Source organism: Streptomyces sp. H27-D2 (assembly GCF_035828615.1).
Taxonomy (GTDB): Bacteria; Actinomycetota; Actinomycetes; order Streptomycetales; family Streptomycetaceae; genus Streptomyces.
This window is the reverse complement of sequence record NZ_JAYMZR010000067.1, coordinates 1-42,702: the sequence shown is the minus strand read 5'-3', so window position 1 is coordinate 42,702 and position 42,702 is coordinate 1. Positions and strand designations below refer to the sequence as shown.

Sequence of the window (42,702 nt, the reverse complement as noted above, 5' to 3'; positions counted from 1 at the left end):
CTTTTGGCACGCTGTTGAGTTCTCAAGGAACAAACGCTTCCTTCAACCCTGTTTCACCAGGCTCTCCGGGCGCTCACTCGGTCTTGCGTTGCAAACTCTACCAGACTCATTTCCAGTCCGTTTCCGGTCTGAATTTCAATCCAGCGGCCGCTTGCGGGGCCTTGCCTTTCGGCTGCTCCGACTTTATCAGGTTTCCCTGAGTCGAATTCCCACCGCCTTGCTCCAGCTTCCGGACACACGATGGTGCCAGGTCCTTGGTGGGGCGGGGAGGTGTAAACGTACTGGACGGCCGCACCTCGAAGCAAATCGGCTCCGGGGTACGGCCGTCCAGTCAGGTGACGCTGCGTCAGACCTCGACGACGACGGGGAGAATCATGGGACGCCGGCGATATACGTCGGACACCCACTTGCCCATCACACGGCGGATCATCTGCTGGATCTGGTGCGGCTCGGCGACTCCGTCGGAGGCCGACTTGGCCAGCTGCTCCTCGATCTTGGGCAGCACGGCGGCGAACGACGCGTCGTCGATGCCGGAGCCGCGGGCCTGGACGTGCGGGCCCCCCACGATCTTGCCGGTGGTGCTGTCGACCACCACGAAGACCGAGATGATGCCCTCGTCGCCGAGGATCCTGCGGTCCTTGAGCGAGGTCTCCGTGACATCGCCGACCGAGAGGCCGTCGACGTACACGTAGCCCGCCTGCACCTTGCCGACGATCTTGGCGACGCCGTCGATCAGGTCGACGACCACGCCGTCCTCGGCGATGACCACGCGGTTCTTGGGTACGCCCGTGAGCGCGCCCAGCTCCGCGTTGGCGCGCAGGTGGCGCCATTCGCCGTGCACCGGCATGAGGTTGCGCGGCTTGCAGATGTTGTAGAAGTACAGCAGCTCGCCGGCCGAGGCGTGGCCGGAGACGTGCACCTTGGCGTTGCCCTTGTGGATGACGTTCGCGCCCCACCGGGTCAGGCCGTTGATCACGCGGTAGACCGCGTTCTCGTTGCCCGGGATGAGGGACGAGGCCAGGATCACGGTATCGCCCGGGACGATCCGGATCTGGTGATCGCGGTTCGCCATCCGGGACAGCGCGGCCATCGGCTCGCCCTGCGAGCCGGTGCAGACCAGCACGACCTCGTCGGCGGGCAGGTCGTCGAGCGTCTTCACGTCGACCACGAGACCGGCCGGGACCTTGAGGTAGCCGAGGTCACGGGCGATGCCCATGTTGCGGACCATCGAGCGGCCGACGAAGGCCACCCGGCGCCCGTACTCGTGCGCCGCGTCGAGGATCTGCTGGATGCGGTGCACGTGGCTGGCGAAGCTCGCCACGATGATCCGGTTGTCCGCGTTGGCGAACACCGTGCGCAGGACGTTCGAGATGTCGCGCTCGGGCGCGACGAATCCGGGCACCTCGGCGTTGGTCGAGTCGGACAGCAGCAGGTCGATGCCCTCTTCACCGAGCCGCGCGAACGCGGGCAGGTCGGTGAGGCGGCCGTCGAGCGGCAGCTGGTCCATCTTGAAGTCGCCGGTGTGCACGACCATGCCGGCCGGGGTGCGGATGGCTACCGCGAGAGCGTCCGGGATGGAGTGGTTGACCGCCACGAACTCGCAGTCGAAGGGGCCGATCCGCTCGATGTGCCCCTCCTTGACTTCGAGGGTGTACGGCCGGATGCGGTGCTCCTGGAGCTTCGCCTCAATGAGCGCCAGGGTCAGCTTGGAGCCGATCAGCGGAATGTCCGCCTTCTCGCGCAGCAGGTAGGGAATGCCGCCGATGTGGTCCTCGTGGCCGTGCGTGAGCACGATGCCGTCGATGTCGTCGAGGCGATCCCGGATGGACGTGAAGTCCGGCAGGATCAAATCGATTCCGGGCTGCTCCTCCTCGGGGAAGAGCACGCCGCAGTCGACGATGAGCAGACGGCCGTCGTACTCGAAGACGGTCATATTGCGACCGATCTCGCCGAGACCGCCGAGGGGGGTGACGCGCAGGCCGCCCTTGGGGAGCTTCGGCGGCGGGCCGAGCTCGGGATGGGGATGACTCAAAAGACTCTCCTCACCACACGCGCCACCTGTCCCCCGGCCTCCTGTGGAGAGCCTCGGGAACACGCGGCGAGCGTGACAGTTGTGCACTTACTGAAGTGTCGAAACGGATGTCGGTATTCAATTGTGAAGTCGGTGATTAAAGGTGTACCCCGCCGGCGGCGAGATCGCGCTTGAGCTGTTCGGTTTCCTCCGGAGACAGCTCGACCAGCGGAAGGCGCAGCGGGCCTGCGGGCAGCCCCTGGAGGGCCAGTGCGGCCTTGCAGGTGATGACGCCCTGGGTACGGAACATGCCGGTGAAGACGGGGAGCAGCCGCTGGTGGATCTCGGTCGCCTTGCTGACGTCGCCGGCCAGGTGCGCCTGGAGCAGTGAGCGCAGCTCAGGGGTGACGACATGGCTGACGACCGACACGAACCCGACGGCGCCGACGGACAGCAGCGGCAGGTTGAGCATGTCGTCACCGGAGTACCAGGCGAGCCGCGAGCGGGCGATGGCCCAGCTGGCGCGGCCGAGGTCGCCCTTGGCGTCCTTGTTGGCGACGATCCGCGGGTGCTCGGCGAGCCTGACCATCGTCTCGGTGTTGATCGGGACACCGCTGCGGCCGGGGATGTCGTAGAGCATGACCGGCAGCCCGGTGGCCTCGGCGATGGCGGTGAAGTGCTGGAACAGTCCCTCTTGCGGGGGCTTGCTGTAGTACGGCGTGACGGCGAGCAGGCCGTGCGCGCCCGCCTGCTCGGCGGCGCGGGCCAGCTCGACGCTGTGCCGGGTGTCGTTGGTGCCTGCTCCGGCCACTACGTGCGCCCGGTCGCCCACGGCCTCCACCACGGCCCGGACCAGCTGCGATTTCTCCGCGTCGCTGGTGGTCGGGGACTCGCCGGTGGTGCCGTTGATGATGAGGCCGTCATTGCCTGCATCCACCAGATGGGCGGCGAGCCGCTGAGCGCCATCGAGGTCCAGTGCGCCATCCGTGGTGAACGGAGTCACCATCGCGGTCAGCACTCGCCCGAAAGGGGTCTGCGGTGTGGAAGTCGGAGCCATGGGGGCCACGCTACTCGTTGCGCGCCCCGCGATGTGCCCTCGGGGCTGCCGGGGTGTGGATCCCGGCGCTGCCTGCTCGGGGGTTCAGGCAGCGCCGGGTCCATTTGTTCAGCCTAGATGAACTTCGCCAAATGCCGCAATACGGACACTTCGCGTAGCCGCCCCGAACGTTCGCACGACTGACGCTCTACGGAGCGACTCGGCCATTCGTGTTGAACGCGCTGTGGGTGAGCGGCATCAGAGCGGCCCAGTGGGCTTCCATCTTCTCGCCGACCATCTCGATCTCCCGCTGCGGGAAGGACGGGACGGCCGCTTCCTCGTGCTGCGTGCGCAGGCCGAGGAAGTGCATGAGCGAGCGGGCGTTGCACGTCGCGTACATCGATGAGAACAGTCCGACGGGCAGCACCGAACGGGCCACCTCGCGGGCCACACCGGCCGCCAGCATCTCCTGGTAGGCCTCGTAGGCGTGCTGGTAGCCGTCCACCATGACGCGGCCGGTCAGCTCGTGCTGGGCCTGGGTGCCCTCGACGAAGACGTACTTGCCGGGGCGGCCCTGCTGGACCAGCTTGCGGGCCTCGCCGGGGACGTAGAAGACGGGCTGCAGCTCGCGGTAGCGGCCGGACTCCTCGTTGTACGACCAGCCGACGCGGTGCCGCATGAACTCGCGGAAGACGAAGATCGGGGCGCTGATGAAGAAGGTCATCGAATTGTGCTCGAACGGGCTGCCGTGCCGGTCCCGCATCAGGAAATTGATCAAGCCCTTGGAGCGCTCCGGGTCCTTCTGGAGCTCTTCCAGGGACTGCTCGCCTGCGGTCGAGACGCGAGCCGCCCACAGGACGTCGGAGTCGCCGGCGCTGTGCTTGACCAACTCGACGCTCACGTCGCTGCGGAAACTGGCCTTGGTGCTCTCGGCGGGGGTGTCGGTCACCGGCGGGGTCCTTCCGTTCGCAATCATCTGGGCGGCGGTAAGCCTACGGCTGTCGCGGATTTCCGCGGAGCGCGGCCCGGTCGGACAAATGCGACCCCGGTGGCGGAAGCCGGGACGCCAGTTGATATTTTTCACAGAAGTCGTCGAAAACGGGCACTGAGCGACCCCCACGCTCGTTCCCCTTGAAGAGACGCCCAGTTCAAGGTTCCTAGGAGAGCCCAACCATGTTCCGCCGGCGAGAGCCCGTGCCATTCGCCTTCATTGCCGAAGCAGACCAGTTCCGCAGCAACGTCACCCCTCCCCCACGCACCCGTGCCAGCCGGTCCCAGATCGCCGGCGGCTCGATGATCGGACTGACCGTGGTCTGCGGTCTCGTGGGAGCCCTGCTGTTCGGGCTTCCCGCGCTCGATACGAGTCAACAGCACACCAAGCGCGCACCGCAGTCCGAGGCGGCGAACGGTCGCTGAGCCGACTGCCACCCTGGGGTGGTCGCCTCCCGCACGGCTCGATAACCTCACCCGTCACAGCCCTGTCCAGCGGGCGTGTGAGTGAGGACGAGTCGTGCCCCTGCCCTTCCTGACGGCCGACCGCGAGGTCGATGACTTCGCGGTCGATACCGCGTTGCCGTTCGACGACCGGGACTATTGGCGTCGCCCGTACCGCCCGGGGCCCTGGCGGGTCGGGGCGGCGGCGCTGTTGCTGCTGCTCGCCTCGTTCGTGCTGTTCGCAGCGATGATCATCGCGTTCGCGGGCGGACTGCCCGGCGCGGGCGTCTGTGTCGCCCTGGCCGCCCTGATCATCGCCGGCGCGCTGCGCGGGCTGCGGGTCGGGATCTGGGTGAGCGAGCAGGGTCTGCGCCAGATCGGGCTGTTCACGACGGAGACCATCCCGTGGTCCGAGGTCTCCTCGGTCCGCACCCTCCAGCAGCCGGTGCGCTGGCTGGCGCTGCCCCGGACGGTTCAGGGGCAGGCGCTGGTGATCGAGCGCACCGGTCGGGCGCCGCTCAGCTCGCGGCTCACCGACCACAACGCGGACTTCCTGGGGCGCTCCGAGGCCTTCGACATGGCCACCGACGCCATCGAGGGCTGGGCCGCCGAGCACCAGGCCGCACAGCACTGAGCCGCTGCGGCGGGCCGGCCCGTCAGGGCCCGCCCATCGCGGCGCGTATACGAGCGCGGGCCCGTGCCCGCCCGGCACCGACGAGGTGTCAGGCGGGCAGGGGCCCTGCCGCGTTCGGGCGAGTCCAGCGGATCGGCCGCGCCGGCAGCGTATGGATCAGACGCGTACGGGCCTGCCGTCGTGCAGGGCGATCGCGCGCTGCATGGCCTTGCGGGCGCGCGGGGTGTCCCGGGCGTCGTGGTAGGCGACGGCGAGGCGGAACCAGGCCCGCCAGTCGTCCGGCGTCAGCTCCGTCTCGTCCCGGCGCCTGGCGAAGACCGCGTCGGCGGAGTCCCGGTCGATGCGGCCGGCCGGGGTGCGTACCAGCTCGTCCTCCGGCAGACCGCCCTCGGCGGCCAGCTCGGCCGCCAGCCGGTCCGCGCCGCGCGCGAACTTCGTCGTCTGCCAGAGGAACCAGATGCCGATGACCGGCAGGATGAGCACAGCCGCACCGAAGACGACGGTGAGCACCGTGCCGTGCTGAATGAGCAGCAGACCGCGGCTGCCGACCAGCAGGAAGTACACGACGAGGACCGCCGCGAGGACGAAGTAAGTGATCTTTGCGCGCACGGTGTCAGCCCAGATCCAGGAAGTTTTCCAGCCCGAAGGTCAGGCCCGGGGTCGATACGACGCGGCGTGCGCCCAACAGGATGCCCGGCATGAAGCTGCTGTGGTGCAGCGAGTCGTGCCGGATGGTCAGCGTCTCGCCGGTGCCGCCCAGCAGGACTTCCTGGTGCGCGAGCAGGCCGCGGAGCCGGATCGAGTGCACCGGCACCCCTTCGACGTCCGCGCCGCGCGCGCCGTCCAGCGCCGTGCTCGTCGCGTCCGGCTGCGGGGCGCTGCCGGCCTTCCGCCGCGCCGCGGCGATCAGCTGGGCGGTACGCGTCGCCGTGCCGGACGGCGCGTCCGCCTTGTTCGGGTGGTGCAGCTCGATGACCTCGACCGACTCGAAGAAGCGGGCTGCCTGCTCGGCGAAGCGCATGGTCAGCACCGCGCCGATGGAGAAGTTCGGCGCGATGAGCACTCCGGTCGACGGCGACGCCTCCAGCGAGGTGCCCAGCTGCGCGACCCGCTCGTCGGTCCAGCCGGTGGTGCCGACGACGGCGTGGATGCCGTGCCGGACGCAGAAGTCGAGGTTGCCCATCACCGAGCCCGGGTTGGTCAGCTCGACCACCACCTCGGCGCCCGCGTCGACCAGTGTCTCCAGCCGGTCGCCCCGGCCCAGGGCCGCGACGAGCTCCATGTCGTCCGCGGCCTCGACGGCCCGTACCGCCTCGGAGCCGATACGGCCCCTGGCTCCGATGACGGCCACCCGCAGCTTGCTGCTCATGGTGCTCTTCCTTCTCGTTCGGGCTCTCGGGCGCGCGGGCGCGCCCGTTGGCGGTCAGGCGACGGCGTCGTCCAGCCGGGCCGCCTGCTTCTCCTTCAGCGGACCGATGACCGACAGCGAGGGCTGGTGGCCCAGCACTTCGGCGGCCACCTCGCGGATCTCGTCGGGGGTGACTTCGGAGATCCGTCGCAGCATGTCGTCGACGGACAGTTGCTCGCCCCAGCACAGTTCGCTCTTGCCGATGCGGTTCATCAACGCGCCGGTGTCCTCCAGGCCCAGCACCGTGGAACCGGAGAGCTGGCCCACCGCGCGGCTCAGCTCCTCGTCGGTCAGACCGTTGGCGACGACCTGGTCGAGTTCGTCGCGGCAGATCTTGAGCACGTCGTGCACCTGGCTCGGACGGCAGCCGGCGTAGACGCCGAACAGGCCGCAGTCGGCGAAGGCCTGGGTGTAGGAGTAGACGGAGTAGGCGAGCCCGCGCTTCTCCCTGATCTCCTGGAAGAGCCGGGAGCTCATGCCGCCGCCGAGGGCGGTGCTGAGCACGCCGAGCGCCCAGCGGCGCTCGTCGGTACGCGACAGGCCGGGCATCCCGAGCACGACGTGCGCCTGCTCGGTCTTGCGGTTCAGCAGCTCGACGCGGCCTGCGGTGCGGATCGTACGGGCGCCCGTACGCGGGTCGGCCGGCAGCGCGTCCCCGTCAAAGAGCGCGCCCGCGCGGTCGAAGGCCGCGCGGACCTGGCGTACGACCTTGTCGTGGTCGACGTTGCCCGCGGCGGCGACGACCAGCCGGGTCGGGTCGTAGTGCTTCTTGTAGAAGCGGGAGATCCGCTCGGCGTTCAGCGCGTTGACCGTCTCGACGGTGCCCAGCACCGGGCGGCCGAGCGGGGTGTCGCCGAGCATCGTGTGCGCGAACAGGTCGTGCACGCAGTCGCCCGGGTCGTCCTCGGTCATCGCGATCTCTTCGAGGATGACGCCGCGCTCGGCGTCGACGTCCGCGGCCTTGATCAGCGAGCCGGTCAGCATGTCGCACACGATGTCGATGGCGAGCGGCAGATCGGTGTCGAGCACCCGCGCGTAGTAGCAGGTGAACTCCTTCGCCGTGAAGGCGTTCATCTCGCCGCCGACCGCGTCGATCGCGGAGGAGATGTCGAGTGCGCTGCGCTGCCTGGTGCCCTTGAAGAGCAGGTGTTCGAGGTAGTGGGTGGCGCCGTTCAGCGCCGGGGTCTCGTCGCGGGAGCCGACGTTGGCCCAGATGCCGAAGGTCGCGGAGCGGACCGAGGGCAGACTCTCGGTGACCACCCGCAGACCGCCGGGGAGAGTCGTCCTGCGGACCGTGCCGATACCGTTCACGCCCTTGATGAGGGTCTGGGTGCTCGCCCTGGGGGAGCGCTGACGGGGGACGGCCCGCCCCTCCGAAGAGGGACGGGCCGTCTCACCAGTGCGTGAGGTCACTTGGCGGCTTCGTCCTTCGACTCGTCCGCTTCCTCGTCCTCGCCCTCGACGACCGGAGTCAGCGAGAGCTTGCCGCGCGAGTCGATCTCGGCGATCTCGACCTGGACCTTGGAGCCCACGGCGAGCACGTCCTCGACGTTCTCGACCCGCTTGCCGCCGGCCAGCTTGCGGATCTGCGAGATGTGCAGCAGACCGTCCTTGCCCGGCATGAGGGAGACGAAGGCACCGAAGGTGGTGGTCTTGACGACCGTACCCAGGTAACGCTCGCCGACCTCCGGCATGGTCGGGTTGGCGATCTGGTTGATCGTCGTACGGGCGGCCTCGGCCTGCGAGCCCTCCGTCGCGCCGATCAGGACCGTGCCGTCGTCCTCGATGGAGATGTCGGCGCCGGTGTCCTCCTGGATCTGGTTGATCATCTTGCCCTTCGGGCCGATGACCTCACCGATCTTGTCCACCGGGATCTTGATGCTGATGATCCGCGGGGCGTTGGGGGACATCTCGTCCGGGACGTCGATGGCCTCGTTCATCACATCGAGGATGTGGAGGCGTGCGTCGCGGGCCTGCTTGAGCGCGGCGGCCAGGACCGAGGCGGGGATGCCGTCGAGCTTGGTGTCGAGCTGAAGCGCGGTGACGAACTGCTTCGTACCGGCGACCTTGAAGTCCATGTCGCCGAACGCGTCCTCGGCGCCCAGGATGTCGGTCAGTGCGACGTAGTGCGTCTCACCGTCGATCTCCTGCGAGATGAGGCCCATGGCGATACCGGCGACGGGGGCCTTGAGCGGCACACCGGCGTTCAGCAGCGACATGGTCGAGGCGCAGACCGAGCCCATCGAGGTCGAACCGTTGGAGCTGAGCGCCTCGGAGACCTGACGGATCGCGTACGGGAAGTCCTCGCGGGACGGCAGCACGGGCAGGATCGCCCGCTCGGCCAGCGCGCCGTGACCGATCTCGCGGCGCTTGGGCGAACCCACGCGGCCGGTCTCGCCGACCGAGTACGGCGGGAAGTTGTAGTTGTGCATGTAGCGCTTGCGCGTCTCGGGCGCCAGCGTGTCCATCTGCTGCTCCATGCGGAGCATGTTCAGCGTGGTGACACCCAGGATCTGGGTCTCGCCGCGCTCGAACAGGGCGGAACCGTGGACCCGCGGGATGGCCTCGACCTCGGCGGCCAGCGTACGGATGTCCGTGACGCCGCGGCCGTCGATGCGGACCTTGTCCTTGATGACGCGCTCGCGGACCAGCTTCTTGGTCAGCGAGCGGTACGCGGCGGAGATCTCCTTCTCGCGGCCCTCGAACTTCGGGAGGAGCTGCTCGGCGGCGATGTCCTTGACGCGGTCCAGCTCGGACTCGCGCTCCTGCTTGCCCGCGATGGTCAGGGCCTGGCCGAGCTCACCGGCGACGGCGGCGGTCAGGGCCTCGAACACGTCGTCCTGGTAGTCCAGGAAGCGCGGGAACTCGGCGGTCGGCTTCGCGGCCTTGGCCGCGAGCTCGGACTGCGCCTTGCACAGGGCCTTGATGAACGGCTTGGAGGCTTCGAGGCCGGCGGCCACGATCTCCTCGGTCGGCGCCTCGGCGCCGCCCTCGACCAGCGCGATGGTCTTAACCGTCGCTTCGGCCTCGACCATCATGATCGCGACGTCACCGTCGTCGAGCGCACGGCCGGCGACGACCATGTCGAAGACGGCTTCGTCGAGCTCGGAGTGCTTCGGGAAAGCCACCCACTGGCCGCGGATCAGCGCGACGCGGACGCCGCCGATCGGACCGGAGAAGGGCAGGCCCGCGAGCTGCGTGGACGCGGACGCGGCGTTGATCGCCACGACGTCGTACAGGTCGTCCGGGTTGAGCGCCATGATCGTGCAAACGACCTGGATCTCGTTGCGCAGGCCCTTGGCGAAGGACGGGCGCAGCGGGCGGTCGATCAGGCGACAGGTGAGAATCGCGTCCTCGGAGGGGCGGCCCTCGCGGCGGAAGAACGAGCCGGGAATCCGGCCGGCCGCGTACATGCGCTCCTCGACGTCCACCGTGAGGGGGAAGAAGTCGAGGTTCTCCTTGGGGCGCTTCGAGGCGCTCGTGGCCGACAGCACCATGGTGTCGTCGTCCAGGTAGGCGACGGCGGAGCCGGCGGCCTGACGGGCCAGACGGCCGGTCTCAAAGCGGATGGTGCGGGTACCGAAGGTGCCATTGTCGATGACGGCTTCGGCGTAGTGGGTCTCGTTCTCCACCAGGAAAATCTCCTCGTCTGCGTCCTCGCCCGTGTGGCGGGGACGTGTGCGAAGGAGCGCCCCGCGCGCCGGGTCTCGTCGGCCGGGCCGGTCTTCGATCGAAGCCTCCGGGAAGCGCGGGCCGTACGTACGCCTCTGTGGCTCGTACTGGCCGCGCGGCTCCGGGGGCCACTACCGAGGACCGGCGCCTGCGGCGTCGATTCGGCGGTGAGGAGGGCGCTCCCCCTCGTTCTGTCATGCGTGGTGAAACCAGACTACAAAGCTTCGGCCGTCGTCACGACGGCTGATAGTCCGGTCGGTGCGGCGCCCGCAATACATGCGGTGCGCGCGGCACCATCGGTGCGTACGGCAAAGGGAGCGGCCCCCTCAGGCGGGAACCGCTCCCCATAACGGCGTACTACTTGGCGCCGGCCGCACCGCGGCGGATGCCCAGGCGCTCGACCAGGGCACGGAAGCGTGTGATGTCGCGCTTGGCCAGGTACTGCAGCAGGCGGCGACGCTGGCCGACGAGCAGCAGCAGACCACGGCGGGAGTGGTGGTCGTGCTTGTGGACCTTGAGGTGCTCGGTCAGGTCCGAGATACGGCGGGAGAGCATCGCGACCTGAACCTCGGGGGAACCGGTGTCGCCCTCCTTGGTGGCGAACTCGGTCATGAGCTGCTTCTTTGTTGCGGCGTCGAGCGGCACGCGGTACTCCTCGTAAGTTCTTGCCGCCGAGTGCCCCTGGTCGTTTACTCAGGGGATCTTCCGTGACTCGGGCGGCGGGCCGATGGACGCTGCCCTCCGGGCGCTCGGTTCCCTCTTCGCGTTCGGAGGCATGCCGAGATGCGTACACATGTGGCCGTCACCCACAGTACCAGCCGGGTGCCATTGGCTTGACCGGTGCTCGGGCGGGGTGTGGCGGGGCGGGGGTGTGGGCGGCTGAAGGTGGTCGCCCCGGCCGGGGCGACTTTCGAGCCCGGGGCTGCTCAGGGGCCGGTCATGCTGCGCGCGGCGGAGTAGACGTCGAGGACGGCCAGGCAGAGCGGGACCAGGGAGAGCAGCACCGCGCCCTCGGCGAGGTCGACGAAACGGCCCCAGAACGGCGAGACGCCCTTCTTCGGGATGACCAGCGCGATGCCGGTGAACAGCGCGGCGCCGGCCGCGACCGCTGCGCCGAGCCAGACCGTACGGACGTCCATCGGCCCGTAGTCGCCCTCCCGCATCGCGAGCAGGACCGACAGCGGGGTGTTCAGCGACAGGCCCAGGACCAGCAGCCCGAGGGCGCCCAGTCCGGCCGCCAGCACGCAGGCGACCTGCGCGGTGTAGCGGAAGAGGCGGGCGCGCAGCAGGGTCGCCAGGCCCGCGGTGAGCGCGAGCAGCTGGCCCCACAGGGAGTCGGAGAAGCCGAGGACGGCGGCGCTGCCGAGGACGACCGCCGAGCAGCCGGCGACCAGGCCGAGCAGCATCTCGTGGCCGCGGCGGGCCTGGGCCGCGATGCGCTCGGCGTCGACCGGCTCGCCGGTGGTGACGGGGGCGTCCGGGTCGGTGTCGAAGTCGGTGTCGGCCGCCGAGCGGGGCGGGGCGTAGCCGATCGGGAGCCGGGCGAAGCGGGCGGACAGGCCGGGCAGGAAGGCGACGGCGGCAATCGCGACGATGGCGCAGACGGCGGCGGTGTCCACCGGGTCGGCCTCGGTGAGGATCGCGCAGAACGTGGCGAGGGTGCCGACGGTGGCGGCGCAGACCGCCGCGACGAACGGGGCGTCGCCCGAGGGCATGGCCGCGACCAAGCCGACGGACACGACCAGCACGCAGACGCAGCCGAGCAGGAACTGGAGCCGGCCGACGCCTTCGCCCGCGGCGAGCGGGAGCAGGCCGGAACCGGCGATCATCACGTGCGGCAGGGCGGCGAGGCCCAGCGCCACGGCGGACGCCCTGTCCCCGTACACCCGGGCCCGTACGGCCGCGAGGGCGGCGAGCAGCACGCCGGCCGCGGCGGCGATGACGCCGGGGAGGCTGTGCATGTCGTGGGCGACCGGGTCGGCGAACCAGAGCACGAAGCCCATCAGGACGAGCAGCAGCGCACCGCCGACGAGTCCCGCGCCGCGCAGCAGGTCGTCGCTCCACAGCGTGCGGTCGCGGGTGACGGCGGACGCGACGGCGTCGGACACGTCGTCGAAGACGGCGGGCGGCAGCGACTCGGCGAACGGCCGGAGCCGCAGCACCTCACCGTCGAGGACGAGTTGCGCGGCGAGTGACCGCGCGCTGTCGAGCACGTTTCCGTCGCCGCGCAGCAGGTGGTAGCCCGCGGCCGCACCCGCCGGCTGGGTCTGTCCGGTGAGGCGCAGGACCTCCGGATAGATGGCGGCGACGGCGATGTCGTCCGGAAGAGCCACATCGATCCTGCTGTCCGGTGCGACGACTGTCACTCGGCAGAAGCCGGTTGTCGCTGTCGTACTCACCTGGCGGGGCCCCCTAGGTCGCGCTTGTTCGCGTCGCGCGCTGGTCGGTGTGGTGTGGGTGTTGTGCGGGTGTGGTGTGAGTGCGCTGGGTGTGGTGACGCTCGTGGGTGGCTTGTCGGCGCCTGTGCCGGCGCCCCTGTCGACGGGGCGCCTGTGCCGGCGCCCCTGTCGACGTCTTGCTCGGTTTGTCGGTGTCTTGTGCGGTGCCTTGTCGGCGTCTGGCTGGGTGCCTTCTCGGCGTCTCGCTCGGTGCCTTCTCGGCGTCATGGGGGCGGTGCGTGCCGCCGGTCCCATCGGTCCGGGCGACGGCGTCCGCCCGGGACGCGCTCGTCGCACCGCGCGGCCGAGCCGCGGTGCGCCACCTTAGCGGGAGTGAGGGCGGTGACCTGCACGTAGGATCACCGACGCGCGCAGGGAGGCCGCCGCCACAGGGTTGCAGGCCCGTAACTGCCCCGCCCGTACTGAGGGATTGATACTCCGGTGAGCCAGATCGTCGTCAAACGACCGCCGCGGGTCATGCCGCCCGAAGCGGCTACCGAGGAGCTGCGACTCGAACCGCCTCCCGAGTTGCCGCGAGGCCAGCAAGAGGGCATGGCGATGCAGCTCTTGCCGATGATCGGTATGAGTTCGTCGGTGGTGTTCTTCTTCGCGCCCAACGCGGCGCCGTTCATGAAGATCATGGGCGTGCTGATGATGGTGTCGACCGGCGCGATGGTGGTCGCCCAGATCATCAGGCACCGCAAGGGCAGCCAGGGGGAGGGCGCGCAGACCCGGCGCGACTACCTCAAGTACCTGGCCCAGACCCGCCGGCAGGTGCGGCGCACCGCGCGGACGCAGCGGGACACCCAGTTCTACCTGCACCCCTCCCCCGAGCAGCTGTGGTCACTGGTGGCCGAGGGCAGCCGGGTGTGGGAGCGGCGGATCGGCGACAAGGACTTCGGGCAGGTCCGGGTCGGGCTGGGCCCGCAGCAGTTGTCGACGCCGCTGGTCGCGCCGGACACCGCGCCGGTGGACGAGCTCGAACCGCTGGGCGCCGGTGCGATGCACCAATTCCTGGCCACGCACGGTTCGCTGGACGCACTGCCGATGGCCGTGTCGCTGCGCGCCTTCTACCACGTGACGATCTCCGGCGAGACGGAGTCGGTGCACGGCACCGCGCGCTCGCTGGTCGCCGGACTGGCCACGCTGCACTCGCCGGACGACCTGGTGGTCGTGGTGGTGGCCGCGCCGGGCGCGGTGGCCCGCTGGGACTGGACGAAGTGGCTCCCGCACACGCAGGTGCCGGGGACGCTCGACGGCGCGGGCACGACGCGGCTGTTCGGCGACGACCTGGCCGAGCTGGAGGAGATGCTCGCGGGGCGGCTCGACGGCCGGCCGCGCTTCAACCGCGGCGGCCAGCCGCTGCTGGACCAGCCCCATGTGCTGGTCGTGCTGGACGGCGGAATGGTGCCGCCGGACTCCGCCTTCGCCGCCCCGGAGGGACTCCAGGGCGTAACGGTGGTCGAGGTGGTGCCGGGCGAGCTCGACGAGCCGCGCGGCGGCCTCTCCGTCGTCGTACGGCCCGGCCGGCTGCGGCTGGAATCCGCCGCGACGGTCTACGACGGCCAGCCGGACTCCCTCGCGCCGGAGGCCGCGGAGGCGCTCGCCCGGCAGCTCGCGCCGCTGCGGATGGGCAGCGGCGGTGACGACGACGAGCCGCTGCTCGCCAACCTGGACTTCACCGACCTGCTGGGCCTCGGCGACGCGGCCTCGGTCGACGTCGCCCGCACCTGGCGGCCGCGCTCGACCGCGGAGCGGCTGCGGGTGCCGATCGGCGTCGGCGAGGACGGTTCCCCGGTCATGCTCGACCTCAAGGAAGCGGCCCAGGAGGGGATGGGCCCGCACGGGCTGTGCGTCGGCGCGACCGGATCGGGAAAGTCGGAGCTGCTGCGCACCCTGGTGCTGGGCCTCGCCGTCACCCACTCCTCCGAGAACCTGAACTTCGTGCTCGCCGACTTCAAGGGCGGCGCGACCTTCGCCGGCATGGCGGAGCTGCCGCACGTCGCGGCGGTCATCACCAACCTCGCCGACGACCTGACCCTCGTCGACCGGATGCGCGACTCGATCACCGGCGAACTCCAGCGCCGGCAGGAACTGCTGCGCTCCTCGGGCAACTACGCGAACCTCAACGACTACGAGAAGGCGCGGGCCGCCGGCGCCCCGCTGGAGCCGCTGGCCTCCCTCGTCCTGGTCATCGACGAGTTCAGCGAACTGCTGACCGCCAAGCCCGACTTCATCGACATGTTCATCCAGATCGGCCGCATCGGCCGCTCCCTGGGCGTCCACCTGCTGCTGGCCTCCCAGCGCCTGGAGGAGGGCCGCCTGCGCGGCCTGGACACCTACCTCTCGTACCGCGTCGGCCTGCGCACCTTCTCGGCGGCGGAGTCCCGCTCCGCGCTGGGCGTACCGGACGCGTACCACCTGCCGTCGGTACCCGGCTCGGGCTACCTGAAGTTCGGCACGGAGGAGATGACGCGTTTCAAGGCTGCGTACGTCTCGGGCACCTACCGCACGGGCGCCCCCGACACCGGCAGCGGCCCACTCCCGGTCGAACGCCGCCCGGTCCCCTTCACCGCCACCCCGGTCCCGGTCCGCTACGTCGCCCCGGACCCGAACGCCCCGGTCATCCCGCCCCGTACGGACGACGACGCGCTGGCCGACACGGTTCTCGACGTGATCGCGCGGCGGTTGGAGGGTCAGGGGGCGCCGGCGCATCAGGTGTGGCTGCCGCCGTTGGATGAGGCGCCTTCGTTGGATCAGGTGTTGCCGGCGCTCGGCCCGGTCGAGGGACGCGGCCTCACGGCGCACGAGTATTCGCGACTGGGGCGGCTCGTCGTACCGCTGGGTCTGATCGACAAGCCCTTCGAGCAGCGCCGCGAGGTGCTCTACCGCGACTTCTCCGGCGCTGCGGGCCACATGATGATCGTCGGCGGCCCGCAGTCCGGTAAGTCGACCCTGCTGCGCTCTCTCATCAGCTCCTTCGCACTGACCCACACCCCGGCGGAGGTCCAGTTCTACGGCCTCGACTTCGGTGGCGGGGGGCTGACCGCGATCGCCGGACTGCCGCACGTCGGCGGCATCGCCTCCCGGCTCGACCCGGAGAAGGTCCGCCGTACGGTCGCCGAGGTGTCCGGAGTCCTGTCCCAACGTGAGGAGTACTTCCGCGCGAACGGCATCGACTCCATCGCCACGTACCGCCGTCGGCGCGCGGCGGGCGAACTGCCGGACCAGGCATGGGGAGACGTCTTCCTGGTCATCGACGGCTGGGGTGCTTTCAAGCAGGACTACGAAATGCTCGAAGGCGTCGTCACCGACATGGCCGCGCGCGGCCTCGGCTACGGCATCCATGTGATCGTCAGCGCCGCGCGCTACATGGAGGTGCGCGCCGCGCTCAAGGACCAGTTGCTCAACCGGCTGGAGCTGCGCCTCGCCGATGCGCTCGACTCGGAATTCGACCGCAAGATCGCCAAGAACGTCCCGGAGGGCGCGCCCGGCCGCGGCCAGATCCCGGAGCGGCTGCACTTCCTGGGTGCGCTTCCCCGTATCGACGCGGCCAGCGACGAGGACGGCTTGTCCGAGGCGACGGCGGCCATGGTGCGGGCGGTCAACAGCACATGGACCGGGCCGCGCGCCCCCGCGGTACGGCTGCTCCCGCACAAATTGCGCATGGACCAGCTGCCCAAGGGCTCCGAATTCCCGGAGCGCGGCATCGCGATCGGCATCGACGAGACCAATCTCAAACCGGTCTTCGTCGACTTCGAGACCGACCCCTTCTTCGTCGTCTTCGGCGAGAGCGAGTCGGGCAAGACGGCGCTGCTGCGCCTCATCGCCAAGCAGATCTCGGAGCGCTACACCGCCGAGGAAGCCAAGATCGTGGTGGGCGACTACCGACGCACCATGCTGGAAGGCATCCCCGCGACGCACCTGCTGGAGTACGCGCCGCTGGCGTCCGCGCTGGAAATCCACGTGGACGCAATCAACGGGCTGATGGAACGACGCGCTCCCAAGCCGGATATCACTCCGCAGCAGTTGCGGGACCGCAGTTGGTGGCAGGGGCCGAAGTTCTTCGTCATCATCGACGACTACGAGCTGGTGACCAGCGGGAACAACAACCCGCTGACGGCCCTCCTGGAGCATCTGCCGTTCGCGCGCGATGTCGGCATCCGCTTCATCATCGCCCGCAGCACGGCCGGCGCGAACCGCTCGCTGTTCGAGTCCTTCATGCAGCGCATCAAGGAACTCGGCGCCCAGGGCGTGGTGTTGTCCGGCGATCCGAGCGAGGGCGACCTCATGGGCAATATCCGGCCGCGGCCGATGCCACCGGGGCGCGGAGTCTTCGTCTCCCGCAAGCGGGGGACGGGGCTGGTCCAGCTCGGCTGGCTGCCGGACCGGTAGGAGCGCGCAAGATCGTGAGCAGCGTCAGCCGACTCAACTGACCATCAAGCACCAAGTAATTCTTCGGCAGCCCCCTGGCCATGGGATAGATCGGAAATACTCACTGTGTCCAGAAATTCTTCGTCCGGAAGGCCACCCTGGAGTAGTCGACGCTACCGCACCATACTGTGCGGTAGCGCCGCGACTCTATTGGCAGCCGGATTTATCACAGGCAGCCTGACTATGCGATCGCCAACTACGACTGCGGAATTTGAATTGGACCGGACTGGAATATGTGACAATATGTCACTCTCAGATCAAATTCCAGCCTTTAAAAGAATCATCCCTGATTCTCAGTTCATCTCTTCATCTACGGATCTGACAAAGGGCATTGGCAGCCTGCACGCCAATTGCGCAATCTCCGCCGATGGAAAACGTATTCTCAGCCTCTCCGCAGTTATCGACAAATTCGGCAATTTGAATAACTGGAAGAAGCACGTGCGCGAGAATACGCTCATCGAGGCAAACGGACAGAAATCTTTTCGCTTTGGCGAAGAAGGTCTCTCGTCTCCAAACTCTACGGCAATATTCGTTCCCTGCTCAACTGAAGACGAAGACGGCAGAAGACGAAATGGCTATGCGCTCAGTGTCCTAGTCAACTCTTACGGTACGGCCAAGTCGGAATCAGGAGAGCACCGGCAAGATCTCGTGAATTTGGCAGCTCGTATGGCGCAATATGCTGCATCTGAAGCGCAATGCTCTGAAGCGCAGAACCTTCCGCAGCATGCCCCACAGGTCAGGGCTGTTTCAAAGTCCGGGTGATCAAGTGAGGGCGCTGGTCACAGCGCGGTGACGATGTCCCGGTGGCCCGCTACGGATGCAACGAAGCTCCCGTTGAGGACGGATGACCTTGCCAAGTCGCCGTCCAGAACCGGAGCTTCGATGTGCCGTCAGTCTGCCACCGTCTGCCTTGTGAAGTCCGTCCGGCCGAAGGATGCGGCGGGCCTTGCGCTGGCGGAGCGGCTGGTCAGGCTGCCGGATCCGCGCCGGCGTCGTGGCCGGCGTCACCCGTTCGTGAGTGTGCTGCTCATCGCCGCGTCCGCGGTGGTTACCGGAGCACGGTCGTATGCTGCGATCGGCCAGTGGGCCCGCAACGCTCCGCAGGACACCCTTGCCCGGCTCGGCGCACGCGTGCTGACCTCGCTGAACGCACGGATCGCGCCCAGCGCGGCGACGATCCGCCGCGTCATCGCCGCCGTCTGCCCTGGCGGCCTGGCCGACCTGATGGGCGCTGATCCAGCCGGCGCGGAGTCGGTGGCCGCGGACGGTAAGAGCGCCCGGGGCTCCCGCCACGGCTCCTCTCCGGCCGCGCACCTGCTCGCCGCGATGACCAGCGACGGCCGCACCGTCACACAGTTGCGAGTCCCGGACAAAACCAATGAAATCACCTGCTTTGCAGCTCTGTTGGAGCCTTTCGACCGGGGTGGTGGTGAGCGCCGACGCGCTGCACACGCAACGCGACCACGCAAAGTTCCTGGTCGAGGCCAAGAAGGCGCACTACGCCTTCACCGTGACGAAGAACCAGCCCACCTTGCACGAGCGACTGCGCGTCCTGCCCTGGGGCGAGGTGAAAGCGAAGTTCGACGACCGCACCACAGGCCACGGCAGGAAGGAGACCAGGGTCGTGCAGGTACTGAACGTCGACGATCTCGACTTCCCTCACGCAGCCCAGGCCGCGAGGATCACCCGGCACCGCACCAGCCTCAAGACCGGGAAGCGGACCCGCGAGACCGTCTACATCATCACCGACCTGACCAGTCGGCAGGCGACGCCGGAGAGACTGGCCAGACTCGTGAGGTCGCACTGGGTCATCGAGAACCGGCTCCACTTCGTGCGCGATGTCACCTTCGCCGAGGACGCCTCCAAGATCCGCACTGGATACGGGCCGGAGAACATGGCCACCCTGCGCAGCCTCGCGATCAACCTGCTCCGGGCAGACGGTCACACCAACATCGCCGCCGGCCTCCGGCACATGTCCTACGAGCCCTTCAACCGCCCCCTCGACATCCTCGGGATCACGCCCTGACCAGCAACGACACCAAGATCAAAGGACTTTGAAACAGCCCTGGGGCGGGACTGTGGGCGAGGGCGTGGCGTGGCGCGTGGAGCGCTTGTGCCCGTGACGCCGCAATCCGCGTCATCCCGGGAACGCAGAAACCCGCAGGATCTGGTCCCTCCTTGCGGAGGGGCCGGCCGGACTTACCGGCGAGCCTGCGGGTCGGTGACTGCTTGGATTTCGGCAGAGAGCCTGCCGAGGTGCACAGAGTGCGACGACGGGCCGTTAGCCCGCAGCCACCTCACGAGTCCGAGAAGACTGCACTTCCGGATCACCTCCTTTCAGCGTGTACGGCACACCCTAGGAACCCGTCCGGGGCCGCACAACCGAATTATCGAGACTCGGTCATGAAGATCATGTGCGGTGCAGTGCTTTCGCAAAGCGCATATTTCGCGCACCCCAGGATGAAGGCTGTATTGCTTATGTGAGCAAATTGCACCCGTTTCGACTCGGTTCCGTGAAGCTCCATGCCGGTTGCTAGCATGGACGGAGCGGAGGCGTCCGCCGGATCGAGATAACGCACGGGGAAGGGTTCAGTTCGTGGCATGGGACGAATGGGAACAACTCAAGACTCAAGCCGCGGACAAGCGCTCCGCGAACATGCAGCTGAACCAGCTTCCGGCTGAAGGCGGCGGAGGGGCTGCGGACGGGGATCTGGTCGTCCACGACGACGAGCTGGGCAAGCTCGGGAACGTGGCGTACGAGCTGCGCGAGAAATTCCGCGTGGACAGTGACTTCGCGCGCCCGACTACGTTCACGGCGTCGGTTGACCTGTTCAACGACGGGCTCGACATGGGCGCGGCCCTGACCGAGCTGCACGATGCGTGGAATACACAGACGCAGACGTTGAAGGAGGCGTGCGCACACATCTCGAACCACATGGACTTCACGCGCGCCCAGCATGCGAAGGACGAAGTCCACATCCAGACGGAAATGTCGGTGTCGAAGATCAACGATTACATCAAGTAACACACGCAGACCGGCGGTGGACGACAACGGCATACGGGGGTAGTGCAGGGCATGGCGGAAGCGATGATGACCATGCAGGAACTCAACGATCTGCGCCTGGGGACGCTGGACACGGCGGTGTCGGACTGGGGGATCATGTCCGGACGCCTGGACACACTCTCCACCGGCGGCCACGGTGATGTGAGCGCCAAGAAGCTGGAGACGAAAACGAACGCCGCCGACTGGAAGGGCGTCAACGCAACCGTGTCGCGGGAGTTCGTCACCAAGACGGCCGTCGAATTTCAGGACGTGGCCGCCGAGGCGAAGAGCGTCCTGGGCATCCTGCGCGAGGCCAGCGCTGCCTTCAAGAAGCACAAGGCGGATCTGCGGACCGTCGTCGACGACGTGGCGAAGACCAACATCTACATCAATGACAAGGGCGGCGCGGTCGCTTCGGTGCCGTCGGGAGCCGCCGCGGGCGACGCGGACATTCACAACCCCAGCGACGACGAACTCGCTGTGGCTCAGCGCAGGGTGAAGAGAGTCCTCTGGGAGGCGAGCGAGACCGACTGCATCGCCGCACGGGCGCTGCGCGCACTCGCGAAGAACAAGCACGACTTCACCGGCGACGGTCCCGGCGGCCTGAAAGAGGCCGACGACCAGCAGGGCAAGGCGGACGCCGACTACTGGGCGAAGAAGGCCAAGGAGGGCGACGTCAAGGACTGGAGCGACGAGGACCTCGCCCGCTGCAACGAGACCCTCAAGAACCAGCGCGACAATCCTGGCTTTACCGAGCGGTTCGCCACCACGCTCGGCGCCGACGGGACGTTGCAGTTCTGGCGCGATCTGGCCGCTCCGCCCGGCGGTGCGGTCGAGGGCGATCGGGCCAAGATCCTGGCGGAAGTCCAGGACAATCTCAGCATGACGCTCGCCAACGCCACCCAGAGCGACAGCCCTGCCATGGAGACATGGAAGCGGGAAGTGATCGCGGCCGGCGACAAGCCGTTCCCAATCCAGGGGCTGACGATGGGTCCCAACGGCTTCCAAGTCATGAGCAGCCTGATGGGCAAGGGGAAGTTCGACGAGGGCTTCCTGCACGACTACGGCAAGGGACTGCTGGAGTACGAGCGAAAGTTCCCTGGCGACCCCGAGGCCGCCTGGCGGGACTCGACCACCCTCAACTACCCGCCCACGGACGAGCCCGACGACCCCTTCGTCGGCTTCATGGAGAGCCTCGGTCACAACCCCGAAGCGTCTGTCGAGTTCTTCAACGACTCGACGACGGTGAACGGCAAGGAACTCGACAACTGGGACTACCTCGTGGCCAAGGACGACGACGCCCGAGAATGGCCTCTGGGCGAGGACGGCAAGCCCTTCGGCCACCACGCTCTCGGCCACGCCCTCGAATCGGCGACCGTTGGTGTCCCGTACGACTCCGACGCGGCACCGCCCAAGCACTCGGCCGAGAGCGCGGAGCTCGTCAACAGGATTGTCGGGGAGTACGGGAAGAACCCTGACCGGCTGGACGAATCCCCCCTGAACAGCAGCCTCGGGAACATCACTGCGGAGTACATGCGCGATGTCCAGGACGGGATACAGGGCAGGGGGGAGATCGCGACATACGGCAGCAATGCGGATCTCGCGGATCTCGCCCATAGCAATACGCTGGCGAATTTCCTGGGGGCCGTGGGGAAGGATCCCGATGCGTACGGTGCGATCCTCACCTCTCAGCAGGCCGTCACCACCGAGCTCATCAACGATGCGTTTCACGACCAGGACAAACTCGGGAATGTCCTGTCGGAAGCGGTCGACGTTCGGGTGGCGCCGGGTGCGGAAATTACCGGAATCATGGCCGAATCGCGCACTCAGGCCGTCTATGACGACAAGATCGCTGCCGATGCGGAATTCAACGAGGGCGTGGTGACCGCGGACAAGTGGGCGGGTCGTGCCATCGATACAGGGCTCGCACGGTTCCCCGTCGTGGGCGGTGCCGCCGGCTGGGTGATCGGCGACATCCGCGCGGCGGTCGTGGAGAACTACACCCGGGACTCCAGCGGCGAAGCCCAGATGGAACGGGACGAGTTCCTGGCGACCCAGCGATCGGGATCGACCGCCGCGGTGTACGACGCGACCTATACGGCGGCCACCGAGGCGGGGGTCCCCGATGCCCAGGCTAAGGCCATGGCCGGCAGCGCATCTGAACAGTCGAAGGACAGCTACGGTCAGGGACGGCAGTGAGCAGCAGCGAAAGCCCCGTGCGAGAGAATGCCTCAGCTCCGGAGCGGGGCAGCAGGCGCAAGAAGATCATCGTGCCCGTTTGTCTGGGGGTCGCCGTACTGGCCGGGCTGGGTGTCTGGAAGTTCGCGCTGTCCCAGGACTTGGCGGTCGCCGTGCCGGACCGTGTGTGCGACAACGCCCTGCCCGGCGGCACGGTGCAGGAATTGCTGCCCGAGCGGGGAAAGGCTTTCGAAGAGAAGCTGTACGGATTCGCCTCCCCCGAATCGGTGTCGTCGGTGTGGAAGTGCTCCCTGGATGGAGGTGGAAAGCACATCAGTATCGCGTACTTCCCGGTGCTGGATCCTGACGGTTACGGTCCGGAAGACGTCGAGCGTGACGCCGCGCGCCCCGGCAACGCCCCTGTCGCATGGGGCGATACCAAGGGATTCGTCGATGGCAGTGCTGTCTCGCTCTTCGTGAGCTGCCGCGGTAGCAAGAACCGTGACATCTTGCTGGAGATAACGACGGGTGTGGGCGGGTACGGGGACAAGAGGCTCAAGGACCTTCCCGGAACCGTGGAACAGGTCGCCGCGCTGGCGGCCGAAACCGCTCGGTTCGTGGCCCCGCGAGTGGAATTCTGCGAGGCGCCGAGCCTCCCCGAAGCCCCCCCGGTCATCGGCTGACGTCCGGCGCCCCGCGACCCGAGTCACTTCCGGGACCCGACGAGTTTGCGGAACTCGCTGTGTGCTGGGTCACGTTCGAGTTGAATGGTCTGATGTGCGGCAATGGCTGACATGGTAGGAGCCGTCGTCGATGCCACCCCTTCGCCCACCGGCGCTCACGCTCCAAACCCTGCGTGAGCAGCCGCGCGACCTCCTCGTACCCCTGCCCCGAGAACAAACACATCGCGAGAACGAAAAACACCACCACCCTTGCGGGCAACTGCCGTTGACGCTTCTCGACCCGCCCGCACTCCGCCACCACCTCATCCACCAACTCAGGCGGAAACGCACGCGTCAACACACCGAGAGCGATCCGATCCGAAAACCGCTCGCCCCCGACCGACTTCAACTGCCCGGGCCTTGGAACCTCGATTACCTGCTGGCCGAGCGGGAGTGGGAGCACGTCGACACTTCCAACTGGACCGGGAACACCGCGATCACTGTTGGCGATGCTTCGGATGGCGATGTTCGTCACGGGTTCGGGGCAGCCCTCGAATCTGCTGCAACCGGTCATGTGCCGGGCTCAGAGCATGCGTTGGGCGGGCACAGCATGGAGCAGGCAAGGGTTATGAACCAGACTATCAATTCGTTGGACTCTTCGGGTAATGCGGAGAAGCTCCCGGATAACCTTCAGAAACCGATTTCGAACATGTTGACGGACTACACGCCGGATACGCATGAGACCCTCGGATTGCACAATTCCAAGTACGGGAATATTACGGACAAAGTCTGGGAAGAGGACGGAAGCGTAAATATGGCCGTCCCCAAGGAACAACTAGTGAAGGTCATGCGTGGAGTCGCCGACGACCCGGAAGCCTTCGCTCAGATGTACCGTGCTGAAAAGCAGTACTCCCAGGATGTCTTCGCCGGCATGCCGGATGACGCCGACAGTTACAGCACGCACAACCGTATCCGGGAGACAACCGCAGCCCTCGGGGCATTCGACGGCGTACGTGCGGATATCGTCTTCGATGAAAGATTCGACAAAATCCAGTGGACGAATGACTTCAACCATGCCGTTACCGCGGTACCCGGTGCAGCGCTGAACTTTGTTCCAACCAAATACATCGCAACTGGAGACATCGCAAACAGAATCCTTGATTTCTCGTCGTACGAGGCGACAAAGGATCGTGTGGCCGAGGCCACCCAGGAGGCGACCGAGAAAAATTCAGATCAGTTCGACGCTGGTCAGCGAGAATCCGATGCCATGATCGTGGAGTGGGCCAGGAGCAACGGACACAAGGCAGACAGCGACTTCACGGAATACCTCATAAGTGACGGCCAGACCAAACATAAGGAGGGACGCGACACAGCTCTGGATTACCTGATATCAGACCGCTGACAAGCTGCCAGGCTGAAACTTCCTGAACGGGACTGAACCACTCCATGAAAGTTAAGAACCGTCGCGACCTCTTGAGGAACATCTTCACCTGCTGCCTTGCTGTACTCGTTCTCGGTGGCGGAATATTCTATTTCTCCGGCGCTTATGACAGTTGGCGCGACAAGGTGTCGCTGGACAGTGCCTGCCAGGGGACGTTGGACCAGCCCAGCCTCCAAGAAGCACTCAGCAGTAAACGTGCCCACGCAGGTAACTTCTATGAGGACCGCACCGGGAGCCTCACAAGATGTGCCATCACGACGTCAGGTAATAATTCATCTACGCTCCGGCTCGATGTGCGATGGGGCTCTGACGCCGACCGCGACTCGGGCCTCGTCGGCCGCGCCGACATGTTGGGGCTAATCGGCAGGTCCTCCCCATTGGGAGGCGATTGGCCTGGGGCGATCTCATTTAACGAACCTCAAGCCACGGTTGCACTGCCGTGTCGCAACCGCAAAAATGAGAGCCTTCTGGTCGACAGTCGACTTTCGAGCCCCCACCTCGTCACCAGCCTATTTCCGAGCCACCGCCTCGGGCAGAGCCGTATTCGCGCCGCTTTCGTTAGATTCACCACGGAAACTGCGATGCACGCCGCAGACAAATTCGGCTGTGAGGCGTCAGAGGGAAAGGCCATCAAGGAAGCCCCAACTGACCCGCTCAACCTCGATGGCAGTCGGGTGATTGCCAAATCGGCTCAGCCTCTTGCCAACACAGACGGAACCTGTGCTCCTCTCCGCCCCCTGGCCTCCGCCGCGGCAAAGGCCGGCGTGCCAAAGGGCATGGAGTCCCCATCTCAGAAGAACGCTCCCCTGACCGACTGCTTCTTGACCACCCCGGATGGAGAGCCCGGATACGGGCTCTCCGCAACATACGGGGCCTACGCCAAGATCTTTCGGGAAGCCGGTGGTCCTTCAAATGTCCATGGAAAGTCCGGCTTCCCGGAAAAACGCAACTATGCCTGGGCAACAGCTCGGTGCCCCGGATCCACCGAGCGCGCCCTCTTCACACTCTGGCAGGTATACGACACGGCCCGTGAGGAAACCCCGGTGAAGAAGCGCTCCCACAAATTCGAGCTGTCCGCACTCAAAGCATTCGCCAAGCACTCCACACAACAGCATGGCTGCTCCGACCTACAACTGCCGTAGCACCGCTGGACCACACCGTCTTCCCCTACGTCTACCTGGACGCGACCTACTGCAATGATTCCGCTCCTAAATTACGCAGAGGCACATCACATGAATGCTAACGAGGTGCGTGAAATGGTGAGAACCGCACGTGGAGAATACTCGGCGGGTGGAGAATATTCTGACACCGATGACGTGCGAGGACGGTAAGGATGAAGCGGGTCTCGACCGTGGTCGCCGCGATCATGCTGATTCTCGGCACCGGCGCATGTTCAGAGAACACCAAAGATGCCGATGAAAAATCCGACAAGGCCGACGACTGGATCTGCAAAGAACTTCTGGGCACATCCGGCCTGGAGTGGCTCACGGAGCGCTCAAAGCCGGATGTGCCGCGTTTCAAAAGCACCGACGATCCGACAGAAGCACGTTCGCAGTTTCGCAAGCAAATCGAGCACTGGGATCCAGCCAGCACCGGGATTCCAATGTTCACAGAATCCGACGCATGCAGAGTCCGGACAGACATTCATGACCAAAATACGCAACTATCGATCACCTACGGCCCCTCGCTGTTTCCTTTCGATTCCCCCTTCGGTGCCAAAACAGTGTTTGGCGACACGCCGACATTGACACAGATCAACTCTGACGTGAAACTCGTCCACGGCGTAGAGTCCGATAAGTCTGCCTACTACCGCGTGTACGTCGTGTGTAGAATTTCAGGTGCCCCTGCCAAGCAGGAGAATGAAGTTCCCCTCGAGGGGGAATTGATTGACACGCTGACTGGCGATACGAATGCCCGAGTCCACTTCACCCGGCTCCTGCACTCCACCAAAGTCATCACGGATGGGCTCGACTGCAAGAATGAGCCCGACATTCCCACCGTTCCCCCCAATGCCACTTAGCTGAATTTGATCATGCTGGTTTGGGGGGGTGTGGCGTGGAAGTTCGTTCGGGACCTCGTCTAGGTTGCTGACTGCGACTCAGCAGAAATGCAAAGTATGGGCCGCTGCCGGAGTGGATTCTCGCTGGGTGTGCTGGCGGCATCGGTGCCCCGGTCGATGAGGCGATGGCCGAGTGCGGCCGGGGCTCGAAGCGACCGGACGCGCAAGTTTGTCTGTTGCGCAAACGCTTCACACCACCAGCGTCTTCAGCGCCGGCGTCGTCATCGGAGTGGGGTTGCAGCAGCCACAGGTGGGGCTGCCTGCGTGATGATTCCGCTCGCAGGCGAAGCAACTGGCGGTGTCATGGAAACGTTCCTCGGTTCGCAAGTTGACGATCGGAATTACATACACGAGGATCTGACCAAATACGTCTTGGACAGTCGTCTGCATGCGCTCGAGGTTCCGCTCCCCGACCCCTGTAAGGCAAAGAAATGATGCGCATTCCGCTAAAGGCTCTCTCGCTGTCCGTCGCTCTCGTGGCGCTCACCGCTTCATGTGCCGGTAGCGAAGACAAGGAAAAGCCTCCTGGGCGTGGGGTCGGAGAAGTTTGCCAGTCTTTCGCGGCGAGCGGTGAGTCCGCTTCTGCCCTGAAGGAGATCGCTGGTGACGGTCGTCTGAAAGATGACGGTTCCGATCCTTCCGGAGTGCTCAAGGCATTGCGCTCAGCAGATGGAGTGGTGGAAGGAGCGGAGCTGTTGGGCACGCCGTACTGCAAGCTAAAGTCGGCTACAAATGAAGCCCACATTCTGGAGATCACCTTCCGTGAGGCTTTGGCAGTCGATGATTCAGACGCGGAAGACAAGAAGCATTTCACTTACTACCGCAGTGGAAAAACTGCGCTGGTGTCAGACCGCTTGGCATCGATTTATTTTCAGTGCAAACTCAAGGACTCCTCCAAGAGTTTCATTATCAATGGGACTCTCGAGCGGACAAACAAGATCAATGTTCCGCCGAAGGAGGTCGCGGCGAATCAAATTCTGCTGCTCAATTCCTCCGCGAGCAAGGTGTCCGGTGAACTAGGGTGCCAGAATTCACAACTGGCGAAGGGGGCTCCTCAGCCTCTCTCGCACTGATCGCGTAGCGAATGCGTGTCCGAGCTGTGGCCCAGCCACTTGGGGCGGCACACCGCCAGCGCGTCAGCCGTTCCCAGAGCGGAAGGCACCGAGCAGTTCGCCGACCGGCTCCAGCATTACAGCCCGAGATCAAGTAGTTGAGCTTGCAGCGGGGTGGGCCGGGCCAGTCGCGGAGGTAGGCGGGGCGGCGGGCGCCGTGTCGGTGGTATTGGCTCGCGATCGGGCTGTACTGAATAGGCCTTCTGTCGCGCTGCCGTACACACACATCGCGAGCACTCTCAGCCAACCCAGGGCAGGCTTCGCCTCGTTGGCCGGAGTATCCTGCTCTCAGACGCTGCTCAGGACCTTCGCAGCTCAGCTCCCCCACAGCATGAGTGGGGGCGAGTTCACCTTCGTACCATCCGAGAGGACCCTGGACTGATGGCCGATACCCGTGAGAAGGCAGAGCTGTACGCGCTCGACATCTCCGATGTCGAGTGGCTCAGTGCACCCGGCGGCAGCGCTGAGGAACGGGTCGAGATCGCGTATCTGCCCGGTGGTGCGGTAGCGATGCGGTCGTCCGCTCATCCGGAGACGGTGCTGCGCTATACCGAGGGCGAGTGGCGAGCGTTTGTCCTTGGGGCCCGTGACGGCGAGTTCGATCTGAAGTAACGGAACGCGCGGAACACGCAGAAGGGGCGGGCGCCCGTCGGACACACCCGCCCCTTCTGTGGGGCTCTCCGGGCTCAGTAGCCGGCGGTGAAGCCCTTCGACGCCTTAACATCCGAGGCGCGGTAGCTGCCGTTCGCATTGCTGACGCTTTCAGCAACCTTGCTGAGGACATGCTGCATGTGGTCGGTTTTGGCCTTCCACACCTTATGCGTATCCAAAAAAGCGTGCTGCGCCTCACCTTCCCACGTTGCAGCAACCTGGCTGATCTTCGCCATCAGGTTATCAAGATCCCTATCGAGAGCATTTGCTGCCTCTTTGATAGCCCTGGCCGCGTTATCGAGCGATTCGTAGTGAACGCCAAGGCCGGAGTCGTCCGACATTTTTCCCCCTGGAGCGAATAAGTCTGGAAAGTACCGGACCAACAATACTGAGATATGCCTTTACAGACAGATCACTAGTAATCGCTGATCTTGCTGACCGGGATCTGCCCACCGGGGGCTGACGAGCCGTTGGTATCGATGTTCCGCATGCTCTGGCGCGCCTCCTCATCGTTGGACTCGCTGCCGACCTTGGTGTTGTGCACGGCTTCCCGAATTCCGTCGAGAAGCCTGCGCAGCACGTCATGATCTTCGTTCAGATCAGTCTGCGCCTTCCGGAAGGCGGCTCCGCCAAGGCCTGTCCAGTCCTTGGCCAGTTGCTCGATGACGGTCGCCAGGTTGCCTACCTGCTTGGTCATCGACGCGGCCGTGGTCTCAATCTCGCCCTCGAGGCTCTTGATGAACGCGTAGTCGATTTTCTGCTTGGCCATGTTGCGCCATCCCCCATGAGATTTCGGCGGGTTCGCGAAGTCATGCGGCTCGCGTCCCACCACGACGATTCGCATCCCAACTGGATGCGTCCTGCTTGCTCCTCACCCTAGCTGTCACAGCCATCAGTCCCAACAGGGGTATATCCCGATCCAGTTAGGCCGATCGTCGGCGAGCGAGGAAGTACGCCGCACCCGCGCTAACGGCTAGCACCCCCAGGCCGATTCCCACCCAAAGCGTCGTGCCGCTTACACGGTTCTCGGGCTCGGCCACTGCCTGTTGGGCAGAGGCCGGCGAGGAGGGTTTCTTCTTCGTGGGGGTGGAGGGTGAAGGTGGTTTCGAAGCCGGTGCGGCATGAAGAGGGTTCACGTCCGCCGGGCCGGGCTTTCCCGCCTTGTCGAGAAGAACCTTGCCCGGGTTGACTACGCCGTAGCCGAGGAATTCGCTGGGGACCTTGCCGTCGGCCGGCCTGACAGCGGTCTGGATCATGACGCGCAGGACCTGATTGTTGGTCCAGTCCGGGTGCGCGGACCAGATCAACGCGGCGGAGGCGGAAGCGATGGCTGTGGCGCCGCTTGTCCCTTCCAGCGCACAATATCCCCCACCCTCCAGGCACAGCCCCGGGATCTCTGTCCCCGGAGCCGTCAGCGCGACCTGAGGCCCGTGAGTCGAGGTCTTCGCAACGGACAACTTCTCGTCAACGCCACCGATACCAACGACCCCAGGGAGAGCCGCTGGATATATCACCTCGTTGGTGCTGTCACCGTCATTGCCGGTACTGGCAAAAATCAAGCTGCCCTTCCGGTTCGCATAGTCCACCGCCGGTTGCAGTCCAGCCCGGCCGAGCTCGTCCGCCGCCCTTCCCGCCGAGATGTTGATCACTTGGGCTCCGCTGTCCGCCGCAGAACGGATGGCCCTATTCATCGCCCTGGTTCCGAGCGCTTTCGGGCTCAAGACTTTCAATGGAAGGATTTTTGCCCCACGCGCAAGGCCCCATACACCGCCCCCTGTACCTCTGCCTGCGATCAGAAGGGCTATATCGGTTCCGTGCCCTTCGCGGTCCTGGGGAGCGCCGCTCTTGGCTTCGGTGAAGTCACGCCCAGGCAGTACCTGACCCCGGAGCTCAGGTACCGATCCGTCAACGCCAGAATCAAGGACAGCGACCTTGATGCCCTTGCCCGTACTGACCTTCCACATCCGAGCTGCGTGCATCCTGTCCAGGTACCACTGGTGAGATCGCATGTCCTCGGCCGCTGCCCCAGGTGCCAGCACTCCGAGGCAGAGCCCCCAAGCGCCGAGAGCTGCGAACAGCGGCATCGCCCGGCGGCGTATCCCACGTGAGGCCATGTGCACGGTGCGGCTCCGCCTTCTCGCTCGTATGACTCTTGGTCAGGGCTATTCGATGACCGGAGGCACGACATTGCGACGCCCTGCGGTCCATGTTTCCTCGTCTTCCGAGAGGAAATCCGGTCGCGCTGCGGAGGCACCCCTATTTCCTCTGGCCGCAGGCGCAGCATTCCTGGGTGCCATCCCGGCTCCTTGATTGCCGCGCACCAAACCCGAGCCGCCGGGGGTGAATTCGCCACCGCGTGCTCCAGTTGCCCGAGCCCCGCCGATGGTCCCGCCGGGCTCGGACGCCAGACGCCGCCCCATGGCGCCCTGTCCGCCCCCGGACGTACCACCACCGATGCCACCCGCATGGCCGCCGGTTCCCATCGGACCACGGGTCATCGGCCCACGCTCTTCTCCGACTGCTGTCCCATAGGGCGGACGAGGAGCACTCGTCGAGGCCCCACTGCGGTTCGGAGTGCCTCCGATGACCCCGTCGCCCATCCTGCCGCGGGATGGGCCTGCCAAGCCCCCTGGCCGACCGACGGCGGCACTGCGCGCAGGACCACCCGCCCCAGTACGTGACCCCGTGGGCAGCCCTGACCGCACGGCACCCTGACTACCCATGGGGCTGAAGGGAACGGGGGGCGTCACCGACGAACCCTGGTGAGTGGTGGGTGCACTCCCTGGAGACGCAGACACGGCGTGTGTTGCCGAGTCCGGCAGGGCAGGCGGGGCAGTGGAGTCGATCCCCGTGCTGGTTGTCCTGTCGATTCCCGCAGGGGAAGCACTCGCGTGGTGCGGTGCACTCACGGCATGCGCTGCGTTCGCAGTGTGCGGTGCGGTGTACGTGCCCGAGCCGCCGTTCCCCGCCCCGGAGGCTGACGGCTCGTATGCTCTGGCTCCTGTGACCGATTCCCTGGTGCTGCTACCCGATGAGCCGTATCTGCGCTCATCAACGAAACGTTGATCGTCGCCCGACGGCAACGGCCGGAAGTTCGGCTCCTCCTGCTGCGCGATCGTCTCCTTCGACGTCACGTAGTACGAGGCGAGCCGGTTCATCTGTGTGATGGCTTCCTGCCGCATCGGCTCCTCGACCAGCAGTCGCCCCGCTTCGGTCTTCTTGGGCGTGGCCGGGGTGAGCAGCGGGCTCGGGGGCTTGATGGCTTTTTGGGCCTCGGACAGCGCTTGGCCCGCCGCGAGCATGTGGTCCCCGGCCGTGGCCGTGTAGCTGGAGAGCTTGATGCTCTCCTTGGAGAGCTCGTGTCCCCACTCGCGGAACGCGTCGGCGCCCTCGCCGCTCCAGGCCACCCGGTCCACGTGGCCCCTGAGGTCGTCGGCGATGGACTTGATCTTGCTCGCCGCGTCCGTGAGCGCGTTGCCCGTGCTGGTCAGATCACTGGGGTCGCCGTTGGCGACCATCGCGCGCAGGCGCTCGAGCGACTCGTTCTCGAAATTGCTCTGTGCCGTGTAGCACGCGGTGACGTTCTTCTTGCCCGCCGTCACACCGTTCCCCTGGCCCATGCGCTACCCCCCGTTGCTCATCATGTGTGGTCACTCGGCTTCACTTCAGAAGTCGTTGTCACCGGTCGACGCGCTGGTACCCGGGGTCGGCTGTGCGGTCCCGGGGGCGTGTTCGGCGGGCTTTAGCGGCGGCTCGTAGTGCTTGCGTGTCCGGCGCTGGATGGCGCGCAGGCGCTCCGCCTGCTCCTCGTCGGCGCCGGTGTAGCCCTTGTCCGCCATCTGCACGGCGATGCCCATCGCCTCGATCTGGTCGCCGAAGGTCTTCGAGAGGGTTTCCAGCTGGGCGTGGACCTTCTCGTAGAGGGCCGCGAGGTCATCGGCCTCGGCGAAACCACTGCCGTAGGAGGCCCTGGAGACCTTCTGGTGACCGATGTTGCCGTGCGACGCCTTGGAGCCCTCCAACTCGGCGAGCATGGTGTCGACGCGCCCCTTGAACGTCTTCAGGGACTCGGCTTCGCGCGCAAGATGCTTGGCATCTTTGCTCGGCATGACCATGACCTATCCCCCGTGTTGCACTTGCGACGTCACCCGTCACTCTATGCACCCCATACGACAGTCCCAACAGCGAAGCGCACAAGGGAGATACGACTCACTACGACTGAGTACCCCTGCTGAGTACCCACCGCCGGTCCGGTCCGGAATGCGGCTATTGCTCCTCAATGGCGAGGATCACGTCGGTATCCACCGATTCGATCACACCCCGCTGTACCAGCAAGAGACGCTTCCCCTTCAGGTACGGCACCGCACCACGGCTGTCCCAGAGGTCCCACTCGGCCCTGCGACTCGACTTGCTGTGGCTGACGGTCCGTTCGGTCTTTCCGGTCGTCGTGTTGACGTAGCGCAACTGGCCAGGCCGGTCGATGGTGCCGGTGCTGTATGTCACGAGTTCGTCGCCGTCGATGCTCACCGGAACGCCCTGGCGGTCGGCGTCGGCCTTGTTCGCCCATTGGCGCCGACCGGTCGCGAGGTCGTAGGCAGAGGTCATCCCCCTGCCCTGGACGTACGCGGCGTCGCCGGAGATGAGAACTCCTACGCAGCTCGGTCCCGGCCCCCCGCAACCGGTCAGTTCCACCTCCTCGTCGATCCGGACGCGTGACCTCTCGATGCCGTTGGTCTCACTCAGAACGGTGAGTTCGGTGGGCCGGGTGGAGTTGTCCCCCGTCGCCAGAACCGTCGGTGTCGTCGACACGATCTCGTGCAGGTACGAGTTCTTCGGCGCGCGCCAGGTCCACTTGGGATGTTTCCAGTCCTCCGGGTCCAGCGCGCGTACCGTGGAACGGGACTGGCAGTCCGAGGCGACCAGAAACTGGGCGCCCCCGGCCGCCCGTACACCGCCGCAGCTCTTGCGCTTCGTCTTCAGCACCATGTCGCCATTGTCGAGGTCCACCACCCGTTCCCCGCCGGACCAGCTGACGAGCCCGTATCCGCCGCTGACCGCGAGCGCGGGCGGCGTTTTCCACTTTCCGGGGGTGAGCTGGGTACCGGGCTCCGTGAAGTCCACGAACATGTTGCGCCAATCGCGGCTACCCTCACGGAGGTTGATGACAGTCAGTCCGTGGCAGGTGTGATCGCCCAACTCGTACGCGATCAGGGCGCGGTCCCCCTCGGATTCCCCGGACGCGGCGCACAGCGGGCCGTCGAGAATGAAGGCCCACGCCTTCTTGCCGGTCTTGATGTCGTAGGCAGTCACCATGTCCGGTTCTGCCTTGACGACCAGCTTCTCGGTGAACCAGGTACCGGGGGCGACGTTCGAGCCCTTCGAGGGCTCTGTACGCGGCTGCGCTCGCCAAGCGATGCCACCTGGGGTCGAGGCACGACCCCCCGAGGTGTCGGAGCCGCTGTCGTCTCCGCCGCCGAGGGCGACATACGCGCCGCCGACACCGGCCAGCAGCAGCGCCACCATCACCGCCACGATCAACGGCTTACGTCCGCGACGCGGGCCCCGGCCGCCGGTCGCGGGCCCGGCCGGGCCGGGGGCGCTCGCGGCGGGTCCTGGTGTCGGCTGGGGGGCAGCCGGAGGCTGAACCGGATACGGCTGTCCGTACTGGGGCGGCTGTGACACCGGTCGAACTCCCTGTGCTCTCGGTCTGTTCTCGATACGAGGCGCCCGTGCGGTGTCCGCACCAAGCCCGGCTGACTTCGGGCGGCCGTCAGCTGAAGGCCAGAATCAGCCGCCGCCTTGACGACTCATCCGAGTCCGAGACGAGGAAGAAGCGGCCTCCGTGGTAGTAGGTCTTGCCCCCCGTGTTCGACTCATCAGCGCTGCTCTCCGCGGGCAGCTTGGAGAACACCGATGAGCGGCCGTCGGCCGGGGCGAAGGTGACCAATCTGCCGCCCTCGCCGCCCTGGGGTGGCTGATAGGTGAGCAGTTCACCGTCGTGCATGGCCACGGGGGTACCGACCCGCCCATTGACGGCTGCGGCGGTCCAGCGGGGTTTGCCGGATGCCAGGTCGATTGCGGCGATGCGATTCGTCGCGGTGCCACTACCGGTGTCCTTCCCGCGCGTCGACACATACAGCGTGTCCTTGTGGATGACGAATCCACCACACGAGTCCAGCGGCACTTTGCAGCCCACCGCGTACGGTCCCGATGAGAGGGAGGTCCTGGCCCGTGTCCGCCCACGGTCGTCGATACTGATGACATCGGTTGGATTGATGATGTCCCCGGCGCCCACCAGGACGACCGCGGGATTCACCGAGAGGATGCCGAAGAGTTTGACTCCTTCCGGAATCTTCCAAGTCCACTTCTCGTTCCCCGTCTTCGGGTCGAAGCCACTCACGAACCCCCGCTTGCCGAGCTGGCAGTCCACGACATCGAGGATGTACGGGCCGTCTCCGGCGCTTCCTGCTCCGACGCACTCGTAGTTCCCGTTGCCGGTCGGGCGTTCCTCCAGCTCGCCACGGCCGATGGAGTAGACGGCGGTGCCGACCATCGAGGTCACGTAGACCACCGACTTACGCATCATGATGTTGGGGTCGGTGTAGTCCACGGCTCCCGTGCTGTCCGGGGCGAGGGTGCGGTCCCACTTCTTCTTGCCGCTCTTGAGGTCCACTGCCATCAGCTGGCTGCACTCGGTGCCGTCGCTGTAGACCACGGCTGTCATGTCGCCGTACGCGCGCGGCGCCGCGCCGCACAGTTTGCCGGACAGGGGGATGCTCCAGCGTTTCTTTCCGCTGCTTTGCGCGTATGCGGTGACGGCGCTCTTCGAGGTGTGCACCACATTGCCGTATGCGAACCAGGTACGGCGGGCCACGGTGTTGCGGTCGTCGTCGTCCGTCAGAGCGGGCACCAGCCAGTCGAGTTTCGCCTTCACGCTGTGCGGCTTGGTGTCCGCCTGGGTTCCGGCCTTCGGGCCGTCGTTCGGCCAGAGCGCCCAGCCGGCGCCGCCGAGGCCGGCCAGGAGAACCAAGGCGAGTACGCCGATGAGGGCTGTGCGGCCGGCTCGGCGTGGTTTGGCGGCGTTCGGCGGGCCGGCTGCCGGGGAGGCCGGCTGGGTCGGGGCGTACGAGTCGTACTCCGGGGGCGGCCCGAAGTTGCCGGGGGCGGCCGGTCCGCTGGCGGGGCTGCCCGTCGGGTTCGTGTGCCACATCTGCGGGGGCAGCGGCTGCTGCGAAGGGTGCGGTTGCTGCTGGTGCGGTGTGGGCTGCTGCGGCTGTTCCGGCGGCAGCGGGGCGCGGGGCGGCTGTGGGGGCTGTGACGGCGGCTGTGAGGAGTGTGGGGGGTGGGTCATCTGATGGTCGACGCTTCCTACTGGGCTGCGGGGCGGCGGCGCTTGCGGTCGCGGAGGACGATCGCGCTGCCCGCGGTGACCGCGACCAGGAGGCCTGCGGCGCCCAGGGTGTATGTGGCCAGGCGCTCGGTGCGTTCCTGGGGGGTTTCGCCGAGGGTGAGGGCGGCTGGTTCGGGGGCCGCGGGGCCTGCGGAGAGGTCGTGGTCCGGGACCGCCTCGGTCAGCGGGCGGGCGTCGTCGGTGAGGGCGCGGACCGGGTCGACCACGCCCCAGCCGACGAAGCGGTCGTTGGCGTTGATGCTGCGCTCCGCCGTCTGCTCGATCTGTGCCACGACCTGAGCCTGGGTCCAGTCATGGTGCTTGGCACGGATCAAGGCCGCGACTCCGGCCACGAACGGGGCGGAGAAGCTGGTGCCGTTGTCGACGCACTGGCCGCCCTTGGGCACGGTCGAGACCATGTCGACGCCGGGGGCCGCGATGCCGACGAAGTCGCCTGTCTGGGAGAACGGCGCGCGCTCGTTGTTGCGGTCCGAGGCGGCCACCGCGAGGACGCCCGGGTACGCGGCCGGGTAGGTCAGCTTGACCTTGCCCTGGAGGCCGTCGTTGCCCGCCGAGGCGACCACGACGATGTTCTTCGCCAGCGCTTCGCGGACCGCTTTGCCCAGGTCCGAGTCGTAGCTCAGCGGCTTCGCGGTGTCCTGCGAGATGTTGATGACGCGCGCCTTCGCGTCGATGGCGTGGCGGATGGCCTTGGCCAGGGTCAGCGCGGTGCCGGTGCCCTTCTCGTCGTTCTGCCGGATCGAGATGATCGTCGATTCGGGTGCGAGGCCCACGAAGCCGGTGCCCGGCCGCGGACGGGCGGCGATGATGCCGGCGACCTTGGTGCCGTGGCCGACCGCGTCAGCGGTGCCGTCGCCGCGTTTGCCCTTGGCTATGTAGTCCGCGCCGGCCCGCTTGTCGACGGCTCCCGTCAGCTGCGGGTTGCTGTCGTCCACGCCGGTGTCGATGACGGCGACGCGCACGCCCTTGCCCCGGGTGTCCTGCCAGAGTTCGTCGAACACCAGCCGTTGCAGGGACCACGGCACCGGCTTGATCTGCTGCTTCGTCGGGTACGTGCACTCTCCGCTGCCGTCCGGCACGGGGCGCGCGTCCTGGTCCTGTGCGCCGGCTGCGGGCGCTGCCGCGAGCCCCGAGACTCCGGTGAGCCCGGTGAGCAGCGCGGTCGCTCCTAGCAGGGCGGCATTTCTGGCACGCTTCGCCGCCCGCATCGTCCCCCGCATGGTCGCGTTCCCCGCTTCTGTTGTCTCCGGTGGCTGGTGGCTCCGGTGGCTCCGGCGGCTCCGGTGCCGGCGGCTTCTGTTGTCTTCCGGTGCCGCCGCTCACGAACTCTGCGATTGCAAGGCGCTGCTGACGTCGAGCTTGGGGCCCTTGGGCAGGAAGGCGGACCAGTTGTCCGGTACCGGCACCGGGTCGATGTCCTTGTAGCCGAGCCTGATCTGCGCGTCGTTGAGGTTCTGGGCCTGCTCCCCGGGCTTCTGCCGCTTGCCGTTCGAGCCGATCCCCGACTTCTTCGCGCTGCTGTCGCCGTTCGTCTGCACGGCGTAGCGCAGTCCGGTGTCCGTCACCAGGAAGAGCGAGCCTGTCTTGGTCGACACTCCGTGGAAGTCCCGGTAGAGCATTCCGGTGCCGGGAGTGACGTATGCGCTGGTGGCTCCGTCGACCATCTGGGCCGGGTAGTCGGGGCCCGCCCAGGTCGTCAGCCGCGGGGTGTTCTTCGCGCCCAGACCGTGCAGGACGCTGCAGACAGTGTCCGCCGAAGCCGCGGCGGGGGACGACGACGAGGGGGCCGAAGAAGCTTTGGAGGAAGCCGCGTTGGCCTGGGACGGGACGCTCTGCGGCCAGCCGGACCCGCCGTAGAAGGTGTCCAGGCCGGGACCGATGGCCTGAGTGCCGACCTGCTCCGCGCTGCCGTTCTGCCGCAGCGTCCCCGCGTCCGGGCTGTTCAGCAGCAGACGCGCGACGAGTTCGGAGACGGCCGCGACCTTGCCCGGCAGGACCACGTAACTGTGCATCTTCGAGCCGGCGTTGGCCTTCAGCACGGTGCCGACCTTGTCGAGCCGGTCCGGCAGGGTGTCCACGCCGGCCTTGCCGCCGATGGGCGCGGGCAGCCGCGGGAAGGTGATCGGCGTCCCCTTGTGCAGCGTGCCGAGCCAGTCCCCGGTGACCCGCTGGGGCTGGGCGCCCTCCTCGAAGAGCGAGCGCAGCAGCACCAGGTCCTGCGCGGAGCGCTTCTCGCCCTTGGTGGAGCCGATGGGGTGAGCGGTGCCGCCCGGGTCCACGAGGTAGCGCGCCCCGTCGGGACCCTCGACGTAGAGGGCCTGGGCGCCGCTCAGCCGGTGCTCGTTCTCGATCCGCTTCGTCTCGCGGTCGGCGAACAGGAAGACGCCCTTCTGCACGATCTTCCCCCCGCCGCCCGGCTGTTCGCAGACCGCCCACAGCTTCTTCTTGCCGGCCTCTTCGGGATCGGGCACCCGGTCAGGGGCGTACGGGATGCCGAGGGTCGAGCCGCGCGGCACCTTGCCGCTGTCCAGCTCCTTCTCGGACACCTTGATCACCTCCGCCTTGTCCGGGTCCAGCAGGAGCTTGGCGGATGCGAAGTTGAGCACCGGGTGAAGTTGGTTCTTCCCGTTCGTCTTCAGAACGACGTACCGCGTCGTCGAATCGCTGCCCACGATGACGTGCGCCTTCGCCTTGGACCAGCCTGCCGGGGCCTGGGGTTTGAACATCCCAAACGCGCCGAACCCGGCCGCCACGAGTGCGCCGACCACCAGGCTCGGCAGCACGGCGCGCAGCGGGCGCGGCGCGCCCTCGTCCGTGCTCACCGGTGACGGCTGCAGAAACGCAGCAATGGTCCGCTTCTTCGCGAAGGTATAGGCGTTGAGCTCATCCCGCCGTGATGCCATGCTCCGAACGTCTCCCCAGTGGGTCGGGCCGAGTGATCAAGTGCTGCCCGTGGTCCTACTGTCGGACGGGCCCCCTACTATGCCGGTTGGGGATCGGCGCCCGCCGGTCGGGTACGGTGATCGCTCCATGAACAAGCCCGTATCAGCGGCCCATTTCCGACTTAAGGGGGCTTGCCGGGGATGACTTCCGCGACGCACCCGGGGGACACAGCCGTCCTTCGCCGACAGTCCCAGCCCGGCAGTTTCGGCCCTTTCCAATTGCAACAACTCGTCCTGCTGGAGATCGCCGCCGCGCTCCTGCTCGTCGCCTACGCCGTCGATCCGCTGCTGCTCATTCCGGCCGCCTGCGTCGCCGTCGCCCTCGTCCTGCTCGCCGTGACCCGGCGCAGGCAGCGCGCCGTGACGGAGTGGCTGACCACCGCCCTCGCGCTGCGCCGGCGGGCCCGCAGGGGCGCTCAGCCGATCCCGGCGGACACGGACCCGGCGCTGGCTCCCGTCGTCGAGTGCGACCCGGCGCTGCGGACGTACGCCTTCATCACCGACTCCACCGGCGAGCGGCGCTCCATCGGCATGATCGGCGACGGCACCTTCCTGACCGCCGTGCTCCGTATCCAGGGTCCGGACGCCCCGCTGCGGGCGGCCCGTACCGAGCGCCCGCTGCCCCTCGGGCTGCTGAACGACGCGCTGGAGGTGGACGACGTACGGCTGGAGTCCGTGCAGGTCGTGCAGCACACTCAGCCGGCGCCCGCGCCGCACCTGCCCGAGCAGGCGGTCGCGGCTCGCAGTTACGCACCGCTCCAGGCGCAGACCGGCACCCCCGCGGTGCGGCTGACCTGGGTCGCGCTCAAGCTCGACCCGGAGCTGTGCCGGGAGGCGATCGAAGCGCGCGGCGGCGGCCTGGAGGGCACCCAGCGCTGCCTGTTGCGGGCGGTGGACCAGCTGGCGAGCCGGCTGACCGGCGCCGGGTTCCGGGCGAGCGCGCTGGGCGAGGACGAACTCGTCGCCGCCGTCTCGACGTCGGCCGGCGCGAACCCGCAGGCGACCGCTCAGGCGAGCGGCTCCGACCAGTCCGCGCGCCGCACCGTCGAGACCGCGCGCGCCTGGCGCTGCGACGACCGCTGGCACACCACGTACTGGGTGCGCCGCTGGCCGCAGTTGGGCTCGGGCGCGGGCGCCGCGCAGCTGCCGCAGCTGGTCGCGCTGCTGACCTCGTCGCCCGCGCTCGCGAGCACGTTCAGCCTCACCTTGGGCCGCGGCTCCGGGCGGGCGCCGGCCCTCAGCGGGCACGTACGGATCACCGGCCGCAGCGATGACGAACTGGTCGCGGCCCGACGTGAGTTGGAGCGTACGGCGCGGGGCGTGAAGGTCGGCCTGGTGCGTCTGGACCGCGAGCAACTGCCCGGCGTGCTCGCGACGCTGCCGCTTGGAGGCACCCGCTGATGGCTACGCCCACTGTCCCGCCCCCCGTCCCCGCCCCTGCTCGCGTTCCGGTTCCCGCTCCGCCCGGTGGCCCGGCTGGGGCCCTGGTCCCGGCTGGGGCTCCGGTGCCGGCCGGTGTCCCCGTGCCCCCCGTGACAGCCGTGCCCCGGCGGGCCCGGCTCGGCTTCGGCCTGCTCGGGCCGCGCCGCGAGCGGCATGTGCTCGCGCTGGAACAACTCGGCGCGCTGTCGCTGCCCGTGGGCGACGACGGGGTGGTGATCGGCGTCGATGTGCGCAACCGGCCCGCGGTGCTCGGCTTCCACCACCCCGTTCCGTACGACACGGTGTTGGTCGGCGGCCTCTGGACGGCGCAGGTGCTCGCGCTGCGGACCGCCGGAACGGGCGCGCGGGTCGCCGTCGAGAGCGGTCGTCCGCAGGCCTGGACGAACCTGGTGCAGGCCGCCGGCGGCGGGCAGCAGTGCATGACGCTGCACGAGGTGGGCCGCGTACCGCCGCAGGGCCCTTCGGTGAGCAGCCCGGTGCTGGTCGTGCGGGACTGCGGTCTGCGACCGCCGCGCGGGCGGGTGACCGCGCTGGCCTGGCAGTCCGTGCTGACCCTGCTGCCGTATATGAGCCCGGTCGCGCCCCGGCTGCTGGAGACCGCCGATCTCGTCGGCATCCAGCGGGTGTCGCCCGAGGAGGCGGAGCAGATCGGCCGGATCATGGGACTGCCGCAGGCGGAGATCGGCGCGCTGTCCACGCTCGGCGACGGGGTGACACTGTGGTGCACGCGCCGCGATCGGCAGTTCGTGGCCACACAGCCGACGGACGCCGAGACCGGACTGCTGGGCTCGCCGCGCCGGATGGACTGAACCCTCCGGACGGGGAGTTCCGGATGGGAAGTCCCGGCCGGAACTCCGGGCTGAACGCCGGGCCGGGTGAGGTACGCCTCTCCGGCCGGACGGGGTGAGCCTCTCGGCTCGGCGGCCGAGGGGAGAACTTTCATTGTTTAACGCACCTTTCGGGCGTTCCGGCGGGGCCGCCGGGTAGGACGTGGCCTGCGGGACATCAGCTCGGACGGGACGGGGCTGCCGTGCGGGCGCTTTCGGTGATTAGGCTGGGCGTGGGCGCGGCAGGAGAGCATGAGGAATGCGACAGCCGCACCCGCAGGGGGAACCAGCCGGGTGGATGAACTGCCGGGAGCAGGCAGCCCACCACGGTGTGCAGGGGTGCACGCATACATTCAGGAGGCATTGTGAACAGCGATCGGGACGCGCTCCGCGCGGGCGGAACAACCCCCGGCGGGGACCGGTCCGACGCGGAGCCCGAGCAGACGGGCGAGTTCACCATCGACTACACCCCGCCCGCTTGGTACACGCAGAACTCCGGCACGCCGGAGTCCGCGGCGGGCGGCAGTTCGGGGTCGGCGCCAGGGTCGAGTGCGGATTCCGGGACCGGGTCGACGCCCTCCGCGACGCCCGGTACGGACAGCTCCGCGCACGGCGGGCCGGCCGGCCCGCCCGGCTACACGCTGCCCCCGCCCTCCGGCAGCCCGCTGCCCATTCCGGGGCTGCCGCCGGGCAGCGGCTTCGAACCCGCGTGGACCGTACCGCCACAGGCCCCCGCGCCTGCGGGCCCGCCCGCACCGCCCACAGCGCCGCCCGCGGCAGCCCCCTCCGCGCCGCCCGCCGCGATGCCGGGTGCGCCGTTCACCGCGCCTGCCGCGCCGCCCGCTGACGCGGCTGCCGGGGATTCGGCCGCGGATACCGGTCACGACGCCGGCACGGGCGCAGCCGCGAACGCGGACGATGTCGCCGGGAACGGCGATGTGCTCAGCGGGGCCACGATGCGGTTCTCCAGCTCCGCGCTGCGCCGTGAGATCGACCAGCGCGCTTCCGAGGCGAACAGCGGTGGCGACGCCGGCGCGACTTCGGCCGCTGACGCCCCCGCCGACACCCCCGGTTCCGGTTCCGGTCACAGGGACGGGGACGGATCAGGGGCAGCAGCCGGATCGACGGACGAGCCCGTAACGGGGCTCGCGCCCGAGCCTGCCGAACCCGCTCCCCGCCGCGCCGCCTTCGACGAGGAGCCGTCCGACTCCGTACCGGCTTCCGCGCCCGCCGACCGCGATTCCGCGGACCCCGCGTCCGCCGAGCCCGCGTCCATCGGGGGCGCCTCCGGCGAAGCCGCTCCGGATGACATCTCCGACGCCGTACCGACGAACGCGTCCCTCGCTGACGAACCCGCCGACGCCGTCGTACCCGTCGCACCCGAGGACTCCGTGCCCCGGGACGCGCCGCCCTCGGTGGCGGACTCCGCCGCCTGGGCGCCGCCGACTCCGCCCGCGCCGCCGCAGGGCGGACTGCCGCCGCTGCCCCCGCACTTCCAGTCGGCCGCCGCGCCGCCCGCCGCCCCGGTGGCCCCTTCGGCATCAGAGCCGGCGCAGGCACCGGGCCAAGCCCCGGCCGCGCCCTCCCCGTTCCCGCCCGCGCCGGTGACCGGCAGCGCGGACGCTCCCGCCTTCCCCGCGCCCTCGGGCGCCGCGTGGCCGCCTCCGACGGCCCCGGCGCAGCCCGGTCCGCCGCAGGCCCCGGAGCAGCGCACGAACGCGCCGACCGGCCCCGCGCCGACTCCGCCCCCGCTGCCCGCCGCCATGCCCACCCAGGCACCGCGGGGCAACTACGGCTACCCCCAGCCGGGAGCCGGCCAGGTGAACGCCGACCAGCACGACGCGGGCCGGCCTGCCCCCGGCCAGC

At 67.6% G+C, this 42,702-nt stretch carries 37 protein-coding genes and 1 pseudogene; 18 read left to right on the top strand and 20 right to left on the bottom strand.

The annotated features are described in order from the left end of the window. The coding region (locus QMK28_RS23590; protein WP_326441248.1) for a hypothetical protein at nt 1-200 on the top strand (200 nt) is incomplete at its 5' end. A gap of 146 nt (nt 201-346) precedes the next feature. On the opposite strand, the gene QMK28_RS23585 is transcribed toward QMK28_RS23590, so the two are convergent. The 3 genes from QMK28_RS23585 to thyX all read right to left on the bottom strand — a co-directional run bounded on the left by QMK28_RS23585 (nt 347) and on the right by thyX (nt 3,996). After that, complete coding sequence (locus QMK28_RS23585; RefSeq protein ID WP_326441246.1) at nt 347-2,032, bottom strand: ribonuclease J; 1,686 nt, start codon at nt 2,030-2,032, stop codon at nt 347-349. Between the two features lie 136 nt (nt 2,033-2,168). After that, nucleotides 2,169-3,068, bottom strand: coding sequence for a 4-hydroxy-tetrahydrodipicolinate synthase (gene dapA, locus QMK28_RS23580; protein WP_326441244.1), 900 nt, complete (start codon nt 3,066-3,068; stop codon nt 2,169-2,171). A gap of 187 nt (nt 3,069-3,255) precedes the next feature. Next, nucleotides 3,256-3,996: an FAD-dependent thymidylate synthase gene (gene thyX, locus QMK28_RS23575; RefSeq protein WP_326441242.1), complete on the bottom strand. Its 741-nt coding sequence runs from the start codon at nt 3,994-3,996 to the stop codon at nt 3,256-3,258. A gap of 224 nt (nt 3,997-4,220) precedes the next feature. Between thyX and QMK28_RS23570 the strand changes: the two genes are divergently transcribed. Together QMK28_RS23570 and QMK28_RS23565 are read left to right on the top strand one after the other, a co-directional pair. Further along, on the top strand, nt 4,221-4,463 hold the full coding sequence (locus QMK28_RS23570) for a hypothetical protein (protein WP_326441240.1): 243 nt from the start codon (nt 4,221-4,223) through the stop codon (nt 4,461-4,463). A gap of 94 nt (nt 4,464-4,557) precedes the next feature. Beyond that, nucleotides 4,558-5,115 (top strand): hypothetical protein, encoded by a 558-nt coding sequence (locus QMK28_RS23565; protein WP_326441238.1) that lies wholly within the window; start codon nt 4,558-4,560, stop codon nt 5,113-5,115. A gap of 156 nt (nt 5,116-5,271) precedes the next feature. On the opposite strand, the gene QMK28_RS23560 is transcribed toward QMK28_RS23565, so the two are convergent. From QMK28_RS23560 to eccD, 6 genes are all read right to left on the bottom strand, one after another. Beyond that, nucleotides 5,272-5,724 carry a tetratricopeptide repeat protein gene (locus QMK28_RS23560; protein ID WP_326441236.1) on the bottom strand — a complete coding sequence of 151 codons (453 nt, stop codon included), beginning with the start codon at nt 5,722-5,724 and terminating at the stop codon, nt 5,272-5,274. 4 nt (nt 5,725-5,728) lie between these two features. Continuing rightward, a complete protein-coding gene (gene dapB / locus QMK28_RS23555) occupies nt 5,729-6,484 on the bottom strand; it encodes a 4-hydroxy-tetrahydrodipicolinate reductase (protein WP_326441234.1) in 756 nt (251 codons plus the stop codon). Nucleotides 6,485-6,538: 54 nt separating this feature from the next. Beyond that, on the bottom strand, nt 6,539-7,936 hold the full coding sequence (locus QMK28_RS23550; protein ID WP_326441232.1) for a M16 family metallopeptidase: 1,398 nt from the start codon (nt 7,934-7,936) through the stop codon (nt 6,539-6,541). Then, entirely contained in the window at nt 7,933-10,155 is a 2,223-nt protein-coding gene (locus tag QMK28_RS23545; RefSeq protein ID WP_326441231.1) for a polyribonucleotide nucleotidyltransferase, read from the bottom strand. The genes QMK28_RS23550 and QMK28_RS23545 overlap by 4 nt, the downstream gene beginning before the upstream one ends. Before the next feature lie 397 nt (nt 10,156-10,552). After that, nucleotides 10,553-10,840: a 30S ribosomal protein S15 gene (gene rpsO, locus QMK28_RS23540; RefSeq protein WP_326441229.1), complete on the bottom strand. Its 288-nt coding sequence runs from the start codon at nt 10,838-10,840 to the stop codon at nt 10,553-10,555. 281 nt (nt 10,841-11,121) lie between these two features. Beyond that, on the bottom strand, nt 11,122-12,594 hold the full coding sequence (gene eccD / locus QMK28_RS23535; RefSeq protein ID WP_326441227.1) for a type VII secretion integral membrane protein EccD: 1,473 nt from the start codon (nt 12,592-12,594) through the stop codon (nt 11,122-11,124). A 480-nt stretch (nt 12,595-13,074) separates the two neighbouring features. Between eccD and eccCa the strand changes: the two genes are divergently transcribed. From eccCa to QMK28_RS23500, 7 genes and pseudogenes are all read left to right on the top strand, one after another. Beyond that, nucleotides 13,075-17,028 carry a type VII secretion protein EccCa gene (gene eccCa, locus QMK28_RS23530; RefSeq protein WP_326441225.1) on the top strand — a complete coding sequence of 1,318 codons (3,954 nt, stop codon included), beginning with the start codon at nt 13,075-13,077 and terminating at the stop codon, nt 17,026-17,028. Nucleotides 17,029-17,310: 282 nt separating this feature from the next. Continuing rightward, nucleotides 17,311-17,829 carry a hypothetical protein gene (locus QMK28_RS23525; RefSeq protein ID WP_326441223.1) on the top strand — a complete coding sequence of 173 codons (519 nt, stop codon included), beginning with the start codon at nt 17,311-17,313 and terminating at the stop codon, nt 17,827-17,829. Nucleotides 17,830-17,862: 33 nt separating this feature from the next. After that, nucleotides 17,863-18,276: pseudogene (locus QMK28_RS23520) on the top strand (transposase family protein); the annotation flags it as partial. 220 nt (nt 18,277-18,496) lie between these two features. Continuing rightward, nucleotides 18,497-19,093 (top strand): ISAs1 family transposase, encoded by a 597-nt coding sequence (locus QMK28_RS23515; protein WP_326441221.1) that lies wholly within the window; start codon nt 18,497-18,499, stop codon nt 19,091-19,093. Nucleotides 19,094-19,663: 570 nt separating this feature from the next. Then, complete coding sequence (locus QMK28_RS23510; protein ID WP_326441219.1) at nt 19,664-20,092, top strand: hypothetical protein; 429 nt, start codon at nt 19,664-19,666, stop codon at nt 20,090-20,092. Nucleotides 20,093-20,134: 42 nt separating this feature from the next. Next, entirely contained in the window at nt 20,135-22,309 is a 2,175-nt protein-coding gene (locus QMK28_RS23505; protein ID WP_326441217.1) for a hypothetical protein, read from the top strand. Continuing rightward, on the top strand, nt 22,306-22,971 hold the full coding sequence (locus QMK28_RS23500) for a hypothetical protein (RefSeq protein WP_326441215.1): 666 nt from the start codon (nt 22,306-22,308) through the stop codon (nt 22,969-22,971). Before QMK28_RS23505 ends, QMK28_RS23500 begins: the two co-directional genes overlap by 4 nt. Here QMK28_RS23500 and QMK28_RS23495 read toward each other — a convergent pair. After that, the gene (locus tag QMK28_RS23495) at nt 22,961-23,524 is read right to left on the bottom strand and encodes a transposase domain-containing protein (RefSeq protein WP_326441213.1); all 564 of its coding nucleotides are present in this window, start codon (nt 23,522-23,524) and stop codon (nt 22,961-22,963) included. The genes QMK28_RS23500 and QMK28_RS23495 overlap by 11 nt on opposite strands. Nucleotides 23,525-23,578: 54 nt before the next feature. Between QMK28_RS23495 and QMK28_RS23490 the strand changes: the two genes are divergently transcribed. The 3 genes from QMK28_RS23490 to QMK28_RS23480 all read left to right on the top strand — a co-directional run bounded on the left by QMK28_RS23490 (nt 23,579) and on the right by QMK28_RS23480 (nt 26,411). Beyond that, nucleotides 23,579-24,352 (top strand): hypothetical protein, encoded by a 774-nt coding sequence (locus QMK28_RS23490; RefSeq protein WP_326441211.1) that lies wholly within the window; start codon nt 23,579-23,581, stop codon nt 24,350-24,352. A gap of 44 nt (nt 24,353-24,396) precedes the next feature. Then, nucleotides 24,397-25,533 (top strand): hypothetical protein, encoded by a 1,137-nt coding sequence (locus QMK28_RS23485; RefSeq protein ID WP_326441209.1) that lies wholly within the window; start codon nt 24,397-24,399, stop codon nt 25,531-25,533. A 191-nt stretch (nt 25,534-25,724) separates the two neighbouring features. Further along, complete coding sequence (locus tag QMK28_RS23480) at nt 25,725-26,411, top strand: hypothetical protein (RefSeq protein ID WP_326441207.1); 687 nt, start codon at nt 25,725-25,727, stop codon at nt 26,409-26,411. Between the two features lie 228 nt (nt 26,412-26,639). On the opposite strand, the gene QMK28_RS23475 is transcribed toward QMK28_RS23480, so the two are convergent. Next, on the bottom strand, nt 26,640-26,840 hold the full coding sequence (locus QMK28_RS23475; protein ID WP_326441205.1) for a hypothetical protein: 201 nt from the start codon (nt 26,838-26,840) through the stop codon (nt 26,640-26,642). A gap of 41 nt (nt 26,841-26,881) precedes the next feature. On the opposite strand from QMK28_RS23475, the gene QMK28_RS23470 reads away from it, so the two are divergent. Both QMK28_RS23470 and QMK28_RS23465 read left to right on the top strand, forming a co-directional pair. Beyond that, nucleotides 26,882-27,523: a hypothetical protein gene (locus tag QMK28_RS23470; protein WP_326441203.1), complete on the top strand. Its 642-nt coding sequence runs from the start codon at nt 26,882-26,884 to the stop codon at nt 27,521-27,523. Nucleotides 27,524-27,943: 420 nt separating this feature from the next. Next, on the top strand, nt 27,944-28,174 hold the full coding sequence (locus QMK28_RS23465) for a DUF397 domain-containing protein (protein WP_326441201.1): 231 nt from the start codon (nt 27,944-27,946) through the stop codon (nt 28,172-28,174). Between the two features lie 74 nt (nt 28,175-28,248). Here QMK28_RS23465 and QMK28_RS23460 read toward each other — a convergent pair whose 3' ends face one another. From QMK28_RS23460 to eccB, 9 genes are all read right to left on the bottom strand, one after another. After that, nucleotides 28,249-28,554, bottom strand: coding sequence for a WXG100 family type VII secretion target (locus tag QMK28_RS23460; protein WP_326441199.1), 306 nt, complete (start codon nt 28,552-28,554; stop codon nt 28,249-28,251). A 74-nt stretch (nt 28,555-28,628) separates the two neighbouring features. Then, entirely contained in the window at nt 28,629-29,057 is a 429-nt protein-coding gene (locus QMK28_RS23455; RefSeq protein ID WP_326441197.1) for a WXG100 family type VII secretion target, read from the bottom strand. Between the two features lie 79 nt (nt 29,058-29,136). After that, a complete protein-coding gene (locus QMK28_RS23450; RefSeq protein WP_326441195.1) occupies nt 29,137-30,177 on the bottom strand; it encodes a S8 family serine peptidase in 1,041 nt (346 codons plus the stop codon). 198 nt (nt 30,178-30,375) lie between these two features. Beyond that, the gene (locus QMK28_RS23445) at nt 30,376-31,815 is read right to left on the bottom strand and encodes a hypothetical protein (RefSeq protein ID WP_326441193.1); all 1,440 of its coding nucleotides are present in this window, start codon (nt 31,813-31,815) and stop codon (nt 30,376-30,378) included. Nucleotides 31,816-31,878: 63 nt separating this feature from the next. Beyond that, nucleotides 31,879-32,322 (bottom strand): hypothetical protein, encoded by a 444-nt coding sequence (locus QMK28_RS23440; RefSeq protein ID WP_326441191.1) that lies wholly within the window; start codon nt 32,320-32,322, stop codon nt 31,879-31,881. A gap of 157 nt (nt 32,323-32,479) precedes the next feature. Next, on the bottom strand, nt 32,480-33,736 hold the full coding sequence (locus QMK28_RS23435) for an outer membrane protein assembly factor BamB family protein (protein WP_326441250.1): 1,257 nt from the start codon (nt 33,734-33,736) through the stop codon (nt 32,480-32,482). A 247-nt stretch (nt 33,737-33,983) separates the two neighbouring features. Then, entirely contained in the window at nt 33,984-35,564 is a 1,581-nt protein-coding gene (locus tag QMK28_RS23430) for an outer membrane protein assembly factor BamB family protein (RefSeq protein ID WP_326441189.1), read from the bottom strand. A gap of 17 nt (nt 35,565-35,581) precedes the next feature. After that, nucleotides 35,582-36,844: a type VII secretion-associated serine protease mycosin gene (gene mycP, locus QMK28_RS23425; protein WP_326441187.1), complete on the bottom strand. Its 1,263-nt coding sequence runs from the start codon at nt 36,842-36,844 to the stop codon at nt 35,582-35,584. 99 nt (nt 36,845-36,943) lie between these two features. Then, nucleotides 36,944-38,527 (bottom strand): type VII secretion protein EccB, encoded by a 1,584-nt coding sequence (eccB, locus tag QMK28_RS23420; RefSeq protein WP_326441185.1) that lies wholly within the window; start codon nt 38,525-38,527, stop codon nt 36,944-36,946. A 180-nt stretch (nt 38,528-38,707) separates the two neighbouring features. On the opposite strand from eccB, the gene eccE reads away from it, so the two are divergent. From eccE to QMK28_RS23405, 3 genes are all read left to right on the top strand, one after another. Further along, nucleotides 38,708-39,967, top strand: coding sequence for a type VII secretion protein EccE (eccE, locus tag QMK28_RS23415; RefSeq protein WP_326441183.1), 1,260 nt, complete (start codon nt 38,708-38,710; stop codon nt 39,965-39,967). Nucleotides 39,968-40,098: 131 nt separating this feature from the next. Next, nucleotides 40,099-40,818: a hypothetical protein gene (locus tag QMK28_RS23410; protein WP_326441181.1), complete on the top strand. Its 720-nt coding sequence runs from the start codon at nt 40,099-40,101 to the stop codon at nt 40,816-40,818. Nucleotides 40,819-41,201: 383 nt separating this feature from the next. After that, nucleotides 41,202-42,702: SCO5717 family growth-regulating ATPase (locus QMK28_RS23405; RefSeq protein ID WP_326441179.1), on the top strand; the 1,501-nt coding region annotated here is incomplete at its 3' end.

Coding starts and splice junctions, on each gene's coding strand:
- QMK28_RS23455 (WP_326441197.1), bottom strand. CDS start 29,057: ATGCGAATCGTCGTGGTGGGACGCGAGCCGCATGACTTCGCGAACCCG.
- QMK28_RS23460 (WP_326441199.1), bottom strand. CDS start 28,554: ATGTCGGACGACTCCGGCCTTGGCGTTCACTACGAATCGCTCGATAAC.
- eccE (WP_326441183.1), top strand. CDS start 38,708: ATGACTTCCGCGACGCACCCGGGGGACACAGCCGTCCTTCGCCGACAG.
- QMK28_RS23525 (WP_326441223.1), top strand. CDS start 17,311: ATGTCACTCTCAGATCAAATTCCAGCCTTTAAAAGAATCATCCCTGAT.
- QMK28_RS23475 (WP_326441205.1), bottom strand. CDS start 26,840: ATGCAGACGACTGTCCAAGACGTATTTGGTCAGATCCTCGTGTATGTA.
- mycP (WP_326441187.1), bottom strand. CDS start 36,844: ATGCGGGGGACGATGCGGGCGGCGAAGCGTGCCAGAAATGCCGCCCTG.
- QMK28_RS23470 (WP_326441203.1), top strand. CDS start 26,882: ATGATGCGCATTCCGCTAAAGGCTCTCTCGCTGTCCGTCGCTCTCGTG.
- QMK28_RS23435 (WP_326441250.1), bottom strand. CDS start 33,736: ATGGTGGCGCTGCTGCTGGCCGGTGTCGGCGGCGCGTATGTCGCCCTC.
- QMK28_RS23450 (WP_326441195.1), bottom strand. CDS start 30,177: ATGTGGAAGGTCAGTACGGGCAAGGGCATCAAGGTCGCTGTCCTTGAT.
- QMK28_RS23465 (WP_326441201.1), top strand. CDS start 27,944: ATGGCCGATACCCGTGAGAAGGCAGAGCTGTACGCGCTCGACATCTCC.
- QMK28_RS23440 (WP_326441191.1), bottom strand. CDS start 32,322: ATGCCGAGCAAAGATGCCAAGCATCTTGCGCGCGAAGCCGAGTCCCTG.
- QMK28_RS23480 (WP_326441207.1), top strand. CDS start 25,725: ATGAAGCGGGTCTCGACCGTGGTCGCCGCGATCATGCTGATTCTCGGC.
- QMK28_RS23490 (WP_326441211.1), top strand. CDS start 23,579: ATGAACCAGACTATCAATTCGTTGGACTCTTCGGGTAATGCGGAGAAG.
- QMK28_RS23495 (WP_326441213.1), bottom strand. CDS start 23,524: ATGACCGGTTGCAGCAGATTCGAGGGCTGCCCCGAACCCGTGACGAAC.
- dapA (WP_326441244.1), bottom strand. CDS start 3,068: ATGGCTCCGACTTCCACACCGCAGACCCCTTTCGGGCGAGTGCTGACC.
- QMK28_RS23485 (WP_326441209.1), top strand. CDS start 24,397: ATGAAAGTTAAGAACCGTCGCGACCTCTTGAGGAACATCTTCACCTGC.
- dapB (WP_326441234.1), bottom strand. CDS start 6,484: ATGAGCAGCAAGCTGCGGGTGGCCGTCATCGGAGCCAGGGGCCGTATC.
- eccB (WP_326441185.1), bottom strand. CDS start 38,527: ATGGCATCACGGCGGGATGAGCTCAACGCCTATACCTTCGCGAAGAAG.
- QMK28_RS23430 (WP_326441189.1), bottom strand. CDS start 35,564: ATGACCCACCCCCCACACTCCTCACAGCCGCCGTCACAGCCCCCACAG.
- QMK28_RS23570 (WP_326441240.1), top strand. CDS start 4,221: ATGTTCCGCCGGCGAGAGCCCGTGCCATTCGCCTTCATTGCCGAAGCA.